This window comes from Streptomyces sp. NPDC001594, assembly GCF_042893675.1.
Taxonomy (GTDB): Bacteria; Actinomycetota; Actinomycetes; order Streptomycetales; family Streptomycetaceae; genus Streptomyces.
Genome location: NZ_JBIAVB010000004.1, coordinates 222,345 through 277,917, shown reverse-complemented (window position 1 = coordinate 277,917; position 55,573 = coordinate 222,345). Strand labels below are relative to the sequence as shown.

Here is a 55,573-nt window from a genome sequence, read left to right as displayed (position 1 = left end):
TGCCGTCGGCCGGGGCGAAGGCGGGGTCGGCGACGACCGCGCGGTGGAAGGGGATGGCGGTGGCCATGCCCTCCACGTTGAACTCCGCCAGGGCGCGGGCGGCCCGCTGGAGGGCCTGCTCGCGGGTGGCGCCGGTGACGATCAGCTTGGCGAGCAGGGAGTCCCAGGCGGGGCCGATGACCGAGCCGGACTCCACGCCGGCGTCCAGGCGGACGCCCGGGCCGCTGGGGGCGTCGAACCTGGTGACGGTGCCGGGGGCGGGCAGGAAGTTGCGGCCCGGGTCCTCGCCGTTGATGCGGAACTCGAAGGAGTGGCCGCGCAGGACGGGGTCGCCGTAGCCGAGTTCCTCGCCGTCGGCGATGCGGAACATCTCGCGGACCAGGTCGATGCCGGCGACCTCCTCGGTCACCGGGTGCTCGACCTGGAGGCGGGTGTTGACCTCCAGGAAGGAGATGGTGCCGTCGGTGCCGACGAGGAACTCGACGGTGCCCGCGCCGACGTAGCCGGCCTCCTTGAGGATGGCCTTGGACGCGGCGTACAGCTGCGCGTTCTGGGCCTCGGAGAGGAAGGGGGCCGGGGCCTCTTCCACGAGCTTCTGGTGGCGGCGCTGGAGCGAGCAGTCGCGGGTGGAGACGACGACCACGTTGCCGTGGGAGTCGGCCAGGCACTGCGTCTCGACGTGGCGCGGCTTGTCGAGGTAGCGCTCGACGAAGCACTCGCCGCGGCCGAAGGCGGCGACGGCCTCGCGGACGGCGGACTCGTAGAGCTCGGGGACCTCTTCGAGGGTGCGGGCGACCTTCAGGCCGCGCCCGCCACCGCCGAAGGCGGCCTTGATGGCGATGGGCAGGCCGTGCTGCTCGGCGAAGGCGACGACCTCGTCGGCCCCGGAGACGGGGTCGGGGGTGCCGGCGACGAGCGGGGCCCCGGCGCGCTGGGCGATGTGGCGGGCGGCCACCTTGTCGCCGAGGTCGCGGATGGCCTGCGGCGGCGGGCCGATCCAGGTCAGGCCCGCGTCGAGGACGGCCTGGGCGAACTCGGCGTTCTCGGACAGGAACCCGTACCCGGGGTGGATGGCGTCGGCGCCGGAGTCGGCGGCGGCCTGCAGGACCTTGCCGATGTCGAGGTAGCTGGCCGCCGGGGTGTCACCGCCCAACGCGAAAGCTTCGTCTGCCGCGCGGACGTGCAGAGCGTCCCGGTCCGGATCGGCGTAGACGGCTACGCTCGCGATCCCGGCGTCCCGGCAGGCCCGGGCAACGCGGACAGCGATTTCGCCACGGTTGGCGATGAGCACCTTGCGCACGATGGCTCCCTCCTTGAAACAAGCTGAGTTTAGGGACTGCCGACACGGCCTTACGACCCTTCCCCGGTGGTGAGCTTGCCCACACAGAGCGTGATGCGAGTGCCCCTTGAGTGCGAAAACCCTTGTGTCGGCCCAGGTCAGGGAGATCCCCGACTGCACAGTAACCCTGTGGCGCGTCGAAGGTCTCTGTTCTGCGGGTCAGCGGCCCCCGTCGATTCTTTGTGGAGTCCCTACGAACGGCCTAGGCAATCTTTGCGTGAGAGCCGTCACGGCGCCCGTCGCCCAACGGAGCCGTCCCGACCTCTTGTCCGCGGGTTTACTCGTTAGTAGCCTCCCTGACATCGAACACGCTTGTGGCGTGGGAGGGATGGGGGCGTCGTGCTGCGCAGACTCGTGGCGGGGCTGGGCGCGCTCGCGCTCGTCGTGGAGGCCGCGGTGCTCGTGGTCGTCCACCTGGTGCTCGGACGGACGACGGCCGATCAGTCGATGTCCATCCAGGGCAGCGACCCGGACCTCATGTCGAAGGCGACCTACGGGCTGGGCGCCGCCATCGGCGCCTTCCTCCTGCTGACCGCCGTGCTCCTCGCCGTCGCCGCCGTAGGGAACCACCCGCCCGGCCGCTTCGCCCGTGTCGTCCTCGTCGCTGCCGCCGTCACCCACGCGGTGCTCGGCGCCCTCGCGGCCGCCCTCGTCGGCTGGGGCGCCTTCGCGGCGACGATGGCCGTCTTCTGCCTGATCGTGGGCGTCCTGATGCTCCACGCGGACGGCGAACCCGGAGCGCGCGCGGCGGCCGGGAAGGGGCTCAGACCCACAAGTCCGTGATGGACACGCCCAGTTCGCCCAGCAGGGAGCGCAGCAGCGGCATCGACAGGCCGATGACGTTGCCCGGGTCCCCGTCGATGCCGTCGATGAACGCCGACGACAGCCCGTCCAGCGTGAACGCCCCGGCCACGTGCAGCGGCTCGCCGCTCTCCACGTACGCCGCCACCTCCGCGTCCGTCGGCTCGCCGAAGCGGACCGTCGTGGAGGCCGTGGCCGAGACCTGACGGCCCGTCGCCGTGTCGATCACGCAGTGGCCGGTGCGCAGCACGCCGGCCCGCCCGCGCATCGACTTCCAGCGGGCCGTGGCCTCCGCCGCGTCCGCCGGCTTGCCGAGGGCCTCGCCGTCCAGCTCCAGCACCGAGTCGCAGCCGATCACCAGCGCGCCGGCGGCCTCCGGCAGCTCGGCCACCACGCCCGCCTTGGCCTCGGCCAGGGCCAGCGCCAGCTCGGCGGGCTCGTCGTGGTCCAGGGTGTCCTCGTCGAAGCCGCTGACGATCACGTGCGGGGCCAGACCGGCCTGCCGCAGCAGGTTCAGCCGGGCGGGGGAGGCGGAGGCGAGGACGAGCGTGCGTACGGTCATGGGGGCCAGCCTAGAACGGCGCCACGCCCAGCACGTAGACGCCCACCACCAGCGCGAGCAGCAGCACCACCAGCATCCGCCGCAGCATCGCCTGTGCGTCCCGCATGTCCTTGGGCGGCTCGTCCTTCGGGTCTGACCAGAGCATGCTCCGATCCTTGCCCCGGCACGGCGGTGGCGCCTGAGTACGGGTACTCAGGCGCCACCGTCCGTTCGCGCCATCTTCGGGTGCCCCGCGGGCCCCCGGGCCCCGTGGGGGGCCTCAGCCCTGGTGGGGCCAGTACGTACGGCCCCACGCCCGCGGTCCCGGCCGCATGACGTGCCGCCGGGCCACCCGGGCCGGCGCCGCCCACTCGTCCGGGACCCGGGGGGCGCCCGACGGCGCGGCGGCCAGCGCCGCCGCGCGCGCGTGGACCACCGCCAGTGCGGCGGCCAGCTCCTCGGGGGTCGGGTTGCCCTTGACGACCTTGATCATCACTGTGAGCTCCTCGGGGACCTAGAGGGGGATGTTGCCGTGCTTCTTGGGGGGCAGCGACTCCCGCTTGCTGCGCAGCTGCCGCAGCCCCTTGACCACGTGGGCGCGGGTCTCGGACGGCATGGTCACCGCGTCGATGTAACCGCGTTCGGCGGCCGTGTACGGGTTGAGCAGGGTGTCCTCGTACTCGGCGATGAGCCGGGCCCGGGTCTCCTCCACCTCCTCCGGAGCGGCTTCCGCGAGCGTGCGCCGGTGCAGGATGTTCACCGCGCCCTGCGCGCCCATGACGGCGATCTGGGCGGTCGGCCAGGCCAGGTTCAGGTCCGCGCCGAGGTGCTTGGAGCCCATGACGTCGTAGGCGCCGCCGAAGGCCTTGCGGGTGATGACGGTGATGAGCGGGACGGTGGCCTCGGCGTAGGCGTAGATCAGCTTCGCCCCGCGCCGGATGATTCCGTTGTACTCCTGGTCGGTGCCGGGGAGGAAGCCCGGCACGTCGACGAAGGTCAGCACCGGGATGTTGAAGGCGTCGCAGGTCCGGACGAAGCGCGCGGCCTTCTCCGAGGCGTTGATGTCCAGGCAGCCGGCGAACTGCATCGGCTGGTTGGCGACCACGCCCACCGGGTGTCCCTCGACGCGTCCGAAGCCGGTGAGGATGTTCGGGGCGAACAGGGACTGCGTCTCCAGGAACTCCCCGTCGTCCAGCACGTGCTCAATCACAGTGTGCATGTCGTACGGCTGGTTCGCACTGTCCGGGATCAGCACGTCGAGTTCGAGGTCGGTGTCGGAGACCTCGGTGTCGGCCTCCTCCGGGAAGGCCGGGGGCTCGGACAGGTTGTTCGACGGCAGGTACGCGAGCAGTGACTTCACGTACTCGATGGCGTCCTTCTCGTCGCCCGCCATGTGGTGCGCCACGCCGGAGGTGGAGTTGTGGGTGCGGGCGCCGCCGAGCTCCTCGAAGCCGACGTCCTCGCCGGTGACCGTCTTGATGACGTCCGGGCCGGTGATGAACATGTGCGAGGTCTGGTCGACCATGACCGTGAAGTCGGTGATCGCCGGGGAGTACACGGCGCCGCCGGCGCAGGGGCCGACGACCAGGCTGATCTGCGGGATCACGCCCGAGGCGTGGACGTTGCGGCGGAAGATCTCGCCGTACATGCCCAGCGCGCTGACGCCCTCCTGGATGCGGGCGCCGCCGGAGTCGTTGATGCCGATGACCGGGCAGCCGGTCTTCAGGGCGAAGTCCATCACCTTGATGATCTTCTGCCCGTAGACCTCGCCGAGGGCTCCGCCGAAGACGGTGAAGTCCTGGGAGAACACGGCCACGGGGCGGCCGTCGACCGTGCCGTAGCCGGTGACGACGCCGTCGCCGTAGGGGCGGGTCTTCTCCAGCCCGAAGTTGGTCGACCGGTGCCGGGCGAACTCGTCCAGCTCGACGAACGACCCCTCGTCCAGCAGCAACGCCACCCGCTCACGTGCCGTCAGCTTGCCCTTGGCGTGCTGCTTCTCGACGGCGCGCCCGGAACCGGCGTGCGTGGCTTCCTCGACTCGGCGCCGCAGGTCCGCGAGCTTGCCCGCGGTCGTGTGGATGTCGATCGGCTCTGAGGGTTGGGACATCGGGGTCGCGGCTCCCTGTGTGGTGTCAACTGCCTGGTCAATTGATTGACTGCTGCTGGCTACTGGTGCGTAGCGTATCGGCGGGCATGGCGCTCGGCAGTGCGGCGTTTGACACACCTACATTGGGTTGCATGACTCCACAAGATGCTCCAGCCGGAGCCAATCCGGGCCGCTGGTCGAGCCTGGACCGGCCGCCGCTGAACGCCTCCGTCCTCACGCGGGGGCTCGTCGTCGAGGGTGGGCTGTGGACCTCGCTGGAGGTCGTCGCCTCCACCGGGTCCACCAACACCGATCTGGCGGCGCGGGCCGCCGGGCTGCCCGAGGGGGCCGTGCTGGTCGCCGAGGAGCAGACCGCCGGTCGGGGACGGCTCGACCGCAGCTGGGTCGCGCCCGCCCGGTCCGGGCTGTTCTTCTCCGTGCTGCTCAAGCCGGGGCCGCGCGTGCCCGAGGAGCGGTGGGCGTGGCTGACCCTGCTCGCCGGGGTGGCCACGGCGACGGGGCTCTCGCGGGCGGCGGGCGTGGACACGCTGCTGAAGTGGCCCAACGACCTGCTCGTGACCGTGGAGGGCGAGGAGCGCAAGGCGGGCGGGATCCTCGCCGAGCGGGTGAGGGACGGGGTGGTCATCGGGATCGGCCTCAACGTGACCCTCACCGAGGACGAGCTCCCCGTGCCGACCGCGGGCTCGCTGGCCCTCGCCAAGGCCACCGTGACCGACCGGGCACCGCTGCTGAAGGCCGTCCTGCGGTCCCTGGAGGAGTGGTACGGGCGCTGGCGCGACGCCGCCGGGGACCCGGGGGACAGCGGGCTGCAGGAGACGTACGCGGCGGGCTGCGCCACCCTGGGCCGGCACGTCCGGGCGGACCTGCCCGGGGGCCGGGAGCTCGTCGGCACCGCCGAGGCGCTGGACACCGACGGGCACCTGGTGATCCGGACGGCCGACGGGGAGCGGGTGGCGGTGGGTGCGGGCGACGTGGTGCACCTGCGGCAGGTGAGGTAGAGCCTGGAAGGGGGGGCCGGGTCGGGGCCCGGCGTCGGGATCCCCTGTCCGGCCGAAGCGGGCACGAGGCTCTGAGCCGAAGGGGCGCGCGCTGTGAGCCGGGCTCAGGCGCCCCGGAGGCGAAGAGCCTCCCGAAAGACGGGTGAGTGAGCTACGGCACACCTGCCGTATGGTTTAGGCGATCCCGATCGGGCTCCCCGGATTGCGCACGGAATGGACAGGAGGCGGCCCTTGACCGTCGGCGACCCCACGTCCAGCGCGTCCTCGTCCGGCCCTTCGGGTAGTCCCGGGACGCCGATCGGGCGGGACCAGCACACCCCCTTCCACGAGGTCGACCACGCGGCCCAGCCCACGGCGGATCCGCTCGCCATCCGGCTGGAGCAGCTCATCCTGGGCGCGGAGCGGCGCTACACGCCCTTCCAGGCGGCCCGCAGCGCCGGTGTGTCGATGGAGCTGGCCTCCCGCTTCTGGCGGGCGATGGGCTTCGCGGACATCGGGCAGGCGAGGGCGCTGACGGAGGCGGACGTGCTGGCGCTGCGGCGCCTGGCGGGCCTGGTGGAGGCCGGGCTGCTGAGCGAGCCGATGGCGGTGCAGGTGGCGCGGTCCACCGGGCAGACCACCGCCCGGCTGGCGGAGTGGCAGATCGACTCCTTCCTGGAGGGGCTGACGGAGCCGCCGGAGCCCGGGATGACCCGCACGGAGGTCACGTACCCGCTGGTCGAGCTGCTGCTGCCGGAGCTGGAGGAGTTCCTCGTCTACGTGTGGCGGCGCCAGCTGGCGGCGGCCACGGGCCGGGTGGTGCAGGTCGCGGACGACGAGGAGATGGTCGACCGGCGGCTCGCGGTGGGCTTCGCGGACCTGGTGGGCTTCACCCGGCTGACCCGGCGGCTGGAGGAGGAGGAGCTCGGCGAGCTGGTCGAGGCCTTCGAGACGACGGCGGCGGACCTGGTCGCCGCGCACGGCGGCCGGCTGATCAAGACGCTCGGTGACGAGGTGCTGTACGCCGCCGACGACTCGGCCACGGCGGCGGAGATCGCGCTGCGGCTGATCGAGACGATGGAGGCGGACTCGCGGATGCCGGAGCTGCGCGTGGGCATCGCGTTCGGCACGGTGACGACCCGGATGGGTGACGTGTTCGGGACGACGGTGAACCTGGCGAGCCGGCTGACCTCCATAGCGCCGAAGGACGCGGTGCTGGTGGACGCGGCGATGGCCGAGGAGCTGGCCCGGACGGGCGCGGCGCCGAAGTCGGAGAAGGACGCCGAGAGCGAGGAGGGCGGGGGCTCGTACCGCTTCGCGCTCCAGCCGATGTGGCAGCGGCCGGTGCGTGGACTGGGTGTCGTGGAGCCCTGGTCGTTGACGCGGCGGACGCCTAAGATCCCCGGGTAACGTTCGTTAACTTTTCCGGGGAGTGTGTGCCGTGGGCGGGAGCGAAGTCCGGTTCGGGGAGTTCGTGGCGGTGCGGCGGCACGGTGACGGCGGGGTGGTCGCGGAGCTGGTGCTGGACCGGCCCAAGGCCATGAACGCCGTCTCGACGGAGATGGCCCGTTCGATCTCCGCCGCCTGTGACGCGTTGGCGGCCGATCCGGGCGTACGGGTGGTCGTGCTCTCCTCGACGCACGAGCGGGCCTTCTGCGTGGGCGCGGACCTCAAGGAGCGCAACTCGCTGTCGGACGCCGAGCTGGTGCGCCAGCGGCCGACCACCCGGGGTGCGTACGGGGGCGTGCTGGAGCTGCCGATGCCGACGGTCGCGGCGGTGCACGGCTTCGCGCTGGGCGGCGGCTTCGAGCTGGCGCTGGCCTGCGACGTGATCGTGGCCGACGAGACGGCGGTCGTGGGGCTGCCGGAGGTGTCGGTGGGCGTGATCCCGGGCGGCGGGGGCACGCAGCTGCTGCCGCGCCGGGTCGGGGCGGCGCGGGCCGCCGAGCTGATCTTCACGGCCCGCCGGGTCGAGGCGGCCGAGGCGCTGTGCCTGGGCCTGGTCGACGAGGTGGCCGAGGCGGGCGGGGACCGGGCGCGGGCCCTGGAGCTGGCGGCGGCGATGGCGGCGAACTCCCCGGTGGGGCTGCGGGCGGCCAAGCGGGCGCTGCGGCTGGGGCACGGGATGGACCTGGCGGCGGGGCTGGAGATCGAGGACGCGGCCTGGCGGACGGTGGCCTTCTCGGGGGACCGCGCGGAGGGCGTGGCGGCGTTCAACGAGAAGCGCAAGCCGCAGTGGCCGGGGGAGTAGGCGGACCGATGATTTCAAGTTCACCCAAAATCGCGCCATCCATCACTTAATCGGATAAACATCCCTAATCTGGGGTGATGGGAGTTGACGGGCGGCTTCGGGCCGTCGTGGGCCTCGCGCAGGCCATGGCGGCGGCCTGCGCGCCGCGGGACAGTGTCCGGGCCGCCGCCCGGGGGGCGCGGCTGGCGATGGACGGCTCCTTCGCCGCCATCTCCGCCTGGGAGCGGGAGCGGGGCCGGCTGCGGGTCCTGGTGAACGAGGGGGAGCTGCGCCCCGGGGAGGAGGAGTTCCCCGAGGACGAGTCCTACCCCGTCCACGACTTCCCCGAGATCACCGAGTTCCTGCACGAGCGCTGGGTCGGGGGCGCCGGCCCGCACGCCTGGGTCGACAGCGCCGACGGCGGCCGGCCGGGGCGCCGGGGGGCGGCCCTGCGGGCGCGTGGGCGCGGGACGTGCGTGGTGGCGCCGATCGTGCTCAGCGGGCGGGCCTGGGGGGAGCTCTACGTCGCCCGGAACGAGGGGCTGCCCGGCTTCGACGACACCGACGCGGAGTTCGCGACCGTCCTGGCGGCGGTGGTGGCGGCCGGGCTCGCGCAGAACGAGCGGCTGGAGGAGGCCCGGCGGCTGGCCTTCACCGATCCGCTGACCGGCCTGGCCAACCGGCGGGCCGTGGACATGCGGCTCGACGAGGCGCTGGAGGCGCACCGGCGCACGGGGGCGGTGGTGAGCCTGGTCGTCTGCGACCTGAACGGCCTCAAGAAGGTCAACGACACCCTCGGGCACGCCACCGGCGACCGGCTGCTGGAACGTTTCGGCTCGGTGCTCAGCCTGTGCGGGGCCATGCTGGCGGGCACCCTGGTCGCCCGGCTGGGCGGGGACGAGTTCTGCCTGGTCAGCGTCGGCCCCTCGGCGGACGAGGTGGTGCGCGTCACCGAGGAGGTCTGCGTACGGGCGGCCGCGCTGGAGCTGGGGGAGGGCGTGGCCTGCGGGGTGGCCTCCACCGGGGACCCGATCGGGGCGGTGAAGTCCTCCCGGCGGCTGTTCCGGTTGGCGGACGCCGCGCAGTACAAGGCCAAGGCCGCCCGGTCGGTGGGCCCGGTGGTGGCCGGCCGGGACACGGCGGTGGTCCGGCTGGCCGACGCGGCGGCGCGCGAGGCTCCGGGGGAGCGGCGGCGGTTCCGGGGGCGGGTTGATCCGTAAGGGGTAACCGGCGGACCCGATCGTGACATTTTCCGCTAGTGACATGAAGGGATTCAGTCCGTAGGGTGCTGAATATGGATATGCACACTGTCGTGGTGGGGACCTCCGGGACCACCGCCGAGGACGTCATCGCCGTCGCCCGAGGCAACGCGCGGGTCGAGCTGTCCGGCGAGGCGCTCGAAGCCCTCGGCCGCGCCCGCGAGATCGTCGACGCGCTCGCCGCCAAGCCCGAGCCCGTCTACGGCGTCTCGACCGGCTTCGGCGCCCTCGCCTCCCGGCACATCAGCCCCGAGCTGCGCGCGCAGCTCCAGCGCAACATCGTCCGCTCGCACGCCGCCGGCATGGGCCCGCGCGTCGAGCGCGAGGTCGTCCGCGCCCTGATGTTCCTGCGCCTGAAGACGGTGGCCTCCGGTCACACCGGCGTACGGCCCTCGGTCGCCCAGACCATGGCCGACCTCCTCAACGCCGGCATCACCCCCGTCGTCCACGAGTACGGCTCCCTCGGCTGCTCCGGCGACCTCGCGCCCCTCTCCCACTGCGCCCTCGCGCTCATGGGCGAAGGCGACGCCGAGGGCCCCGACGGCACCGTCCGCCCGGCCGGCGAACTCCTCGCCGAGCACGGCATCGAGCCGGTCGAGCTCCGCGAGAAGGAGGGCCTGGCCCTCCTCAACGGCACCGACGGCATGCTCGGCATGCTGGTCATGGCCCTCGCCGACCTGCGGACGCTGTACACCTCCGCCGACATCACCGCCGCCCTCACCCTGGAGGCGCTGCTCGGCTCGGAGAAGGTCCTCGCCCCCGAGCTGCACGCCATCCGCCCCCACCCCGGCCAGGGCGCCGCCGCCGCCAACATGGCGGCTGTGCTCAAGGGCTCCGGCCTCACCGGGCACTTCCAGGAGGAGTCCGCGCCGCGCGTGCAGGACGCCTACTCCGTGCGCTGCGCCCCCCAGGTCGCCGGCGCCGGCCGCGACACCATCGCGCACGCCGCCCTCGTCGCCTCCCGCGAGCTGGCCTCCGCCGTCGACAACCCGGTCGTCCTGCCGGACGGGCGCGTGGAGTCCAACGGCAACTTCCACGGGGCGCCGGTGGCGTACGTGCTGGACTTCCTGGCCATCGCCGCCGCCGACCTGGGCTCCATCGCCGAACGGCGCACCGACCGGCTCCTGGACAAGAACCGCAGCCACGGCCTGCCGCCGTTCCTCGCGGACGACGCCGGCGTCGACTCCGGCCTGATGATCGCCCAGTACACGCAGGCCGCCCTGGTCAGCGAGATGAAGCGGCTCGCCGTCCCGGCGTCGGCCGACTCCATCCCGTCCTCCGCCATGCAGGAGGACCACGTCTCCATGGGCTGGTCGGCGGCGCGCAAGCTGCGCACCGCCGTCGACAACCTGACGCGCATCATCGCCATCGAGCTGTACGCGGCCACCCGCGCCCTGGAGCTGCGCCACGGCCTCACCCCGGCCCCGGCCAGCCAGGCCGTCCTCGCGGCGGTCCGCGCGGCGGGCGTCGAGGGCCCCGGCCCGGACCGCTTCCTGGCCCCGGACCTCGCGGCGGCCGACGCCTTCGTCCGCGCGGGCGCCCTGGTGGCGGCGGTCGAGCCGGTGACGGGGCCGCTGGCGTAACGGCACGGCGCCTGCGGGGCCGCGCTCCGGGGGGTTCCCTGGGGCGCGGCCTCGCCTTTTTCCAGCGGTGGGGGGGGGAGGGGGCGTGGCCCCGCTCGGCGGTCTCAGAGAGGGGTTGGGGCTTTCCCGTCAGTCCCACTGTCCTTCCGGTTCGGGCCGGCCTGTCAAGGGCGCTCCTTCGTCGCGTCGCTGCGCGATGGCCTTCGGCCACCCTTGACAGCCCGTCCCGACGCGGAAGGACGATGAGACTGGCGGGAAAGCCCCAACCCCTCTCTGAGACCGCCCCGCCGGGACCCGGTCATCCCCGGGTGCCGGGCCCCTACCCCACGCGGGCCCGGCGGACGGAGAAGGCGACGAAGCCGGCGCCCAGGCCCAGGCAGAGGGTGCCGCCCAGGACGTACGGGGTGGTGTCGATGCTGCCCGTGTCGGCCAGGGAGAGGACCGTGACGGTCGCGGGGCGTTCCTCCGGGGCGATGGTGCCGTCCCCTGTGCCCTCGCCCGTGACGGTGCCGGTGTTGGCGGCGGCCGGGGCTCCGGTGGACGTTTCGGGTTGCGGGGCGGTGGCGTTCGCCGACGGGACGAACCAGAGGGCGGCGAGGAGGGTGGTCGCTCCGAGAGCGGTGAGCAGCGGTCGAGGTGCGGACACGGTGCGATCCCCCTTGCGGAAGCAGCGAATTGGCCGTGTGCGCAGATGCTAGTGAAAGGGGCGGGTCGCGGGAAAGTCGAGGCTGTCAGGGGCTTACTCTCCGTCGTATGAACCCTTCTGAGACATCACGTTACGTCCGACTTCGGGTGGATTTGGTGCTGGAGGTGTCGGATTCCGACGCCCTCATCGGCGCCGCCCTCGCGCACATCAAGGCCGACGAGTTCATGCCGGACGAGGAACGTGGCCACGCCGAGTCCGCGGTGAGGGAAGATGAGTCCGAGGCCCTGGCCTACCTCGTCGACCCGACCGACCTGGTCGCGGAGCTCGCCGGCGTGGAGCTGGCCCAGGCCTCGTGGAGCAGTGAACCCGTCGAATACGACCCCGAGTCCCTGGAGTGGGACCTGGACGAGGAAGATGGGGACTTCGAAGAAGAGGCCGACAACGCCTGACCGTGGGGTTGCACACATTCGAACGGAATGTGGAACCGAACCGCGTCGTTAACGCGTTGTCAGGACGTGCAGGGGGTGATGCCCCCTGCCCGGCCCGATCCCGGGAATGCAGCCTCGGGGTTTCCGGCAACGATGGAGTGACGTGTGAGGACGTACAGCAAGCGGCGGCGAAGGTCCCTGGTGGCCGTGTCCGCTGTGCTCGGCGGCGTACTGATGCTTTCGGCCTGCAACGACGGGGGTGCCGACAAGTCTCAGGGCGGTGGTTCGGCCAAGTCCCAGGCCGACGTCGACGCGGCGGCGGCGAAGGACGCTTCCAAGGCGAAGATAGCGATCACGCCCAAGGACGGCGCCACCAACATAGCCACGACCGACGGCGCGAGCGTCACGGTCAGCGACGGCACGCTCACCAAGGTCGAGCTCAAGAGCCCCGACGGTACGGCCGTCGAGGGCAAGATCGCGGCCGACGGCAAGAGCTGGAAGCCGGACGGCGCGCTGAAGCGTTCCACGAAGTACGCCCTGGCGGCGACGGCGAAGGACGAGGCCGGGCGCGAGGCGCACGAGAACGCCTCCTTCACCACCCTGTCGCCCGAGAACAGCTTCATCGGCGACTACACGCCGGAAGACGGTCAGACGGTCGGCGTGGGCATGCCGGTCTCGATCAACTTCAACAAGCCGATCAAGGACATGAAGGCCGTCCAGGCGGCCATCACGGTCACCTCCAGCACCGGCCAGGAGGTCGTCGGCCACTGGTTCGGCAACCAGCGTCTGGACTTCCGTCCGGAGGAGTACTGGAAGGCGAACTCCACCGTCACGCTGAAGCTGGCGCTCCAGGGCGTGCAGGGCGCGCCCGGCATCCAGGGCGTGCAGAACAAGACCGTCACCTTCAAGGTCGGCCGGAGCCAGGTCTCCACGGTCGACACGAAGACCAAGAAGATGACGGTCACCCGCGACGGGCAGGTCATCAAGACCATCCCGATCTCGGCGGGCTCCCCGGAGAACCCGACCTACAACGGTCAGATGGTGATCTCCGAGAAGTTCAAGGAGACGCGGATGGACGGCTCCACCGTCGGCTTCAAGAACAGTGAGGGCAAGGGCGAGTACGACATCAAGGACGTCCCGCACGCGATGCGGCTGTCCACGTCGGGCACGTTCATCCACGGCAACTACTGGGGTGCCGACTCGATCTTCGGCAGCGTCAACACCAGCCACGGCTGTGTCGGCCTGAACGACTCCAAGGGCGCCAACGACCCGGACACGGCCGGTGCGTGGTTCTACGAGAACTCGCTCATCGGTGACGTCGTGACCGTGGTCAACTCCCCGGACAAGACCATCAAGCCGGACAACGGTCTCAACGGCTGGAACATGAGCTGGGCCGAGTGGAAGGCCGGTCCGTCCGCCTGACGTGATGTGAACGGCGGGGAGCCCTCCTTCGGGAAGGCTCCCCGCCGTCGTCGTTCAGGTCCGCTCCTCCGCGGGCGCAGGCGCGGGCGCGGGCGCCGACACCGGCGCCATGGGGGCCGTCCACGACGACAGCAGCCGCAGGGCGTCCGCCGACGGGGAGCCCGGGGCGGCGTGGAAGGTGACCAGGAACTGGGCCGGGTCGTCGGGCAGGGTCAGCGTCTCGAAGGACAGCTCCAGCTCGCCCACGAGGGGGTGGCGAAGCTGCTTCACGCCGTGCGTCTTGTCGGCCACCGTGTGCGCCGCCCACAGCCGGCGGAACTCCTCGTTCTTCACCGACAGCTCCCCGACCAGCGCCGTCAGCTGCTCGTCGTCGGGGTGCTGGCCCGCGTACAGGCGCAGGTTGCTGACCACCTCGCAGGCCCGGCACTCCCAGTCCGCGTACAGCTCCGCCGTCGCCGGGTCCAGGAACACCAGCCGCACCAGGTTGCGCTCCGCCGGCGGGTGCGCCCCGAAGTCCCCGAACACGGCCGCGGCCAGCCGGTTCCAGCCGATCACGTCCTGGCGCCGCCCCACCAGGTACGCCGGGACGCCCTCCATGGCGTCCAGCAGAGTGCGCAGTTCCGGGCGGACCTGCTGGGGGCGGCGGGAGCGGCCGCCCCGGCGGGTGCGGGGGCTCGCCAGGTGGTTGAGGTGGGCCGTCTCCGCGGGGCCCAGGCGCAGCGCCCGCGCTACGGCGTCCAGGACCTCCGCCGACACGTTGTGGCCGTGGCCCTGTTCCAGGCGCGTGTAGTAGGCCACCGAAACCCCGGCCAGCTGTGCGAGCTCTTCCCGGCGCAGGCCCGGTACCCGGCGGCGCCGCCCGTAGTCGGGCAGGCCCACGTCCTCGGGGCGCAGCCGGGCGCGGCAGGTGCGGAGGAAGTCCCCCAGTTCGGCTCGTTGGTCCAGGTGGTGGTCCATAGCGCAAGTATCCGTGCCGGGGCCGCGCCGCGCGGGGCTCAGCCTGACCCCCTCAGGGGTAGGCACGGCGGTCCTAGGTTCAGCAGGGGTCTGGGTGCGCGGGCGGGGCCGGGCCAGGGTGGAGGACGTCGCAGTACCGACCGAGGAGAACACCCCCATGTCCGTCACCCAGGTAACCGCCTACGCCGCCCCCGCCCCCAAGGCCCCGCTGGAGCGCACCACCGTTCCGCGTCGTCCGGTCGGCGAGCACGACGTCCTCATCGAGATCAAGTACGCCGGCATCTGCCACTCCGACATCCACCAGGTCCGCGACGGCTGGGGCGAGGGGATCTTCCCCATGGTCCCGGGGCACGAGATCGCCGGCGTGGTCGCCGAGGTCGGCGCGGGCGTCACGAAGTACGCGGTCGGCGACCGGGTCGGCGTCGGCTGCTTCGTCGACAGCTGCCGGGAGTGCGAGTACTGCCTGGCGGGGCAGGAGCAGCACTGCGTCCGGGGGATGACCGGCACCTACAACGCCCTCGACCGGAACGGCGAGCCGACGTACGGCGGTTACTCCACGCACCTGGTCGTCGACGAGAACTACGCCGTCCGCATCCCCGAGGGCCTGTCGCTGGACGTGGCCGCGCCGCTGCTGTGCGCCGGGATCACCCTGTACGCGCCGCTGAAGCACTGGGGGGCGGGGCCGGGCAAGAAGGTCGCGATCGTCGGCCTGGGCGGCCTCGGGCACATGGGCGTGAAGATCGCGCACGCGCTGGGCGCGGAGGTGACCGTCCTGTCGCAGACCCTGCGCAAGAAGGAGGACGGCCTGCGGCTGGGCGCCGACCACTACTACGCGACGGCCGACGGGGCCACGTTCGAGGAGCTCAGGGGCCGCTTCGACCTGATCCTCTCCACGGTCTCGGCCCCGCTGGGCCTGGACCGGTACCTCTCGCTGCTGCGGGTCGGCGGCACGCTGGTGAACGTCGGCGCCCCGGAGGAGCCGGTGGAGCTGAACCTGTTCTCGGTGATCGGCGGCAACAAGACCCTGGCCGGCTCCATGATCGGCGGCATCGCGGAGACCCAGGAGATGCTGGACTTCTGTGCGGCGCACGGGCTGGGCTCGGAGATCGAGGTGATCAGCGGCGAGCAGATCAACGAGGCCTACGAGCGGGTCCTGGCCAGCGACGTCCGCTACCGCTTCGTGATCGACACCTCGACGATCTGACCCTTCCGCCCCCGCGCCGCCGCCCGCCCCAGGGCCCCCCGCAGCCGGTCCCGGGCCGCCGCCTGCGCGGCGATCCGGTCCTCCAGGCCGGCGAGCCGCTGCCGGGCCACGCCGCGTCCATCCGCCGTAGACCGCCCGGTTGAGGGCCGTTGCCGATCTCGTCGAGATGGACTCCCATGTCGGCCAGGTCGACGAGCTGCCCGGCCAGACGTTCGACCTCGGTCACGACCTCCGGAGGAAGGCCGCCCGCGACGTGGGCGTGGTCGGGGTCGTATTCCCAGCGCCAGGCGGTGCTCACGTCAGGGGAGCGGTGAGGGCCGCGTGTGCCGCGTCGAGGATCCTGCCGATCTCGGCGGCGGCTCTGCGGGCCTGATCGGTGTCGGCGGTGGCGGCGGCGGTTTCCCAGTGGAGGAGGTCCGCCGCGAGGCGGGGTTGGCGCTGGATGTGCACGTAGGCCGCCCACTGGGTGATGAACCGCTGGAGGGGAGCGAGGTCGGAGGCCTGCCGGGCCTGGTCCGCCGCCTGGTCGAGTTCACGCGTGAAGGCGGGCAGGGCCGCGGGGGCGATCTGCGCGATGGCCTGCCGCAGCGCGGTCACCGTGGCCGGCGGCTGCGGGATGAGCGGCTGGTCGGCTGCGGACGAGGTCACGGTTGCTCCCATGCGCGAGATTCTGGGCCCCGCCGCCAGCGTACCCAGGGCGTAGGGGCCGCCCCCACCCGAAAGGGTGACCGGGCCGCCCCCGCCGGGGCGGCCCGGTGAGGGCCTACGCCCCCGGGGCCGGGGTGACGCCGATGGGGCAGGAGACGCCCGTGCCGCCGATGCCGCAGTAGCCGCCGGGGTTCTTGTCGAGGTACTGCTGGTGGTACCACTTCTCTTTGCGTAGAATTAGTGACTCTTCGTAAAGGGGTGGGAAGTGAACGAAGCGGCACCGGTGATCCCGGTTGTCTCGTACGCGCGTATCTCCGCCGACACGGCCAGGGACGGCCACGGCGTCGAGGACCAGCACAAGGTGAACGGCGAGACTGCGGCCCGTCTCGGCTGGACGATCGTGCACCGCTACACCGACAACGACCTGTCGGCAGCGAAGGCGGCGGTGGTGCGCCCGGACTTCGAGGCCATGGTGAAGGCGCTCAAGTCAGGGCACATGCCGGACGGGCAGCCCGTACGCGGCGTCATCGTCGTCGCCGACGACCGGCTCACTCGCAGAGCCGGAGACTACGAGCGGTTCGTGGACGCGCTCACGTACGAGGAAGGGCGCGTCTACGCCGACGCCAAGGGGTCGAAGAACCTCTACAGCGAGGACGTGGAGTCCATGGGCCTCTTCGGCGTCGTCATCTCCAAGATGGAGGTGCGCAAGATGCAGCGGCGTGCACGCCGCTCGCACCGCGCCCGCGCCGAGCTGGGCATCCCGGTAGGAGGAAAGCGCCCCTTCGGCTGGCAGGACGACAAGCTCACGCTGGAGCCCGAGGAAGCGGCGTGGCTGGCGAAGGGCGCCCGTGAGGTGATCGCGGGCAAGTCCCTGCACTCGATCCTCCGGGAGTGGCGGGAGGCCGGCGTCCGCACGATCAACGACAAGGAGTGGGCGAGCCGTTCGCTGAAGCTCGCACTTTGGAACCCGCGGCTGTGTGGCTGGCGGAAGCACAACGGAGAGCTGGTCCGCGACGCCAACGGCGTGCCGGTGGTGGGCCGCTGGGAGCCCGTCATCACGCCGAAGGAGTGGATGGCCATCGACGCCGTCTTCTCGGCCCGCGTCGGCCCCAACCTGAAGTCCGACGGAACGGTCACGGACTACCGCACCCCGTCGTACCTGCTGACCGGAATCCTCCGATGCGGCAAGCCCGGTGGGGACGGCCAGATCTGTAACTCGCCCCTCCGTGCAACCGCGCGGCCGGATCTCTCCGGCGGCTATCTCTACCAGTGTCCCAGCAAGGAAATGGGCGGTTGCGGTGGCACGGGACGCAATGGTGCCAAGATTGACGAATTCGTCACGGAGGCGGTTCTGGCGAAGCTGGAGGAACGAGCGGCCAGGGCGGCGCATGTGGACGAGAAATGGGCAGGGGAAGACGAACTGGACCGCTTGACGCGGAAGCAGCGCAAGCTGCTCCAGGCTTGGCAGGAGGACCAGATCTCGGATGAGTTGTTCTTCCCTGAGAACCAGAGGATGGAATCTCGGGTCAAGGAACTACGCGCGGACCGCACGCGCCACGTCCTCAACCAGCAGCGTGCGGCCGAGGTCACCGGCGACGTACGTGAGCGCTGGACCTCCGGCAGGCTGGACCTGGCACAGAAGCGCGCTCTGATCAGGGAGGCGCTGCACGCGGTGATCGTCCTGCCGGTGGGCGGCGGAGGCCGACGCCCGTTCAACCCTGACCTGTTGGTCCCGAAGTGGCGCGACTGACGGCGAGCTGAAACGGAAAGGGGCACGGTCATCCGGCTCGTGCCCCTTCGTTCGTCTTTCGGGTTCGGACTACCGCTGCTCGCGCGTGGCCTTGATCGAGTTCTGATGCTCGAACTCCAAGCCGATTATGGTGGAAACTCGTTGCCATCGTTCTTCGCTCCAGGCTGGAGCCTTGGCAGCCTGAATACGACCCCACTCGCGAGCAGTGATGTTGGTCAAACGGAAGTCCTTTCCCTGGGCTGCATATTGCGCGCCGAGAGCAACGTTCAATCCTACCTTCGTGCGCGCGTATTTGAAACATGGAATCCCATGAACCTACAAGGGATTTGGGGTTCTTTGACTTGATCCCGAGATGAGCCCCCCCCCGCTGATCCGAAGTGGAATCCCACCGTGATGTTTCGCATCGGATCCGCCGAAGAGCAGCACGGGCGCCTCCGATAGGCTGTGTTCGGTCCGGCACGCTGTCGCCGGACACACTCCTGTGATGAGGCCCGTGCCCCTGGCAGGCCCGCCCACCCCGTGCAGAGAGGAGCACATGACCCCCGCTCGACGGGGATGGACGGCGCTCACGCGCCTCATAGGGAGGGCTTTCGCATGCCCATCAAGCTCAAGGAGTGGGCCGCCATCTCGCGCCCGGAGTACCGGCGCATGGCCCGTGACACCCGCTTCGACCTCGCGTTCCGCGTCCACTTCGCTGCCCTCGGGAAGGCCAACCAGCTGGGCCACGCCGAATTGGCGTCAGGGGAACTCGCGGCGATCCTGACCCGCAAGGATGGCCAGCCTCAGCCGAAGCAGGGCGTAAGTCGCGCGATCAAGTCGGCCAAGGATCTCGGCTTGGTCAGCCCGTCATCCGATGCTCGGTGTCTCGTGCTCCCTGGCCACCTGTACGACACGGCAAGAGGTTCCCTGTCCTGCAAGGCGCATGGCATCCAGCGGGCAGCCTGACCGGGGGTAGGCGTGGAATGAGTACTGCGTACACGTGGAGCGCCTACCAACATGCGCTCTGAGCTGCGGAAACCTTCGCTGCTTCTTTATCTCCTTATAGCCATCACGGAATGAGCGCCGTCGGGCTCGATCCTGAGTGGTCACAGTGTGGCCCCGGAGGGGCCGACGGTCCGAAGCGGCCTACGCCAGCGGCGAAGGAAAGCAGGGGCGCGGCAGCGCCCACTTGGTATCGAGGCAGCGGCGAAGGGGTGAGCAGTAGAGGGCGGCCATCCGGCCGCCACATTCCGAGGCCACTACGAACGGGCGGCCCCGCAGGGGCCGGCAGAGCACAGCCAGGTAGCCCGGCCGGGTGGGGCCGCGTACGCGGCCGCATGGCGAAGCCGCTTAGTCAATGCCCGTAAGGCGTCACTCTTGTGCAGTCTCCGGCCGCTGGTCAGGGGCTGTCACGGCGCCCTGAACTGGCATTCCTCCGCCGCTTTGTCACTGCGTCGCGGCGCTGGTGGGCCTTGAAACCGTGGCAGGATCTGCGCGGCCAAGACATGGCGGTCGGGCAAGGACCCCTCAAGGGGTCATACCCCCACCCCTTCGCCGTCGCCGTTGGTAACGGGCGTGACGACCATGGCGCTGTCGGCGTTACCCCTGTCATGACTGCGAACGAGTGGCTGGAGTACTGGCTGGCGCGAGCGCCCATGCTCAGCGAGGAGCAGGTGGACGAGATCCTCAGTCTCATGGGGCTGGAGCAGGAGCCAGCTGGCAAGGGCTACGACCAGAGCGTCTCGTAAACCTTCGTTTTCGGGACGGAAGGGCCAGGCTCTCGGTGTGTCCGATTCGCCCATGCTCGGATGTCTCGTAACCCGTCCCGAAACGTCACCCCTCACCACTGGCTTTCGGGACGCGTTTGTGGGACGGTCTCGTCATGACCACGAACACCCCGGCCGCACGGGTCGAACGTCACGCCTGCCCGAAGTGCGGTGCCCCTGCCGGTAGCCCTTGCCGTACGACGACGGGCAAGGTGGCGGCGAACTACCACACGGGCCGCTTCGCCCTGGTGCCGTCGCTCAAGGCGGAACTGACCGTGAAGACTCCGGCCGACCGCAACCCCGGTAAGGCATGGACGCAGGGCGCTCCCGTCACACAGGTGTCCGACGCGATACCGAGCGCGGCGATCCGACTGGGCTACGCCCGTTGCTCGACCGTTGGACAGGAACTTCAGTCCCAGTTGGACATGCTGGCCCGTGCCGACTGCACCCGCGTGTTCTCGGAGAAGATCAGTACCCGTGTGAAGGAGCGGCCGGAGCTTGAGAAGGCGCTCACGCTGGCACGGGAGATCAAGGCGGCTGCGCCGCATCAGCCGGTCATCCTGACCGTGGTCGAGATGAAGCGTCTTGCCCGCAGCGCGGCGGAACTCATGACGTTGTCCTCCACCCTTCAGGCGGACGGCATCCAACTGGAACTCCTGTCCGGTCCCCTTCAGGGCGTGTACGACCCGAACGGGGCAGGCGCCATCGTGTTCGCCGTACTCGCCGTCAGTGCAGAGGTGGAGCGGGAAGGCATCCGCGAGAAGACCTTGGAGGGGTTGGAGGCTGCGGCCCGCAAGGGGAACGTCGGTGGGCGTCCGTCCGTCGTGGATGACGACAAGCTCGCCGTGGCCCGTGCCCGGCACGCCAAGGGAGACAGCGTCACAGCCATCGCCAAGGCCCTGGGAGTCGGTCGCGCCACCTTGTACCGCCACCTGGGAGAGAGCGCCTGAGACAGGCACACACGGACGCAGACAGGCCCTCGGCATACGCCGGGGGCCACTGTCATGCACCGGCCTATCGGGCGGGACAGGCCAGGTCTGGAGCGGAGCGGTTCGGCGAGCACGTCACAAGAGCGACGGAGTGGAAGACAGCGCCCTTCAGGTAGTGCCGAGGGACACGTCTCCTCCCCAGGTCAGCCGCTCGACCGCACTCTTCACCAGGAGAACCAGCCTGGTCACTTCCCGATCCTGCTCAAAGGCGAACCGGGGTGCGAACTCTGCGAGCTGAAGGCCCAGCCACTCGCCGGCCTCCTTGGGCTCCTCCCACGTCCCTCGGATCATCGAGGGCGGTTTCATCAGCCAGTTCGCCGTCTGGATCGGAGGGAGTTCGGTAGTCGGAAAGACTGCCACGGCCTCCCGGTACCGGTCGTGCACCTCTTGCTCACTGGTCGCCGCCGGAGCCTGACCGGGCGGTCTGCGGACGCTCTCCCTGTCGAACGTCTTCTTCTCCCCCACCCATGCGTAACCGTGGTGGTGCACCGCTGCTCCGTTCCGAGAGATGACGACGGCCCCGCCCGTCGGCGTGAGGGCAGGGCCGTCAGTTCAGGTGGTGCTGTGGATCAGGCGGAGAGGTCGAACCGCGCGGGGTCGATACCCGCCGCGTCCAGCTCCGCCGTAGTGAAGCGCAGCGGCTCGGCGTCTGGGTGCTTGCTGTCACCTATCGCCCACGCGTCCGGCCCGATCTTCGCGAGGGTCACGCACGCCTCGCCGTCCGGGTGGGTGTTGCCTCCGCACGCCTTGCTGAAGTGGGCGCCGGAGATGTCGAGTCCGTACAGGTCGGTCATCTGATCCTCCTTGATTCAGATGGGAGTGGCACCGCTGTTCCGCTCAGGGTGGGTCCGGGTGCCTCGAAGCGCCTCTGCGATCTGCTCGACGTGAGCAGCGGGGATCGAGCCCAGGTGAACGAGCGGCTCGCCTCGGGGAGTCACCTGCGGGCGTATCGCCGCGTAGGCGCTCTCCGGCAGGCCCAGGGAGGCGAGCACCTCGCGCATGGCATCGGAGGCGCTCAGAGCCGCTGTACGTCCGTCTCTCCAGATCTGCATGTCCACTACCGGCCCCCAGAGTGCTTCTTGGGGTGCGCGGCCAGCTCGACGTTGCAGTCCGAGACAGCGGACAGGTCCCCGGCGTCGTACGCCGCTGTGCGTTGCTTCGCAAGGGCAGCGCAGACACCGCAACCCGGCGCAGGTGCAGGCGGTGTGCGGGGGAGGGACAGTTGAACCGGCGGGTCCATCGTGGTGCTGGGGCTGCTCACTGGGATTCCCTCCCTCGGGGGTGTCGGCACCGCTGATGCTTCACCCGCTGAGCAGCCCGTTCTAGGGTCTTTCCTGTTGGGGCAAGAATCCGTCCCGGATGCCCTCGACCAGGGTTCTCATGACGTCGCCGTAGACCGCCACCGCGGCGAACCGTTCGAAGGTTTCGAGGTAGAGCTGGACGTCCTTCGGGTCGCGGGTGGTGACCTCGGAGTGGAACGTCTCCACGATGACGAGCCGGTCGTCGTGGAGGCTGAAGCAGGTCATGGGGAAGTCGGGCATCCGGCGGTCGGAAGGCACGACACCGAGAGAGACATTGGGCAGACGGGACACGGATACGAGCCGGTCGAGCTGGAGCGCCATGACCACGGGCTCGCTGATGCGCCACCGGAGTACGTGCTCGCAGATCAGGAAGCGGAACGACCTGCCCGGCTCGTACAGGACGGATTGCCGTTCGAGGCGGGCCGCGACGGTCTTGGCCCTGCTCTCTTCCGGCATGGCCGGCGGCAGGGAGAAGACGGCAGAGGCGTACTCGGGCGTCTGGAGGAGTCCGGGGACGAGCTGGCCCTGGAAGAGCCTGAGCGTGGTGGTGCCGGCTTCGATGGCCCGGATGGTCTTCTGGTGCTTCCACGGGCCCATACGGCGCAGCAGGCGCCATGCGGTGGCCTCGGTGGCTTCAGCGCGGGCGGCTGCCAGGAACTCTTGCTTGACCTCCTGGGTCACGCCTATGGCGGTGAGGACCAGGTCCACATCCTGGACGGTCGGTCGTACCTTGCCCGTCTCGATCTTCGAGAGCTTTCCGGCAGACATGGAAGCCCTGCGGGCCACGGCATCACCCGTGAGTCCGGATGCATCGCGCAGCGCCCGCAGGGCTTTCCCGATCGAGTCGGCGGTCAGTGGTACCGCTCCCTGTAGTCCGCGAACGGCACCGCTTCGGCCAGGGCGCGGTCTCGGTAGTCCTGATACTCGGCAAGGCAGTGGGCAGGAAGCAGTTCGGCCCCGATGAACGCACCTTCGGACGTGTAGTGCATCCGGTACACGTCCTGGTCATCGAACAACCAGAAGTCGTGATCGGGTAGGTCGGCCACTTCTTGGTCAGCCTGGTCGATGATGCCGATGGTCTCGCCTGCCGCGATGTTGCCCGGGTAGGCGGCCAGTTCGTACCGCAGGTAGTCGGTCAGCGGAGACCTGAACACGTGGACGCGCGAAACCTCCTTACCTTTGTCTGTCATCGACCGTACCCACGGGTTGTCGTCCCAGTCAGGGCCCATGTCCCCGCCTGCCAGGAAGCGTTCGAACTCCTCGCGCTCCTCCTCCACGCTGTAGACGGCGAGCGTCTCTAGCCGAAAGGCGCTCCGTTCGAAGGTCTCGAAGAGTCGGCCGAACTCCTCACTGCTGAGCACGGAAGTACTCCTCCAGCACCGCGGCCGGTACCACGACGGCGGTCTCACCCTCGGGCAGGTCGAGTTGCGCCAGCCGCTCGGGGTCAGTGATGACGTAGCCCTGCACTACATAGTCCTTGGCGTCCTCAGTACCCCACAGCGTCGGGCACGTTCCGTTCCTGCACTCCGGGTCACCGGACAGCTTCCGCAGCATCCTCGCCCCCACATGTCGGCGTACGCCTGTCGGGTTCGATGCTCCCGAGGCGGTGATGGATGGGTCAAGAGGGTGATCTTTCCAAAACAGGAAAGGCGTTGGGTGCATACCCCAGCGCCTGTCAGGATGCGGCATCCCCTGAGGTCGTAGTGATGCGCCTATACGCGGAGGCGCTACCGCGCTTTCCTGGAACACGTTCGATTTGCCCGGCATCGATTAGGCGCAGGAAGATTGTCTTTACCTTGTTCTCTGATCCGATCCCGGTAAGGGCCCTGACCGTCCTGTTGTTGATTTCCGAGTGGGTCTCCAGGTACTGCATGATGATTTCCTCTGGTGACCCGAGGCGATCGTGGCGAATGTTTACTCGAACAGAATTATCTCGCTCCTCGATCACCGGGTCTTTCAATTTTAGCTTTTTCATCGCAGCGAACGCTGTCGCCAGACCTTCGCCGACATCCTTGTTCGGGGGGTCGGGGAATTTGTTGATCAGCCGAACGATTGCGCCATTTCGCGAGAAGCGTTCCTTGAGAATGTTGGCTGTCGTCATGTGGGCCGGCAGCCTGCCTGGGCTCTCAACCTCAACGCGGTTGTCGAAAATTCGCACGTGTACATCGTCTGCTGTTCCGTAGTCCCGGTGAATGACAGCATTTGTGATGATCTCGTGCAGCGTCTCGAACGGGTACGTGATCGGGGTAAGACCCTCGGGGCCGAGTACCTTGACGCCTTCGATGAGCTCGGAGGTCTTCGCTACGGCCTGTTTGATCTGATCGTACAGCGAGCCCTCGATCGTGAGTGGATCGAACGCGAGGTTCTCGCGAGACCCCTCAGGGTCTGTGGTCTTATAGCGATAGACCTTGATCGCACACCGCTTTGGTAGCACTGCCTGCGGTTCGTCGGAGTAGAGGAGGACCCCAGCAACTGTGGGCTTATCGGCGACAATCATCATCTGCTTTCGCAGCCAAACCTCAGGTTCACCTGTAGGTACGCTACTGAGCATGAAGTCAATGATTGTCAGCGAATTAGAGATAAGATCGATTGGCGCTGTGACGGTCTCGGACTCGAAGGAGGTTATTCCTTTGTTGCGCCGAAGTCGCTCCATCCCGTCCGGGCCGACTGGAATGCTCTGACTGCCACGTCGAATGTATGCCTTACGGTCGCTGGCATGCTTGATGTCCTTCGTTTTTTGAATGATTACATGAAGGACGAGGCCGAGTTCACCATCGCATGAAAGGAATTCGTAGAGGAAGTCGCCACCTAGGGGGAATAGTTCATCGAAAACCTGCAGGTGGCCGTTAGCTGCCTCCATGTTGGCGAACCCGCGCCACTTGTGATTCTTTCCGTCGGGGCCTTCGTCGATTCCGACGTAAAGCTCCCCGCCGTCGGCATTCGCGAAGGCTGCGATGGCCTTTGTAAGTTTCGCGGGTGCAATCTCGATGGCCTTCAGGTCAGTGAAGTGACCTTCTTCGAGCTGAAGAACTTTGAAGACCTGGCTTTTCGAAATCGAGACCTTGTGGATCACTCCGGCTTCCGCCCCCTCGCTTGCCCGATCGATCTCTTCGGATGGTAGCCAGACTTCTGGCTCTCGTCCTGGAGTTTGGGCAAGCGCGCGGGGCGGGCCGACGAGCTGATGCGTGGGGGTTGCGGCGTAGCGAACGCCGGGATGTATACCCCTTACTCGTCCGAAGACGGCGCCTCGGCGATGCCGATCGGGCAGGCCACGCCCGTCCCGCCGATGCCGCAGTAGCCGTTAATGTTGCGGTCCAGGTACTGCTGGTGGTAGGGCTCCGCCGGCCAGAAGGGGCGGGGGTCCGCCGGGAGGACGGCCGTGGTGATCGTGCCGTGGCCCGAGGCGGTGAGGACGCGCTGGTAGGCGTCGCGGGAGGCCTCGGCGGCCTGCTGGTGGGCGGGGGAGTGGGTGTAGACCGCCGAGCGGTACTGGGTGCCGACGTCGTTGCCCTGGCGGAAGCCCTGGGTGGGGTCGTGGGACTCCCAGAACAGCTTCAGGAGGGTCTCGTAGGAGACCGCCGACGGGTCGAAGACCACGCGGACGACCTCCGTGTGGCCCGTCTGGCCCGAGCAGACCTCGTCGTACGTCGGGTTCTCCGTGTAGCCGCCCTGGTAGCCGACCAGCGTCGTCCACACCCCGGGGGTCTGCCAGAACTTGCGCTCCGCGCCCCAGAAGCAGCCCAGGCCGAAGTCGGCGACCTCAAGGCCCTCGGGGTAGGGGCCGGCCAGGGGGTTGCCGAGGACCGTGTGGCGCTCGGGCAGGGAGAACTGCGCTTCGGCGCGGCCCTTGAGGGCTTCCTCGCTGGTGGGCAGTTCGGGCGTGCGGCGGTACGAGAACATGGTCGCCTCCTTGTGGGAGGGACAACGGACGGGGGCGGGCGGGGATTCCCGGAGCGGGGCCCTGGAGTGGGGGTCCCGCCCGCCCCTGGTCGTCAGGCGTCCGGTGTCGTCACGTCCAGCGCCCAGTCGCGGGCGTACAGGTAGCGCTGCTTCGGCTCCCCGGCGTACGTCCACGGCACGGCGCCGATGTACCCGTCGACGTGGCGGAACTGCTCCACCGCCTCCGCGTCCCGGTCCTGCCAGAACAGCAGGTAGGCCAGCATGTGCCGCATCCGGGGGGCGCCGGGGTGGGCGTGGCCGGCGGCGGCCAGGTCCGCGAGGGCCGCGTCCACGGCGGCGACGATCTCCGGCTCCTTGTAGTACGTCTCCGCCAGGAGGTCGTCCTCCCACTCCTGCTGCTCGAAGTACGCCATGAGCGGGATGAGGGTCAGCAGGTCGCCCGGCTTCCCAGCGGCCGCCGACGCGCGGGCGTACTCCATGGCCAGCTCGTGCGAGCCCTGCCACTTCGCGCACCAGTACTGCAGGCCCGCGACGTGCGACCACAGCAGGCGCGGGGCGCGGTCGGTTATCCGCTGCCACAGCTCCCGGTAGTCCTCGTGCGCGTAGCCCAGGCCCATGGCGACGGCCTGCTCGACGACGTACGGGGTGGGGTCCGCAGGGTCGGCCAGTGCCTGCGCCGCCCGGGCGTCGTCCCGGGCCTTGGTGAGCAGCTGGTGGAAGAGGCGGAACTGCTCCTGGGTGGTGCGGCTGCCGGCCTGGCTGCCGCGCACGTTCCAGGCCACCATCACGCTGGTGTCGGCGTGGACCAGCGCCGCGGTGGGGTCCGCGGGCCGGGCGGCGCGCCAGGCCAGCAGCCAGGCGTCGTCCTCCGCGGCGGCCTCGGCCAGCGGGCGCAGCCGCTCCAGCCGTTCCTGCCAGTCCTCCCCGGCGGCCTCCAGGTACGCGGCGGCGGCCTCCCAGTCGCCCGTGCGGACGGCTTCGAGGACGGCCAGGCGCTCGGCCGGGACCGGCGCCGGGTGGTCGGTGTCGAGACCGGCCTCCGCGATGAAGCCCAGGGCGACGGCCGCGGCCGCCTTGCGGGCCCGTTCGTCGGTGCGGCCGGCCTCGGCCCGGGCGTCCAGGCCGGCGATCTCGGCTTCGAGCCGCTTGGCCTTGCGGATGAGGAACACCCCGCGCAGGACCCAGCAGGCGACGGCCAGCAGCAGGACGCCGAGGACGGCGAGTACGAGGGTCACGGGGCGAGCACCAGCTTCCGCAGGAGTCCGGTGTCGGGCAGGTCGGCGACGGCCGCGTCCAGGGCGGGGCCGAGCTCGTCCTCGAAACCGGGAACGGGGTAGGACAGGGCGGCCTGGTCCGACCAGGACAGCTCCCAGCGGGCGGCGCCGCGGGCCAGGAGTTCGACGGTGGCCAGCCGCTCGACGGCGCGCCGGACGAGCGGGCGGGCGAACTCGCGGGCGGTGCGGCCGGTCGCGGCCCGCGCCTCCTCGGACTTCGGGAAGCGGTCGGCGATCCGCCAGAGCACCGCCGGGTCGGCGTCGACGGCGTCCAGCAGTTCGCCCAGGCCGGGGCCGGCGCCCTCGGCGGTGAGGGCCTCGCGGATGTCCTCGGCGCCCCGGCCGACGTAGGTGGTCATCGACCGGTGGACGAGCTCGTCCCAGTCCACGCGGGTGAGGGCGAGGGCCTCGGGGGTGAGGACGATCTGCTCCAGCGCGGCCAGCGCCTCCTGCGGGGAGGAGAGCAGCTCCAGGGCCGGGCGGGCCGCCTGGCCGGCACGGCCGTCGTCGGGCAGGGCCTCGATGCGGGCCACGCGCTCGGCCAGTGCGGGGTGGGAGTCGTAGGGGGAGGCGGGCTCGGTGGGCAGGTCGCGGCGCATCTCCTCCAGCTCGGCGGAGCGGGCGTCGAGGAGGTGGCGCAGCCCGCCGAAGACCTCGCCGGGGCGGGGCAGCAGGCCCGCGCCGACGCCGAGGGTGGCGTACGAGCTCATGTAGAAGTCGTGCGCCGAGCCGAGGGCGCCCAGCTCGCGCAGGGCGGAGGCGGCGGAGTCGCGGCCGGCGACGCGGACCGAGGCGAGGTCGGCGGCCAGCTCCTGGCGGCGCGAGGAGGACAGGGTGGCGCGCATGTAGAAGTGGGCGTACCCGGTGTAGATCTTCGCCATGGCGCGGTACGTGATGCCCTCGCCCTCGGTGTCGACCGCCTTGGCCTTCTTGCCCTTGGCGATCCGCTTCTCGGCGCGCTTCTCCTGCTTGGCGCGCTCCTTGGCCTCGGCGTTGTCCGCGCGGTCGTGGAAGTGGCCGATGGTGCGCACCAGCTGGGCGCGGCCGCGGGCGATGAGCGGGGTGAGGCGGGTGTCGAGGTTGGCGTAGTGGCCCATCTCGTGGGCGAGGACGGCGCGCAGCTGCATTTCGTCCAGGCCGGTCATCAGGGGCAGGCCGAGGTAGAGGCGGCGGGTGCCGGAGCGCAGGCCGAGGAGCTTCGCGTCCTCGGAGACGGCGGCGTTGACCTCGTCGATGAGGAGGATCTCGTCGGGGGCGCGGGTGCCGACCTGGTCGGCGGTCTCGCGGACGGCCCGCCACAGGGCGGGCTCCTGTGCCTCGGTGACGCGGACGCCGGGCAGCGGTTCGGGCTTGGGGGTGCGGAGCATGAACATGCCGCGCACGATCGGGACGGCGAGGACCACGGTGCCGATGACGATCTTGCCGGCGAGTGCGCCGTGCAGCCAGGAGAAGGCCGCCCAGTCGAGGAGTCCGAGGACGGCGAGCAGGACGACGCTCAGCAGGTAGAAGCCTGCGAGCAGGACGAGGGCGCGCAGAGCGCGCAGCGAAGCGCCCATATGGACGGGGTCCCCCCACGGGATGGCACGGGTCTTTGACACGCGCTTGGTGCGATGTTTACGCGCACCTTACGTCCCCGGGGCGGGCGCCCGGGAGCGGGGGGTGGCGGCGGGTACGGGCCGGCCGACGGGGCGGGACACCCCGCCCGGCCCGCCGCCCGCCACCCCGCGCCCCAACTCCCCGCGCCCGGCGGCGGATCAGTGCGGCAGCGTCGCCGGAGACCCGCCGTTCGCCTCGTACCCGGCCACCGCCAGCGCCCGGACCAGCGCGTACGTGTGCGCCGGGTCCTCGGACGCCGACCACGGCAGCGCGCCCACGTAGCCGTCCACGTGCCGTACCTGCTCCATCGCCTCCGCCCAGCGCTCCATCCGCACCAGGAACCACAGCAGCAGGTGCCGTACGTGCGCCAGCATCGGGTCGTCCGCGCGCGCCTGGTGGACCGCGAACAGGGCCCCTTCCACGGCCCGCGAGACGACCGCCGTGCGCCCGAAGTCGTTCACCAGCAGCTGGTCGGGCAGGTTCTCGTACACCGAGAACAGCGGCAGCGCCGCCAGCAGCGAGCCGTGCGGGGCGCGGGCCGCGGCCGCCTCGGCGAAGGCGGCGGCCTTCTCCCGCGAACCGTGCCACTTCTCGCACCAGTAGTGCAGCGCCGCCAGGTGCGCCCCCATGTGCGCGGGCGCCACGTCGAGCACCTTCGCCCACAGCGCGTCGAACTCGGCCTCCGAGTAGCCCAGTCCGCGCGCGACCGCCAGCTCGGTGATGAACGGCACCGGGTCGCCGGGGGCCAGCAGCGCCGCCCTGCGGCAGGCCTCACGCGCCTCCTCCAGGATGATCCGGTGGTCCTGCGCGCCCACCCCGCCGGAGGACCGCCAGGCCTGCTGCACCAGCAGCTCCGCGTGCACCTGCGCGCCGCCCGCGTCCTTCTCCGCCTCCAGCCGCCACGCCTTCAGCCACGGCGCCCCGATCCCGGGCCGCTGTACGAGGTCCAGCGCCGCCGCCCCGCCGAACGCCTGGACCCGCTGCCACCGCTGCTCGCCGTCCTTCGGCGTGCCGGCGAGCAGGGCGGAGGCGGCCTGCCAGCCGCCGCCGCGCTGGACGTTGCCCAGGGCGTCCATCAGGTCCTGGTCGGGCCCGGGCACCCGGACGTCGAGCTCCTCCTGCCGCACGAACCCGTAGTCGGCGGGGTCGGCGGCGTCGGGGCTGCCCGGCGACACCAGACGCAGGCCGCCGCCCCGGCGGACCCGTACGAACCGATAGATCATGACGCCGGCCAGCACCAGCATCATCAGGACCCAGATCATCTGCATGTCTCCCAGCGAACCAGACCCGGCGGGGCAAACGCGAATGCGTGACCGGTCCCGGAGGACCACGGGCGGCGCGGGGCATAGCATCTGCCCCATGAGCGACGACAGCCACGAGCACCAGAGCTTCGAGACCCGCGCGATCCACGCGGGCAACACGGCGGACCCGCAGACCGGTGCGGTCGTCCCCCCGATCTACCAGGTGTCCACCTACAAGCAGGACGGCGTCGGCGGGCTGCGCGGCGGCTACGAGTACAGCCGCAGCGGCAACCCCACCCGCACCGCGCTGGAGGAGAACCTCGCCGCGCTCGAAGGCGGCCGCCGCGGCCTGGCCTTCGCGTCCGGTCTCGCCGCCGAGGACTGCCTGCTGCGCACGCTGCTCGCCCCGGGCGACCACGTGGTCATCCCCAACGACGCCTACGGGGGCACCTTCCGCCTCTTCGCGAAGGTCGTCTCCCGCTGGGGCGTGGAGTGGTCGGTCGCCGACACCTCCGACGCCGACTCCGTGCGCGCCGCGATCACCCCGAAGACCAAGCTCATCTGGGTCGAGACCCCCTCGAACCCGCTGCTGGGCATCACCGACATCGCGGTGGTCGCGGACATCGCCCGCACGGCCGGCGCCAAGCTCGTCGTCGACAACACCTTCGCCTCCCCCTACCTCCAGCAGCCCCTCGCGCTCGGCGCCGACGTCGTCGTGCACTCGTTGACCAAGTACATGGGCGGCCACTCCGACGTGGTCGGCGGCGCCCTCGTCGCCGCCGACGAGGCCCTCGGCGAGGAGCTCGCCTACCACCAGAACGCCATGGGCGCCGTCGCCGGTCCCTTCGACTCCTGGGTGGTGCTGCGCGGCATCAAGACGCTCGCCGTGCGCATGGACCGGCACGCCGAGAACGCCGCGAAGATCGTGGAGGTGCTCCAGCGCCACCCGAAGGTCACCAAGGTCCTCTACCCGGGCCTGCCCGAGCACCCGGGCCACGAGATCGCCGCCAAGCAGATGCGCAACTTCGGCGGCATGGTCTCCTTCCAGGTCGCCGGCGGCGAGGAGGAGGCCGTCGCGATCTGCGGCCGCACCAAGATCTTCACCCTGGCCGAGTCCCTCGGCGGCGTCGAGTCCCTCATCGAGCACCCGGGCCGCATGACCCACGCCTCGGTGGCCGGCTCGGCCCTGGAGGTCCCCGCGGACCTGATCCGCCTGTCCGTCGGCATCGAGAACGCCGACGACCTGATCGCCGACCTCACCCAGGCCCTGGGCTAGTCACCCCCCGCGCCGCTCCTGGAGGTCACCAGCCCTCCAGGGGCGGCGAGACGTGGCTGGGCGGTGTCACCCACGGGTGCGTCAGCGCCGCCCACACCGCGAAGGCGGCCGCCGCCGTCCACAGCACCGCCCAGCCGAACCGGTGCAGGGCCCGGCGCCGCCGCAGCAGCCGCCGCCCCCGGGTGGCGGCAGCCGCCGCCAGACCGGCCGGTACCACCGGGTGCGGCCCCTCCAGCAGCTGCCTGACCTGCGCTTCCTTACGGTCGTACGGGCTCATGCCGCCCCCGCCGCCGGCCGCAGCCCCGCCCGCAGGGCGGCCACCGCCCGGTTGCGCAGGGCCTCGACCCGCTCCGGCGCCAGCCCCAGCTGAGCGGCCGTGACCTCCTCGGCGACGCCCTCGTAGACCCGCAGCACCAGCACCAGCCGCTGCGCCGGGCTCAGCGCCGCGAGGATCCCGCTCCCCGGCGGCAGCCGCCGCGCCGCGCGCGCGTACGCGGCGCAGACCTCCTGGCGGGTGTGGTCGTACGGGTCGTCCCCGCGCAGCCGCTCCCAGTGCGCGTACGTACGGGCCAGCGCGCCGGTGAGGATGCGGTGCGCCGCGTACGCCCGGGCCGCCGGCTCGGCCGTCAGCAGGACCGCGACGTGCAGCAGCCGCCCCGCCGCGCCCGCGACGAAGGCCTCGAACTCCGGGTCCCGCCCCGAACGCCCCGAACGCCGGTCCACGGCACCCATGGTGCGGCCTGCGCCACCACCCCGGTCAAGGGGTGTGACACGGCGGGATCCGGGACCGGCTCAGGAGGCCGGGCCGCCTTCGGAGGCGGCGGACATCAGCTCCGACAGCGAGCCGTTGAAGCGGGTCAGCAGCCGGGTGAACACCTCGCGCTCCTCTTCCTCCCAGCCCTCGGTCACCCGGGCCATCAGCTCGCGCCGCGAGGAGCGGACCTCCTCCAGCCGCGCCAGCCCGCGCGGGGACAGGGCGAGGACCACGGCCCGGCCGTCCTCGGGGTGCGAGGTCCGCTTGACCAGCCCGCCGTCGACCAGCGGGGCCACCTGCCGGGTGACGGTGGAGGAGTCGATGCCCATCCCGCCCGCCAGCGCCTTGACGCCCATCGGGCCTTCGAGGTCGAGCCGGTTCAGCAGCAGGTACGCGGCGCGGTCCATGGAGTTGCGGGCCTGGCCGACCCCGCCGAGGCGGGTCTGCTCGGCCCGGCGGGCGAAGACGGCCACCTGGTGCTGGAGCGCGTCGAGGAGTCCGGATCCGGCGGGCGCTTCGGCCGCCGTGGGCAGGTCGGAACTGGCCGGGATGGAGGGCATGCCGTGGCTCTCTTCGCGTGGGGCCGACAAGGATGGGGGACAGAGTACGCGGCCGTGCGGCGGCTCGTACGCCGCGTTTGACAACTGATACGACCCATCCGCGCGAGCGCCCCCCGCACGTTCCGCATGGCGAGATTTCGCCCCCGCCCCAGGGGTCCTGCGGGGCCCGCCTCAAGACGGCGCGGACGCCCCGTCCATCCCTGCGCCGGGGCCCCCGCGGGCTGCGAGACTGGCCGCATGAACTACCGCGTGCAGCCCGTCCCCCAGGTGATCCTCGACGACGTCCGGGGGGCTCAGAAGATGCTGTCCGGGGTGTCCCGGGTGACCCCCATGGAGGGCAGCAGGCACCTCACCGCCCTCGTGGGCGCGCCGGTCCACTTCAAGTGCGAGAACCTCCAGCGCACCGGCTCCTTCAAGCTGCGCGGCGCCTACGTGCGCATCGCGGGCCTGCGCCCCGAGCAGCGCGCCGCCGGGGTCGTCGCCGCGAGCGCCGGCAACCACGCCCAGGGCGTGGCACTGGCCTCCTCCCTCCTCGGGGTCCGCTCCACCGTGTTCATGCCGGTCGGCGCCCCGCTGCCCAAGGTGGCCGCCACCCAGGAGTACGGGGCCGAGGTGCGCCTGGAGGGGCAGGTCGTCGACGAGACCCTGGCCGCCGCCCAGGAGCACGCGGACCGCACCGGGGCGGTGTTCATCCACCCCTTCGACCACCGCGACATCATCGCCGGCCAGGGCACGGTGGGCCTGGAGGTCCTGGAGCAGTGCCCCGAGGTGCGCACCATCCTCGTCGGGGTCGGCGGCGGCGGGCTGGCCGCGGGCGTCGCGGTGGCGGTCAAGGCGCTGCGCCCGGACGTGAAGGTGATCGGCGTGCAGGCGGCGGGCGCGGCCGCGTACCCGCCCTCCCTGCGGGCCGGCCACCCGGTGTCCGTCGACCGCCCGGTCACGATGGCCGACGGGATCAAGGTCGGCCGGCCCGGCGACGTCCCGTTCTCGATCATCGGGGAGCTGCTCGACGACGTGCACACGGTGTCGGAGGACGCGCTGTCCAGTGCCCTGCTGCTGTGCCTGGAGCGGGCCAAGCTGGTGGTGGAGCCGGCCGGCTGCGCGCCGGTGGCGGCGCTGCTGAGCGAGCCCGAGCGCTACGGGGGCGGGCCGGTGGTGGCCGTGCTGTCCGGCGGCAACGTGGACCCGCTGCTGCTCCAGCGGATCCTGCGGCACGGCATGGCGGCGGCGGGCCGCTACCTGTCGCTGCGGCTGCGGGTGGCGGACGCCCCGGGGGCGCTGGCGGGGCTGCTGGGGGTGCTGTCGACGGTGGACGCGAACGTGCTGGACGTCAGCCACGTACGGACCGACCCGCGGCTGGGGCTCACCGAGGTGGAGGTGGAGCTGCACCTGGAGACGAAGGGGCCCGAGCACTGCCGGGAGGTGGCCCGAACGCTGCACGGGGCGGGGTACCGGGTGACGGGCTGAACGGGGCGGTGGAACACGGGTGGAACACAGGTCCGGGCGTCCGGACCATGGCGCAACGCGATATGACGCGATACGGTTCCGTTGCGCCGGGCGGGCCTTTTCCGGCGCACCTAGGATTTGACTGGTAATGCCCCGATCCGACTGATCGCTGGGAGAATCCGTATGCCAGGCGCCATCTATGCCGAAGCCCTGGTCAAGACCTTCGGCGACGTACGGGCACTGGACGGCGTGGACCTCGACGTCCCCGAGGGAACCGTGCTGGGCCTCCTCGGCCCCAACGGCGCGGGCAAGACCACGGCCGTGCGCGTCCTGACCACCCTCCTCCGGCCCGACAGCGGCCGGGCCGTCGTCGCCGGGATCGACGTGCTCAAGCACCCCCACGAGGTCCGCCGCTCCATAGGCCTCTCCGGCCAGTTCGCCGCCGTCGACGAGTACCTCACCGGCCGCGAGAACCTCCAGATGGTCGGCATGCTCTACCAGATGAGCGGCCGCGCGGCCAAGGCGCGGGCCGCCGAGCTCCTGGACCGCTTCAACCTCGCCGAGGCCGCCGACCGCACCGCCAAGACCTACTCCGGCGGCATGCGCAGACGCCTCGACCTCGCCGCCGCCCTCGTCGTCCGCCCGCCCGTGATGTTCATGGACGAGCCCACCACCGGCCTCGACCCGCGCAACCGCCAGGCCCTGTGGGACGTCATCGAGGAACTCGTCGCGGGCGGCACCACCCTCCTGCTCACCACCCAGTACCTGGAGGAGGCCGACCGCCTCGCCCACGACATCTGCGTCGTCGACCACGGCAAGGTCATCGCCCGCGGCACCTCCGACCAGCTCAAGGCGCAGACGGGCGGCGAACGCGTCGAGGTCGTCGTCCACGCCCGCGAGCACATCACCACCGCCCGCGAGGTCCTCACCGGCTTCGGCCGCGGCGAGACCACCGTCGAGGAGCACACCCGCAAGCTCACCGTCCCCGTGCAGGGTGGCGCCAAACTGCTCGCCGAGGTCATCCGCGAGCTCGACCTGAGGGGCATCGAGATCGACGACATCGGCCTGCGCCGCCCCACCCTCGACGACGTGTTCATCTCCCTCACCGGCCACGCGGCCGAACTCACCGAGGGGGCGGCGAAGTGACCAGCACCCTATCCGGAACCGAGTTCACCTCCCCGCGCCCGCGCGGCGGGCTGGTCCAAGGTGTGCGGGACTCCCTGGTCATCGCCAAGCGGAACCTGATCCGGATGTCCCGGATCCCCGAGGTCATCGTCTTCGGCGTGGTCCAGCCGGTCATGTTCGTCGTGCTGTTCAGCTACGTCTTCGGCGGCTCCATCGCCGTCGGCGGCAGCACCTCCCCGGACGCCTACCGCGAGTTCCTCATGGCCGGCATCTTCGCCCAGACCGTCACCTTCGCCACCGCCGGCGCGGGAGCCGGCATCGCCGACGACATGCACAAGGGCCTCATCGACCGGTTCCGCTCCCTGCCCATGGCCCGCGGCGCGGTCCTCACCGGACGCACCCTCGCCGACCTCGTGCAGACGGCGCTGACCGTCGTCGTCCTCGCCGTCGTCGCCCTGATCGTCGGCTGGCGCACCCACGAGAACATCGCCGAGGTCCTCGCCGGCTTCGCCCTGCTGCTCCTGCTCGGCTACGCCTTCTCCTGGATCGGCGCCCTGATCGGCCTGTCCGTGCGCACCCCGGAGGCGGCCACCTCCGGCGGGCTGATCTGGCTCTTCCCGCTGACGTTCATCTCGAACGCCTTCGTCCCCTCCGAGAACATGCCGGCCTTACTGCGGCACATCGCGGAGTGGAACCCCTTCAGCGCCACCGTCCAGGCGGCCCGCGAACTCTTCGGCAACCTCCCCGAGGGATACCCCGTTCCGGCCGCCTGGCCGATGCAGCACCCGGTCCTCGCGTCGGTCCTGTGGTCGCTGCTGATCATCGTGGTCTTCCGCACCCTCGCGGTCCGCAAGTACCGCTCGGCCACCGCCTGACCCCGGACGTGCGCGAGCCCCCGCCGGAACAGGTCCGGCGGGGGCTCGCGCGTGCGTCCTCGTAAAGGGGCGGGTCAGCCGTTGAAGGGCTTGACGGCCATCACCTTCACGGTGGCCTTCTTGCCGTTCGGGAGCTCGTACTGGGCGTCCTCGCCGACCTTCTTGCCCAGCACGCCCGAGCCCAGCGGGGACTGCGGGGAGTAGGTCTCGAACTCGTCGGAGGCGTACTCGCGGGAGGCCAGCAGGAACTCCAGCGTGTCGTCCTCGTCACCGTCGAACGCGATGGTCACGAGCATGCCCGGGGCCACCTCGCCCTCGGCGCTCGTCGGCGCGGTGCCGACCTTCGCGTTCTCCAGGAGCTGGGTGAGCTGACGGACGCGGAGCTCCTGCTTGCCCTGCTCCTCCTTGGCCGCGTGGTAGCCGCCGTTCTCGCGCAGGTCGCCCTCCTCGCGGGCAGCCGCGATCTTCGTGGCGATCTCCGTGCGGGCGGGACCAGAGAGGTAGTCCAGCTCGGCCTTCAGCTGGTCGTACGCCGCCTGGGTCAGCCAGGTGACGCTCTCGCTCGTCTGGGTCACGGGTGCTCCTCGTCGGTACAGGGGATTACATGGCCGCCAGCGGCGGGCGAAACCACGAGCCTAACAATTCGGCAGGAAAAGGGGGAGGACACGATGTGTATGAAGTGTGTCATTGGTGGCGGAGGGTGCGCGCGTCCTCCCAGACGGTGCTGGTCCCGAAGTAGGTGTCGTACAGGTCCTGGACCTCCAGCAGGCTCTCCGGCGGCACCTTCCCGAACCTGATGCGCTCCAGGTGGCGGAAGTACTCGAACCGCTCCACCCCCGGGGTGATGACCACCAGCATCTCGGCGCTCTCCCCGGGCGTGGCGGCGAAGGCGTGCTGCTGCCCCGGCGGCACGACGACCAGGTCGCCGGCCTCGGCGGTGACCACCTTGTCACCGGCCAGGAGCTGGGCCGTCCCGTCGATCATGTAGAACATCTCGGCGGAGCGGCCGTGGTGGTGCGGACGGGCGCCGTCGGAGCCGGCGCGCAGGCTCACGCGCAGGGTGGACAGGAACCCGCCGGCGGCGGAGCTGTCGGCCAGCAGCCGCAGGGAGGAGTCGGGCCCGTAGTGGATCTCCTCCGCGTCGGCGGCGCGGACGACCACCGAGTCGTCGAAATCCGGGATGAACAGGGACATGGCGGCGGCTCCTGGGGCTCCTGGTGCACTGATGACGGAACACCCCGGTCCCTACCCCGCCCGGGGCCCCCGGTGAACGCCCCGGACGGTCGTCCGTCGGCTGTCAGCTCACCGGGCGCTCGAAGTCGGTCAGGACGCAGCCGCCGACCTGGGCCGGCTGGATCCGGGATCCGGCGGGCGCGCTGAAGCCGGGTTCGCAGTCCAGGCGCAGGAACCCCAGCTTGTAGAGCGCCTTGCGGACGGTCGGGTTGTTGCTCTCCACGGCGACGTTCGTGCCGACCATCAGCTTGCTCTGGGTGAGGCTCCGCTGGTGCCCCACCTCGGCGAGCTGCGACTCCTTGGACACGGTCTGGAGGGTCTTCATGTCGGAGACGAGGTCCAGCCAGTTCATGTCCACCGGCCTCGGGCCGCCGAGCTTCCCGCAGACCGCCCGCTGTTTGACGCCGGCGCCCTGGACGTCGCGGCCGACAACCGGCTGGTAGTCGATGGACGCGATGTGCTCGTTGGTGACCAGCATTTCCGTGCAGTCGACCGTCTTCGGGCTGACGAGCTTGCGGAGCTCCTCGATGCTTCCCGCGCTCGGCAGGGCAGCTCCCTTGACGGGGCTGCCCTTGCCGTCCCGGCTGTTGACGAAGTCGGTCAGGACGCAGCCGTCGACCAGGGCCTTCTCCTTCTTGTAGCCCTCCGGCACGGAGAAGTCCGGGTTGCAGACCAGCACGCGCAGGTCCGACTTGGCGAGGGCCAGGCCGGTCCCGGTCTTCGTCGCGGAGAGCGCGAAGCTCTTGCCGACCATGATCTGGTCGTACAGTCCGGCGTCCCAGTAGCCCTCGTCGAGCCGCTTCGTGACGTCGTCCTTGTAGGCCTGCTGGTGGGCCTTCATGTCCGAGACCATGGAGATGACGATCGAGCCCTGTTCCTTCTGGTCCGAGCAGATGCCGCGCTCGGTGATGGCCCAGGTGCCGATGGGCGTGTACCCGGCGAGGTTCACGCGGCTGTCGTTCGGGTCGGAGTTCAGGTTCTCGCAGGAGGTGTACTTCCGCACGTACGCCTGTGCCTCGGCGAGCGTGGCCGGCGCGGCGCCGGCGGCCGAGGGGGAGGCCTGGGCGGGGGCGTCGGCGGTCGCGGCGGGGGCCGCGGCGGCGGGTGGTGCCGGCTTGGCCGGGTCCTCGCAGGCGGTGGCGAGGGTGAGGAGCGAGGCTATGGCCGCGGTCGCGGTCAGGGTCCGCTTGAAGCGCATGGAAGTCTTCCGTCGGCTGGACAGGGCACGGGGGATGGCGTGCACATGCTAGGCCTGGAAGGATCTTGACGCGGGGATCCGGCGGGGTGTCGCCCCGCGCGGTTCAGCGGGCGGTACCCGCCTCCTGGCAGCCGACCAGCTGCACCATCGTGGCTCGGCCCGTGGTCCTCAGGGTGACCATCTCGTCCACGCGCGACGCCTTCTGGGGGAACGTGAAGTCCGCCCGGCCGACCTCGGCGTGGTCCTGGTCCTGGGAGTCGAGGGTGCAGACACCGGTGACGGACGCGTCCTTGCGGACCTCCAGGTGCACCTTCACCTCGGTGTCGGAGACGATCTGGAACTTGATCACCTCGGCGCTGACGCTCTGCCCGCCGACGTAGTCCCAGCCGATCCAGCCGACCACGGCCAGCAGCCCGACGCCGAGCACCGACCCGACGACCTTGAGCTTCCGGTCCGCACGCTCGTCCGCCGACCGGCCGTAACGGCCTTCCGGGAGCCCTTCGCGCACCGCGCTCATGATCGATTCCTCTCGCTGGGGAGGGTGAGGCACCCAGGAATTTTCCGTCCCCCGATTCGGTCAATATAGAGGTTGACCGTCGCGCCGAATCACAGAGGATCCTGTCTTGACCGAGCAGCTTCGACTGATGGCCGTGCACGCCCACCCCGACGACGAGTCGAGCAAGGGCGCGGCCACGATGGCCAAGTACGTTTCCGAGGGCGTCCCCGTCCTGGTGGTGACCTGCACCGGCGGTGAGCGCGGTTCCGTGCTGAACCCCAAGCTCCAGGGCGACAAGTACATCGAGGAGAACATCCACGAGGTGCGCGCCAAGGAGATGGACGAGGCGCGCGAGATCCTCGGCATCGAGCAGGAGTGGCTCGGCTACGTCGACTCCGGCCTGCCCGAGGGCGACCCGCTGCCCCCGCTCCCCGAGGGCTGCTTCGCCCTCGCGGACGTGGAGGAGGCCGCGGGCGAGCTGGTGAAGAAGATCCGCGCCTTCAAGCCGCAGGTCATCACCACCTACGACGAGAACGGCGGCTACCCGCACCCCGACCACATCATGACCCACAAGATCACGATGGTGGCCTTCGACGGCGCGGCCGACACCGACAAGTTCCCCGAGGCCGAGTACGGCGCCCCGTACCAGCCGCAGAAGCTCTACTACAACCAGGGCTTCAACAAGCCGCGCACCATCGCGCTGCACGAGGCGCTCCTCGCGCGCGGCCTGGAGTCCCCCTACGGCGAGTGGCTGGAGCGGTGGAAGGAGTTCGAGCGCAAGGAGCGGACCCTGACCACGCACGTGCCGTGCTCGGACTTCTTCGAGATCCGTGACAAGGCCCTCATCGCGCACGCCACGCAGATCGACCCGGACGGCGGCTGGTTCCGCGTCCCGATGGAGATCCAGAAGGAGGTCTGGCCCACGGAGGAGTACGAGCTGGCGAAGTCGCTCGTCGACACCTCCCTCCCCGAGTCCGACCTCTTCGCGGGCATCCGGGAGAATGTGTAGCCATGAGCGCTATGCAGGCAGCAGTCACCCAGCTCGTTCCGCTGGCCGCCGACACCTTCGACAAGAACAAGGTGACCCCGGGGCTCCTCGGGTTCATCGTGTTCGCGGCCCTCGCCCTCGGCGTGTGGGGCCTGATGAAGTCGATGAGCAAGCACATGGGCCGGGTGAACTTCGAGGAGGCCCCGGAGCCGGCCGGCGCGGCGGCGGCCCCGGCCGCCGACGGCACCAAGGCCTGACCCCGCCCCACGGGTGAGAGCCCGCCCCGCCGCGGACCGGCGGGGGCGGGGCGCTCCGGCGCGGGCGCGGGGGTGTGAGCGGTGCTCGCAGCGTCGAGCGGTGCTCGCGGCTGAGGCCCGGTGCTCGTTCTTGAGAGCGGTGCTCCCGCCTGGGAGCGGTGCTCGCGCTTGAGGGCGGTGCTCGTGCCTGAGAGCGGTGCTCGCGCTTGAGGGCGGTGCTCCCGCCTGGGAGCGGTGCTCGCGCTTGAGGGCGGTGCTCGTGCCTGAGAGCGGTGATCCCCCCGGCGGGCCCGGCGCCGTGCGGCCAGGTTCACGCCGTCGGCATCGGCAGCGGGACTCCCATCACCTCCCGGGCGCGCAGGTCCGGGACCAGGCCCAGGCGCCAGGCCTGCCAGCCCTCCGCCGGGTCCACCCCGCGCGCCAGGACCGTCCCGTACGCCTCCACGCACTCCTCCAGCCGGTCCCCGCGCAGCCCGTGCGCGCCCTTCGCCAGCGCGGCCAGCTCCGCCGCGGCCTCCTCGGCCCCGGTCGGCGTGCCCGCGTAGGGCAGCAGGGTGCAGCGCAGGAAGCGGGCCCAGTCCTCCCCGCGCCGGTCCCCGTACGAGGCGAACAGCCCCGCCGCCTCCCCGCACAGCGCCAGCGCCTGCGCCGGCCGGCCGTTCCCCGCGTCCACCACCGCCAGCTCCAGGCAGGCCCAGCCCTCCCCGTGGGCCAGCCCGATGCGCCGGAAGTCCGCCCGCGCGTCCACGAGCAGCTGGCGCGCGAAACCGGAGTTGCGCAGGTTCCCCGTGCGGGCCGCCCGCTGGTCCCGGGTCACCCGCCCCGAGTGGTAGCGGGCGTGCGCCAGCCCGTACACGTCCCGCATCCGCGAGAACATCGTCCGGGCCCGTTCCAGCTCCCGCACCGCCCGGTCGATCCCGCCGTCCTCCTCCAGCGCGTGCCCCAGGTAGTACAGCGTCCACGCCTCCCCGCGCGCGTCCTCCGCCAGCCGGTGCCGGGCGAGGGCGTCCCGCAGCCGGTCCAGCGCCGTCGCGGGGTCCCCGGCGATCACCCGGGCCCGCCCCAGCTGGGTCAGCGCCCACGCCTCGCCCCGGTCGTCACGGGTACGCCCGTACAGGCCGAGGGCCAGCAGCAGCTCCTCCTCCGCCCGTGACACGTCACCCACCCGCAGGTGCACCTGCCCCAGCTGGAAGTGCGCCCAGGCCTCCCCGTGCACGCTCTCGCTCTCCCGGTGCAGCGCCAGCGACCGCTCCAGCAGCGCCACCGCCTCCGCCAGGCGCCCCCGGTCCCGCTCGACCGCCCCCAGCGCGTGCAGCGACCACGCCCGGTCGCCCGCCAGCTCCTGCGACCCCTGCAGCGCGAGGGCCTCCCCGATCCGGGCCGCCGCCTCCGGAAGGTTCCCCTGGTGGTGCAGGGTGATGCCCAGCGACAGCAGGGCCATCGCCGCACCCGCCTCCTGCCGGGCCTCCTTGTACTGGTCCACCAGCGAGGTCAGCGTCGTCCGCGACTTGTCCAGCTCCCCGAGCTGGCGCGCCGCGATGCCCGTGCGCCACTGCACCGAGCGGTTCAGCCGGCCCTGGTCCACCGCCCGCGTCAGCTCGTTGATCTCACCCAGCCGGTACAGGTCCCCGCGCAGCAGGCAGAAGTCGCACAGCGCCCCCAGCAGGTCCAGCACCGCCTGCTGGTCCACGCCCTCGGAGTGGCGCAGCGCCGCCGTGATGAAGCTCGACTCGTCGTCCAGCCAGCGCAGCGCCGCGTCCAGCGAGGGGAAGCCGTGCCCGCCGAAGCGGTCGGCGCGGGTCGACATCTTCCCGTCGACCATCCGGATCACCGAGTCCGCCAGCCGCGCGTAGTCCCGGATCAGCCGCTCGTGCGCGGCCGCCGCCTCCGCCCGGTCCTCGTCCGCCGCCAGCCGCGCCGCCGCGTACGCGCGCACCGCGTCGTGCATCCGGTACCGCTCCCCGCGGACGAGGTCCAGCAGGCCGGCCCGCGCCAGCTCGCCCAGCAGCCGCCCCGCCTCCACCCGTTCCGTGTCCGCCAGCGCCGCGGCCGCCGCCGCGCCCAGCGAGGCCCGCCCGGCCAGGGTGAGCCGGCGTAGCAGCCGGCGCCGTTCCTCGGGCAGGCGCAGGTAGGCCAGCTCCAGGGCCCGCTCCAGCGCGCCGCCCCCCTCCCCGTCCCCGTCCCCGGCGCCGTCCGAGGACCGCGCCGCTCCCAGCGGGGCCAGCACCCGCAGCGCCAGCGGCAGCCCCGCCGCCAGTTCCAGCAGCCCCGCCTCCGCCTCCGGCCCGGGTGCCGTCCCGCCCGCCGCGCGGGCCCCGGCCCGCAGCACCTCGGCCGCGTCCGGTTCCGCCAGCCGCACCACCGGCAGCTGGTGCACCCAGGCCCCCAGGTCGGCGGGCAGCTCCAGCGGCTCCCGGGCCGTGACCAGCACCAGGCTCTCGGACCGCTCCGGCACCAGCGCCCGCACCTGCTCCGGGTCCACCGCGTCGTCCAGCACCACCGTCACCGGCAGCCCCTGGAGGTGCTGGTGGTACAGCTCCCCGAGCCGGCGCACCTGCGCCTCGGCCGGGGCCCCCTCGCGGAACAGCAGCTGCTCGCGCGGGGCGCCGAGCCGGTTCAACAGGTGCAGCAGCGCCTCCCGCGTCGACAGCGGCGCCTCACCCGCGGCCGGCGCCCCGCCCCGCAGGTCCACCACGCACGCCCCGCGGAACTGGTCCCGCAGCGTGTGCGCCGCCCGCAGCGCCAGTGCCGTCCGGCCCACCCCCGGCTCCCCGTGCAGCACGACCACGACCGGCCGGGTCTCGGTGCTGGCCCGCGCCGTCCGCACCCACTGCGCGATCCGCTCCAGCTCGGCGCGCCGGCCGCCGAACAGGGCGTCGGCGTCCGGGAGCTGCCCGAACGACTGCTCCAGCATGCTCCGCCGCCGCGCCTCGGCACTCCGGTCGGCCCCGCGCAGCTGCGGCGGCACGGCCCCCCGCGCCGGGACGGGGGCCGGGGCGCCCGCCGAGCCCGCCGCCCCAGCCGAGCCCGCCGTGGCCACCGCCACGGCCCGCTCCTGCGCCAGGAAGGGCCGGATCCCCCGCACCTCCAGCGCCGTCAGCCACTTCAGCCTCAGCTGCTCCGGCCCACCCGGGCGGCCCGCGGCCCCGGCCCGCCGGTTCGCGGCCGGCACGTGCACCGCCGCCACCCGCACCGCCGCCGCCGCGGCCCCCGCCGCGCCCGCCACGATGCCCGCGCTGACCGCCGTACCGGCGTCGACCCCGAAGGCCATGTCCGCCCCGGCGGCGGCCGCCGCGGCGACGGCCGTCACCAGCAGGGCCGTCCCGCTGCCGGCCCGCCGCAACGCCTCCCCGAAGGACTGCTCCCCGGCGGCGGCCTCGTCCAGCGCGGCCACGTACGCGGCGTACTCCTCGTCCGCCACCGTGGCCAGCCCGTCGAGCGCCTCCCGCCCCCGCCCGAGCAACACCCCGGCGTCCACCCCGCCCCCCGCCCGCCGGACCTCCTCCTGCACGGCCCGGACCAGCACCCGCTCGGCCTCGACACGATGGCTGTCCCGCATCGGCATCCTCCTCGGAGAGCTCCGCAAACGTGCGCCAAGTGTCCTGCGGGACACTCCGCTGCGCGAGTCAATCTGAGCTAGATCAGAGGGAGTTGGGCCAACGAAGGCCATCCGCGTGCATATATGCACGCGGATCGGCGGCAGCACGGTCTTCCGGGACCGTCAGACGGCTCCCAGGTCCACGGCGAAGGGGAAGGGCGCGGCAGCCCTGATCGCGCCGGTGAACATCTCACCGTCCCGGTAGGTCTTGGCGGCAGGGTCGAGAACGTACGTGTAGACGATCGGGAGACCGGTGACGGCCTGTTCGACCCGCCAGTAGAAGGGGATGCCGGCCTTGGCGTACTGGTCCACCTTCACGATCCGGTCCGTGGTCTCCGAGCCCGGCGAGACGACCTCGACGACCAGGAGTACGTGTTCCGGGCGGGTGGGCGTGACGTCGATGGTCTCCGCCCGGTAGACGGTGACGTCCGGGCGGCGGTTGGTGAGCGGAACGTCCTGCAACCGGACGTCGAAGTCCGTGTCGGCGTTCCACTCCGGACCGGCCGCGGCGTCCAGGGCATTGGCCAGGATCCGGGCCAGCCGGTTGTGGCGCTTGGAGGCGCTCGGGCTAACGACGACCATCCCGTCCACGATCTCGATGCCGGCGCACTGCTCCTCGGTCCAGGAGTCGTACTGCTCCGCGGTGATCTGCGAGTGCATCCACGCGGGTGCCACCATCTCGGCGGTCATGGTGTGCCTCCTTCGAGGAGCTTCCACAGCCCCAGTGCTGCTGGCCGCAGCCTACTGTCCCGCGGCTCCGGGGCGCCCGGTCTGGAGGGGGGCCCGCGCCGGTGGCCCGTGGTCTCACACCTCTCGGATGACCACGCGGCTTCCGCACAGCTTCGACCAGTCGTCGCGGTCGGAGGTCAGCACGACGACGGGTCCCGGGAGGCGGAGGGCGAGTGCGGCGACGAGGGCGTCGATGGCGTACTTGTGCCCGTGCAGTCCGCCCGCGTCCCGCAGCAGCGACACGGCGGTCAGCGAGTCCTCCTGGCTGACCGGCTCCACCCGCAACCGGGACAGGACCCAGCGCAACCGTGCCAGGTCGGTCTTCCCCTGAGCCGCTTCGACGATGGTCAGCGCGGACACGACCACCGGGACACCGGCCTGCCGGGACGCCTCGATGCGGGCCGCCATCCTCCGGTCGTTGCGCAGGAGCAGGGAGAGCGCCTCGGAGTCCAGCACGAGGGACCGGGCGGGGTGCTCCTTCACGCGGCTCCCCGTCCGGCGTCCCGGGCGTCCTCTTCTCCGAACAGCTCGCGACGGGCGGCCTCGATCTCCTGCTCCGTGAGCGCGCCCTGCTCCTCCTCGTGCGCCGCGACGATCTCGGCGAGCCCGTCCATCGCCAGCTGGTGCCTGACGGCCTCGGTGATGTAGCCGGACAGCCCGCGCCGCCCCGCCCTGGAGCGGAGCTCGCTGACGAGTTCGGCGGGCATGGAGACGGAGATGTTCTCGGTGTTGCCCGGGCGGTTCGCTCTCATGCCCCGAGTGTAGGACAGGGTTTATTACAGCGCGCGGGTTTGCCGCAGACGGGTTCCGGGGTCCGGATGAGCGAGGATGGGGCCATGTCGAACCGCCTCGTGAACGAGACCTCGCCGTACCTGCTCCAGCACGCCGACAACCCGGTCGACTGGTGGCCGTGGTCGCCGGAGGCGTTCGCCGAGGCGCGGGAGCGGGACGTGCCCGTGCTGCTGAGCGTCGGGTACTCCAGCTGCCACTGGTGTCACGTCATGGCGCACGAGTCCTTCGAGGACGACGACACCGCTGCGTACATGAACGGACACTTTGTGTCCGTCAAGGTGGACCGTGAAGAGCGTCCCGACGTGGACGCGGTGTACATGGAGGCAGTGCAGGCCGCGACCGGGCAGGGCGGCTGGCCCATGTCCGTGTTCATGACGCCGGACGGGGAGCCCTTCTACTTCGGCACCTACTTCCCGCCCGAGGCTCGCCATGGCATGCCGTCCTTCCGCCAGGTGCTCGAAGGCGTGCACAACGCCTGGACAAGCCGCCGGGACGAGGTGGGGGAAGTCGCGGGGAAGATCACTCGGGACCTTGCCGGGCGGGAGCTGAGCGCCGGGGATGCCGGGATGCCCACCGAGGAGACCCAGGCCCTTGCGCTCCTCCAGCTGACTCGGGACATCGACCCCGCGAGCGGCTGGTTCAGGGGAGACACCAAATTCCCGCCGTCGATGGTGATCGAGTTTCTGTTGCGCCACCACGCGCGGGCCGGTTCCGTGGCGGCGCTGGAGATGGCGGAAGGGCTGTGCAGCGCGATGGCCCGTTCGAGCCTGTACGACCAGGTGGGAGGTGGGTTCCACCGGTATGTGCTCACGCCGAGGGCGGGTGGACCTTTGGTACCCCACTTCGAGAAGATGCTCTACGACAACGCGCTGCTGTGCCGGGTGTACGCGCATCTGTGGCGGGCCACCGGGTCGGACCTCGCGCGGCGGGTCGCGCTGGAGACCGCCGACTTCATGGTGCGGGAACTGCGCACCGAGCAGGGCGGGTTCGCCTCCGCGCTCGATGCCGACAGTGAGGAGCCGGGCAGCGGAAGGCATGTCGAGGGGGCCTACTACGCCTGGACGCCCGGGCAGTTGGCGGACGTGCTCGGGGAGGCCGACGGGGAGCTGGCCGCCGCGTACTTCGGGGTCACCGAGGAGGGGACCTTCGAGCACGGCAAGTCGGTGCTGCAACTGCCGCAGGACGGGCCGGTGGTGGAGGCCGAACGGATCGCCTCCGTCAAGGCGCGGCTGCTCGCGGCGCGTGGCGCGCGGCCCGCGCCCGGCCGGGACGACAAGGTGGTGGCCGCCTGGAACGGGCTGGCCATCGCCGCCCTCGCCGAGTGCGGGGCCTTCTTCGAACGGCCGGACCTGGTCGAGCGGGCCATCGAGGCCGCCGACCTGCTGGTGCGCGTGCACATGGACGGGAGGGCCCGGCTGGCCCGCACCAGCAAGGACGGGCGGGCCGGCACGAACGCGGGGGTGCTGGAGGACTACGGGGACGTCGCCGAGGGGTTCCTGACCCTGGCCTCCGTCACGGGGGAGGGGGTGTGGCTGGAGTTCGCCGGGTTCCTCGTCGACCTCGTGATGGCCCGGTTCACCGCAGAGGACGGGTCCCTCTACGACACCGCGCACGACGCCGAACGGCTGATCCGCCGCCCCCAGGACCCCACCGACACCGCCGCCCCCTCCGGCTGGACGGCCGCGGCCGGCGCCCTGCTGTCGTACGCCGCGCACACCGGCTCGCGCCCCCACCGCGAGGCGGCCGAGCGGGCGCTCGGCGTGGTGCAGGCCCTCGGGCCGCGGGCCCCGCGCTTCATCGGGCACGGTCTGGCGGTGGCGGAGGCGCTCGTGGACGGGCCCCGCGAGGTGGCCGTCGTCGGGCACCCCGAGGATCCGGCGACGGCCGCCCTGCACCGCACCGCGTTGCTGGGGACGGCTCCCGGGGCGGTGGTGGCGGTCGGGCTGCCGCGTGCGGAGGACGGGAGCGGAGGGGAGTTCCCCCTGCTGGCCGAGCGCACACTGGTGCACGACCTCCCTACGGCGTACGTGTGCCGGCACTTCGTCTGCGCGCGGCCTACGACAGAACCGGTCGAGCTGGCCGAGCAGTTGGGTGTGGTTCGTCCCTGAAAGGGGCGGAGTACCGTCAATTCCGCTTTTGGTACATCAACTCGGAAACGTGGTTTTTAACCAGACGGCGCCTCAGCTTCACACGTGCTGCCTAGTCTCGTGTCTTCGGGAGTCACCGAGACAGTCACCGACACGCGCACTGGGGGGTGCGCACTGGGGGGAACGGAGGCGGCGGGCCGGGGGGCCCGTGTCACGCCTCCGGGGGGTTTGCCGGTCGCCGCCTGGGGTTGCGGCATGTCTGTGGGGGACGGTTTGTTCACCTCTGTCGTCATATCCGCCATTTCCGTTGCGCTGTTCTGGATGGCCGCCTTCACCCTGTGGTGGCAGATGCACGCCTGGCGCACGCCCGAGACGCTGGCCTCGACCCGCTTCGACCGCCCCGACGGCGGCGACCGGCTGGCCTTTTCGCTCCTGCTGCCCGCCCGCCACGAGCAGGCCGTACTGGAACACACCATCGACCGGCTCCTGGAGTCGAGCCACACCGACTACGAGATCATCGTGATCGTCGGCCACGACGACCCGGAGACCGCCGCCGTCGCCGACCGGGCCGGCGCCCGGGCGCCCGAGCGGGTACGGGTCGTCGTCGACCGCAACGAGACCAAGAACAAGCCGAAGGCCCTCAACACCGCCCTCCCGCACTGCCGGGGCGACATCGTCGGGGTCTTCGACGCCGAGGACCAGGTCCACCCCGAGCTGCTCTCCCACGTCGACCACGCCTTCCGCGCCACCGGCGCCGACGTGGTCCAGGGCGGCGTCCAGCTGATCAACTTCCACTCCAGCTGGTACAGCCTGCGCAACTGCCTGGAGTACTTCTTCTGGTTCCGCTCCCGCCTCCACCTGCACGCCGAGAAGGGGTTCATCCCGCTCGGCGGGAACACCGTGTTCGTGCGCACCCACGTGCTGCGCGAGGCCGGCGGCTGGGACCAGAACTGCCTCGCCGAGGACTGCGACCTGGGCGTACGGCTCTCCTCGGTCGGTAAGAAGGTGGTCGTCGCCTACGACTCCGACATGGTCACCCGCGAGGAGACCCCGGGCTCGCTGATGAGCCTGCTCAAGCAGCGCACCCGCTGGAACCAGGGCTTCCTCCAGGTCTACCGGAAGAAGGACTGGCAGCAGCTGCCCGGCCGGGGGCAGCGCTGGCTCGCCCGCTACACGCTGATGACCCCCTTCATGCAGGCGGCCTCCGGGGTGATCATCCCGGTCAACGTCGCCGTCGCGGTCTTCCTCGACGTGCCCGTCGGGGTCGCGATCATCACCTTCCTGCCCCTGATCACGGCGATGGTGACCTTCGTCTTCGAGATCGTCGGCCTGCACGACTTCGGCCGCCAGTACGGGCTGCGCGTGCGCTTCCTGCACTACCTCAAGCTCATCGTCGGCGGCCCGTTCTACCAGGTGATGCTGGCCGGCGCCGCGATCCGGGCGGTCTGGCGCGAGCAGCGCGGCCGCAACGAGTGGGAGCTGACCAGCCACACCGGCGCCCATCTGGCGACAGCCGGAGCCCCGGCCGCCGCGTACGCCTCCGCCCCGATCCGAGAGGAGGCCCACCGGTGACCGCCACCGTGCCCACCGCGGCTGGTCCCCAGCCGGCGGACGCGACCGCGACCGCCCAGCACCTGCCCGTACGCGATCTGCCCGGCTCCCGGCGCCCCGCCGGCCCGGGCGCGGACCCCGGGGACGCGGGTGTGCGCCGGCCCGCCCCGGTCCGCCCGATGGTCCGCTTCCGCTCCTCGCGCCCCGACCTGATCCTCTGCGGGGTCCTGCTGCTGGTCATCGTCCTCGTCCAGGGCTGGAACCTCACGAACTTCCCGGCCCTGAGCGACGACGAGGGCACCTACCTCGCCCAGGCCTGGGCGGTCCAGCAGGGCGACGGCCTCGCCCACTACACGTACTGGTACGACCATCCGCCGCTCGGCTGGATACAGATGGCCGGCCTGACCTGGCTGCCCTCGCTGCTGGTGCCCGACTGGATGACGGTCGCGCCGATGCGCTTCTCGATGCTCGCCGTCTCCGCCGCGAGTTCCGTACTGATCTACGTGCTGGCCCGCCGGCTGTGGCTGCCGCGCTGGGCGGCCGGGCTCGCGATGGGCCTGTTCGGGCTGTCCCCGCTGTCCGTGGTGCTCCAGCGGGAGATCTTCCTCGACAACCTCGCCGTGCTGTGGATGCTGCTGGCCTTCTGCCTGGCCGCGTCCCCCAGCCGGCACCTGTGGCACCACTTCGGGTCGGGGCTGGCGGCCGCCACCGCCGTCCTCACCAAAGAGACGATGCTGGTGGTGCTCCCGGCGCTGCTGGTGACGATGTGGCGCCACAGCCACCGCGACACCCGCAAGTTCGCCGTCACCGGAGCCATCACCGCCTGCACGCTGATCGGCCTGTCGTACCCGCTGTACGCGCTGCTCAACAACGAGCTGCTGCCCGGCGCCGGACACGTCTCCCTCATCGACGGCATCACCTACCAGATGAGCCGCCCCGGCTCCGGCTTCATCCTCGACCCCGGCTCCGGCTCCCACGGCGTCTTCCGGTCCTGGCTGTACTACGACACGGTCCTGCCGCTGGGCGGACTGGCCGGCGCCGTCCTGCTGCTGGCCACCCACCGGTGGTCGGTCACCGCCCGGGCGCTCGCGGGACCGGCGCTGGCCGCCGTGATCCTCGCGGTGGTGGCGATGCGGCCCTCCGGCTACCTCCCGGCGATGTACGTGATCCAGGCCCTGCCCTTCCTCGCCCTGGTCCTCGCCGCCGCCGCGGCCAGCGTCACCCATGCCGTCCTGCGCCGGCGCCGCCGGCCCGGGGAGCGGCGGGCGCTGGTGTACGCGCGGTGGGCGCTCGTCGGCGTCCTCGCCGCCTCGGCCGCCGCGTACGTGCTCCCGCGCTGGTACGAGGGCGACCGCACCGCCCTCACCGCCGACGCCAACGCCCCCTACCGGCAGGCCGCCGCCTGGCTGGGCCGGGAGGTGCCCGACCCGGCGCACACCCGTGTCCTCGTCGACGACGCGCTCTGGCTCGACGCTGTTCACTCCGGTTTTGCACCCGGACCGGGTGCCATCTGGTTCTACAAGGCGGACCTCGACCCGGCCGTCACCAAGACCCTGCCGCGGGGCTGGCGGGACGTGGACTACGTGGTCTCCTCGCCCACCGTGCGTCGCGACGCCGTGGACCTGCCCACGGTGAAGGCTGCTCTGGAGCATTCGACCGCGGTCGCCGTCTTCGGTACGGGCGAGGACCGTATCGAGATCCGCCGCACCGACCGCGAGAGTGGGAGCTGAACCACCATGAGCGAGGACCTGTGGCCCCCGCACGCCCTGGACGATCCGGAAGTCGCCGCTCCGCCGGCCTCCTCCGGGTCCGGCGGCGTCACCCTGATCATCCCGACCTTCAACGAGTCCGCGAACGTCGCCGAGTTGCTCGGGCAACTGCGCGCCGCCCTGCCCGCGCGGCCGCCCTGCCGGGTGCTGTTCGTGGACGACTCCACCGACGACACCCCGGCCCTGATCGAGAAGGCCGCCGCCGACTGCCCCTTCCCGGTGGACGTCCTGCACCGCGACAGCCCGGCCGGGGGCCTGGGCGGGGCCGTCGTCGAGGGCATCGCGCGGGCGGGCTCGGACTGGATCGTCGTCATGGACGCCGACCTCCAGCACCCCCCGCACCTGGTTCCCGCACTCGTCGGGGAAGGCGAACGCACCGGCGCCGACCTCGTCGTGGCCTCCCGCTACCTCCCCGGCGGCAGCCGGGCCGGACTCGCCGGCGGCTACCGCGTCGCCGTCTCGCGCGGCGCGACCTGGCTGGCCAAGGGCCTCTTCCCGCGCGCCCTGCGCGGGATCAGCGACCCGATGAGCGGCTTCTTCGCGATCCGCCGCTCCGCCGTCACCGGTGCCGTCACCGGCGGGGCGCTCCAACCCCTCGGCTACAAGATCCTCATGGAGCTGGCCGTCCGCTGCAAGCCGGGGAGGACCGCCGAGGTCCCCTTCGTCTTCCAGGACCGCTTCGCGGGGGAGTCCAAGTCCACCGCCCGCGAAGGGCTGCGCTTCCTGACCCACCTGGCCGCCCTCCGCTCGGCGAGTCCGCTCGCCCGGATGATCGGCTTCGGTCTGGTCGGGCTCTCCGGCTTCGTCCCCAACCTCCTCGCACTGTGGCTGCTCACCCACGCCGGGATGCAGTACCTCGCCGCCGAGGTCGTCGCCAACCAGGCCGGGGTGCTGTGGAACTTCCTCCTCATCGAGACCCTCCTCTTCCGCGACCGCCGCTGCCACCGCCACTGGGCGGACCGCGTCGGACGCTTCGCCCTCCTCGCCAACGCCGACCTGCTGCTGCGGATCCCGCTGATCGCGCTGTTCGTCGGCCGGTTCGGCCTCGGCGTCCTGCCCGCGACGGCCCTGGCGCTCGTCACCACCTTCGTGCTGCGCTTCGTCGCCACGGAGGCCCTCGTCTACCTGCCGCGCGGGCCACGCGCGGCGGCCCGTACCCGTCCCACGACCAGGAGTTGAGCCGCACCGAAAGGACCACCGCATGCCAAGGACGATCCGACGGAGGGCAGGGCGCAGGGCCGCGCTGGCCGCCGTCGGGGCGATGACCGCAGGCCTGCTGCTCACCGCCCCCCAGCAGGCCACGGCCGGAGCGCCCAACCTGCTCACCAACCCCGGCTTCGAGACCGCCGGCGCGCCCGGTGCCGACATGCCGTCCTGCTGGGAGAAATCCGGCTGGGGCGACAACGACTTCACCTTCGCCACCGTCGCCGACGCCCACAGCGGCACCCAGGCCATGAAGGTCTCGCTCACCCGGCGCGTGAGCGGTGACCGCAAGGCCCTGGTCACGGAGAACGCCGCCTGCGCCCCCACCGTCACACCGGGGAAGCAGTACGACCTGTCCGCCTGGTACAAGTCGAACACCCCGGACGTGGCGGTGACCGTGTTCCGCCACGACACCGCCGCGGGCTGGCAGTACTGGACCGACCTGCAGAACCCGCCGGTCAGTGCCGCCTGGTCGCGCACCCAGGTGCGGACGCCCGCCGTCCCGCCGAACACCGACAAGATCGCCTGGGGGCTGTCCGTCTACGGGGTGGGCACCCTCACCACCGACGACTACGCGCTGGAGGAAGTGGCCGCGGTCCCGCCCCAGCCCACCTGCACGGGGACCGCCGAGGAGTGCGCCAAGGGCAAGTGGGAGGTGATGGGCACCCAGAACCCGGTGCGCTCCATGCACGCCGTGGTCCTGAAGAACGGCAGGGTGCTGCTGATCGCCGGTTCCGGCAACGACATCTCCCAGTTCAACGCCGGTACCTTCACCTCCGCCGTCTACGACCCGGTCGCGGGCACGGTGAAGACCATCCCGACCCCGGTGGACATGTTCTGCTCCGGGCACGTGCAGCTGGCCGACGGCCGCGTGCTGGTGATGAGCGGCAACAAGGGCTACCCGTCCGCCGACGGCAGGATCGGCTACCAGGGGCTGAAGGACAGCTACGTCTTCGACCCGGCGACCGAGACGTACACGAGGACGAACGACCTCAACGGCGGGCACTGGTACCCGTCCGCGACCATCCTCGGCAACGGTGACGTGATCTCCTTCGGCGGTCTGAAGGAGGACTCCACCGGCAACGTCACCGCGGAGCGGTTCTCGGCGGCGCAGAACAAGTGGCTGCCGCTGAACCAGGTCAACCAGACCTGGTCCTACTGGGGCCTGTACCCGTCGATGATCCTCATGCAGGACGGCCGCCTCTTCTACTCCGGCAGCCACACCTTCGGCAACGGCACCGCCGGATCCGGCGCCTCCGTGTACGACTACGGCGCCAACACCATCACGGACGTGCCCGGGTTGCGGGGGAAGGACGAGCGCGACGAGTCCGCGAGCGTGCTGCTGCCCCCGGCCCAGGACCAGCGGGTCCTGACCGTCGGCGGTGGCAACAACGAGACCAACCCGGCCGCGAACCGCCTCACCGACCTCATCGACCTCAAGAAGCCCAGCCCCGCCTACACCGCGGGCCCCGACCTCCCGCAGGGCCTGGTCGACACCGGTACGGGCAAGCGCCCGCAGACCGGCGCCGAGGGCAAGATGTACGTCTCCGCGGTGCTGCTGCCCGACGGCAAGGTGCTGGAGACCGGCGGCGGACTGCACGACCGGGCCGACCCGGTCTTCGAGGCCTCCTTCTTCGACCCCGCCGCCAACACCTACCAGCCGGGCCTGGCCACCGACCCGATCCCGCGCACCTACCACTCGGGCGCCTTCCTGCTGCCCGACGGCCGGGTCATGTCGGTGGGTGACAACCCGGGCAACGGTACGTACAACCACGCGGTCTCGGTCTACACCCCGCCCTACCTGTTCAAGGGCCCGCGCCCGAAGCTCACTTCGGTGATCGACACCGACTGGGTGTACGGGGACACCCAGCGGATCACCGTCGACCGGCCCCTCGCCAAGGCGGAGCTGATCCGCCCGGCGGCGGTCACCCACTCCTCCGACCCCAACCAGCGGTTCGTCGACCTTCCGATGACCGTGGTCAACGGCACCACCATCGACCTGAACGTCACCAGCAACCCCAACCTCGCCCCGCCCGGCTGGTACATGCTCTTCGGCGTCGACGCGGCCGGCGTCCCCTCCGTCGCCACCTGGGTCCACCTGGGCGGAGCCCCCTCGCTCGCGGCCGCGAAGCAGCAGCCCGCCGCGCACGAGCACACCTTCGCGAACGAACTGGCCCCGCCGAAGGAGAACCCGGGGCAGCGGGCCTCCGTCCAGGTCGCCCCCGCCGTGGCCGGCTGCGACCGGCACTACGGGACGGCCAACGTGTGCGTCCCGGCGGCCTTCCCCGCGGAGGTGGCGAAGACCACACGGGCCCGCTGCGACTGGCTGGCCGCGCACCGCTTCCCGAAGCGGATGAAGGTCAACGGCAGTGACCCGCTGCGCCTGGACGCGGACGGGGACGGCTACACCTGCTAGCCACCCGCAGGGAAAAGGGGCCCCGCCGCGTACTGCGGCGGGGCCCCCTCCGTGGGCCGCGCCCGGAATGCGAGCTCCGGGCGGCCGTGCGATAACGGCAGGATGAAGCGCTCCTCAGTGCGAGTAGGCGGCCAGCGAGATGCCGACGTAGTGGGCCACGAAGGCCGCCAGCGTCAGGGAGTGGAAGACCTCGTGGAACCCGAAGAAGCGCGGCGAGGGGTTCGGGCGCTTGATCCCGTAGATCACCCCGCCCGCGCTGTAGAGGAGGCCGCCGACGATCACCAGCACCAGGACCGCGATGCCCCCGGTGCGCAGGAAGTCCGGCAGGAAGAAGACGGCGGCCCAGCCCATCGCTATGTAGCAGGGGGTGTAGAGCCAGCGCGGGGCGCCGACCCAGAAGACGCGGAAGGCGATGCCGGCAGCGGCCGCGAGCCACACCGCCCACAGCAGGGTCCGCCCGGTGGAGTCCGGCAGCAGCAGGACGGTGAGCGGGGTGTAGGTGCCCGCGATGATCAGGAAGATGTTGGCGTGGTCGAGCCGGCGCAGGATGGCCTCGCCGCGCGGGCCCCAGGTCCCGCGGTGGTAGACGGCGCTGACCCCGAAGAGCAGGCACGCGGTGAGGATGTACACCCCGCACGCGACCCGCGCGCGCGTGGAGTCGGTGAAGGTCATCAGCACGAGGCCCGCGACCACCACGGCCGGGAACATTCCGAGGTGCAGCCAGCCGCGCATGAGCGGTTTGGCCTCCGGAGCTGCGCGTTCGTCCGGTGCGGCCGCGACGGCAGCGGCGTCAGAAGTCATGGCCGTCATGCTACCTACGGGTCCGTAGGTTTCTGTTAGTCCTCTTTACGGAAGATTGACTGACGTGGCGATGCTCACGTGAGAGGCCCCCTGGACATATGCGCACATGCACCGGATGATCAGATGAGTGCGGTCGACACCGGATGAGCGGAGCGCGAAGCGTCCGGGTCGCGGCCCCCACGGGGCATACACCAAACAAACCCCTCAACAAGGAGCAATCGTGGCGCGCGACAACGCGGCTCCCACCCCTTCCCTCCCGACGACGCACCAGGAACTGATCTCCTGGGTCGACGAGATCGCGGCGATCACCCAGCCCGACCGCGTCGTCTGGTGCGACGGCACCGAAGCCGAGTACGAGCGCCTGTGCGAGGAGCTCGTCGCCAAGGGCACGTTCAAGAAGCTCGACGAGACCAAGCGCCCCAACTCGTACTACGCCGCCTCCGACCCCTCCGACGTCGCGCGCGTCGAGGACCGGACCTTC

Annotated in this window: 54 protein-coding genes and 2 pseudogenes (2 of these 56 only partly in view); 25 read left to right on the top strand and 31 right to left on the bottom strand. The window is 71.3% G+C overall.

Translation table 11 applies throughout. The features are described 5' to 3' along the window. Positions 1–1,300 carry the 5' portion of an acetyl/propionyl/methylcrotonyl-CoA carboxylase subunit alpha gene (locus ACFY0O_RS10210; protein WP_388945145.1) on the bottom strand. 464 nt of this gene lie to the left of the window's left edge, so 1,300 of the gene's 1,764 nt are visible here — the first part of the coding sequence; its start codon is at positions 1,298–1,300; the stop codon falls past the left edge of the window. 378 nt (positions 1,301–1,678) lie between these two features. Here ACFY0O_RS10210 and ACFY0O_RS10205 point away from each other — a divergent pair, with 378 nt between their 5' ends. Then, positions 1,679–2,122, top strand: a complete 444-nt coding sequence (locus ACFY0O_RS10205; protein ID WP_388945142.1) for a hypothetical protein — start codon at positions 1,679–1,681, stop codon at positions 2,120–2,122. On the opposite strand, the gene ACFY0O_RS10200 is transcribed toward ACFY0O_RS10205, so the two are convergent. The 4 genes from ACFY0O_RS10200 to ACFY0O_RS10185 all read right to left on the bottom strand — a co-directional run bounded on the left by ACFY0O_RS10200 (position 2,103) and on the right by ACFY0O_RS10185 (position 4,788). After that, on the bottom strand, positions 2,103–2,711 hold the full coding sequence (locus ACFY0O_RS10200; protein WP_388945602.1) for a Maf family protein: 609 nt from the start codon (positions 2,709–2,711) through the stop codon (positions 2,103–2,105). The genes ACFY0O_RS10205 and ACFY0O_RS10200 overlap by 20 nt on opposite strands. Position 2,712: 1 nt before the next feature. After that, the gene (gene mmpB / locus ACFY0O_RS10195) at positions 2,713–2,847 is read right to left on the bottom strand and encodes a morphogenic membrane protein MmpB (protein WP_358893606.1); all 135 of its coding nucleotides are present in this window, start codon (positions 2,845–2,847) and stop codon (positions 2,713–2,715) included. 114 nt (positions 2,848–2,961) lie between these two features. Continuing rightward, positions 2,962–3,174 carry an acyl-CoA carboxylase epsilon subunit gene (locus ACFY0O_RS10190; RefSeq protein ID WP_388945139.1) on the bottom strand — a complete coding sequence of 71 codons (213 nt, stop codon included), beginning with the start codon at positions 3,172–3,174 and terminating at the stop codon, positions 2,962–2,964. 21 nt (positions 3,175–3,195) lie between these two features. Continuing rightward, positions 3,196–4,788 carry an acyl-CoA carboxylase subunit beta gene (locus ACFY0O_RS10185; protein WP_358893608.1) on the bottom strand — a complete coding sequence of 531 codons (1,593 nt, stop codon included), beginning with the start codon at positions 4,786–4,788 and terminating at the stop codon, positions 3,196–3,198. 131 nt (positions 4,789–4,919) lie between these two features. Here ACFY0O_RS10185 and ACFY0O_RS10180 point away from each other — a divergent pair, with 131 nt between their 5' ends. From ACFY0O_RS10180 to hutH, 5 genes are all read left to right on the top strand, one after another. Next, entirely contained in the window at positions 4,920–5,786 is an 867-nt protein-coding gene (locus ACFY0O_RS10180) for a biotin--[acetyl-CoA-carboxylase] ligase (RefSeq protein ID WP_388945136.1), read from the top strand. A 213-nt stretch (positions 5,787–5,999) separates the two neighbouring features. Beyond that, entirely contained in the window at positions 6,000–7,175 is a 1,176-nt protein-coding gene (locus tag ACFY0O_RS10175) for an adenylate/guanylate cyclase domain-containing protein (protein WP_388945133.1), read from the top strand. A gap of 31 nt (positions 7,176–7,206) precedes the next feature. Then, complete coding sequence (locus ACFY0O_RS10170; protein WP_388945130.1) at positions 7,207–8,016, top strand: enoyl-CoA hydratase/isomerase family protein; 810 nt, start codon at positions 7,207–7,209, stop codon at positions 8,014–8,016. Between the two features lie 77 nt (positions 8,017–8,093). Beyond that, positions 8,094–9,215, top strand: a complete 1,122-nt coding sequence (locus ACFY0O_RS10165) for a diguanylate cyclase domain-containing protein (protein WP_388945127.1) — start codon at positions 8,094–8,096, stop codon at positions 9,213–9,215. A gap of 80 nt (positions 9,216–9,295) precedes the next feature. Then, positions 9,296–10,837, top strand: a complete 1,542-nt coding sequence (gene hutH, locus ACFY0O_RS10160) for a histidine ammonia-lyase (protein ID WP_388945599.1) — start codon at positions 9,296–9,298, stop codon at positions 10,835–10,837. 319 nt (positions 10,838–11,156) lie between these two features. Here hutH and ACFY0O_RS10155 read toward each other — a convergent pair whose 3' ends face one another. After that, entirely contained in the window at positions 11,157–11,483 is a 327-nt protein-coding gene (locus ACFY0O_RS10155; RefSeq protein ID WP_388945124.1) for an LPXTG cell wall anchor domain-containing protein, read from the bottom strand. A 107-nt stretch (positions 11,484–11,590) separates the two neighbouring features. Between ACFY0O_RS10155 and ACFY0O_RS10150 the strand changes: the two genes are divergently transcribed. Both ACFY0O_RS10150 and ACFY0O_RS10145 read left to right on the top strand, forming a co-directional pair. Next, on the top strand, positions 11,591–11,932 hold the full coding sequence (locus ACFY0O_RS10150; protein ID WP_388945122.1) for a hypothetical protein: 342 nt from the start codon (positions 11,591–11,593) through the stop codon (positions 11,930–11,932). Between the two features lie 144 nt (positions 11,933–12,076). Then, positions 12,077–13,333: an Ig-like domain-containing protein gene (locus ACFY0O_RS10145; protein ID WP_388945119.1), complete on the top strand. Its 1,257-nt coding sequence runs from the start codon at positions 12,077–12,079 to the stop codon at positions 13,331–13,333. A 54-nt stretch (positions 13,334–13,387) separates the two neighbouring features. Here ACFY0O_RS10145 and ACFY0O_RS10140 read toward each other — a convergent pair whose 3' ends face one another. Beyond that, on the bottom strand, positions 13,388–14,290 hold the full coding sequence (locus tag ACFY0O_RS10140) for a helix-turn-helix domain-containing protein (RefSeq protein WP_388945116.1): 903 nt from the start codon (positions 14,288–14,290) through the stop codon (positions 13,388–13,390). 157 nt (positions 14,291–14,447) lie between these two features. Between ACFY0O_RS10140 and ACFY0O_RS10135 the strand changes: the two genes are divergently transcribed. Next, positions 14,448–15,494, top strand: a complete 1,047-nt coding sequence (locus ACFY0O_RS10135; RefSeq protein ID WP_388945113.1) for an NAD(P)-dependent alcohol dehydrogenase — start codon at positions 14,448–14,450, stop codon at positions 15,492–15,494. Here ACFY0O_RS10135 and ACFY0O_RS10130 read toward each other — a convergent pair. From ACFY0O_RS10130 to ACFY0O_RS10120, 3 genes and pseudogenes are all read right to left on the bottom strand, one after another. Continuing rightward, positions 15,461–15,604 (bottom strand): hypothetical protein, encoded by a 144-nt coding sequence (locus ACFY0O_RS10130; RefSeq protein WP_388945111.1) that lies wholly within the window; start codon positions 15,602–15,604, stop codon positions 15,461–15,463. The two genes, ACFY0O_RS10135 and ACFY0O_RS10130, sit on opposite strands and share 34 nt — an antisense overlap. A 184-nt stretch (positions 15,605–15,788) precedes the next feature. Beyond that, positions 15,789–16,142: a hypothetical protein gene (locus ACFY0O_RS10125; RefSeq protein WP_358895042.1), complete on the bottom strand. Its 354-nt coding sequence runs from the start codon at positions 16,140–16,142 to the stop codon at positions 15,789–15,791. A gap of 115 nt (positions 16,143–16,257) precedes the next feature. Then, positions 16,258–16,359, bottom strand: a pseudogene (locus ACFY0O_RS10120) (peptide-methionine (S)-S-oxide reductase); the annotation flags it as partial. Between the two features lie 48 nt (positions 16,360–16,407). Here ACFY0O_RS10120 and ACFY0O_RS10115 point away from each other — a divergent pair. The 4 genes from ACFY0O_RS10115 (at position 16,408) to ACFY0O_RS10100 (ending at position 20,587) form a co-directional block, all read left to right on the top strand. Next, entirely contained in the window at positions 16,408–17,892 is a 1,485-nt protein-coding gene (locus tag ACFY0O_RS10115) for a recombinase family protein (RefSeq protein ID WP_388945108.1), read from the top strand. A gap of 594 nt (positions 17,893–18,486) precedes the next feature. Next, positions 18,487–18,837 carry a hypothetical protein gene (locus ACFY0O_RS10110; protein ID WP_388945105.1) on the top strand — a complete coding sequence of 117 codons (351 nt, stop codon included), beginning with the start codon at positions 18,487–18,489 and terminating at the stop codon, positions 18,835–18,837. A 644-nt stretch (positions 18,838–19,481) separates the two neighbouring features. Then, on the top strand, positions 19,482–19,619 hold the full coding sequence (locus ACFY0O_RS10105) for a hypothetical protein (RefSeq protein ID WP_388945102.1): 138 nt from the start codon (positions 19,482–19,484) through the stop codon (positions 19,617–19,619). 134 nt (positions 19,620–19,753) lie between these two features. Beyond that, positions 19,754–20,587, top strand: a complete 834-nt coding sequence (locus tag ACFY0O_RS10100; protein ID WP_388945099.1) for a recombinase family protein — start codon at positions 19,754–19,756, stop codon at positions 20,585–20,587. Positions 20,588–20,651: 64 nt separating this feature from the next. Here ACFY0O_RS10100 and ACFY0O_RS10095 read toward each other — a convergent pair. From ACFY0O_RS10095 to ACFY0O_RS10055, 9 genes and pseudogenes are all read right to left on the bottom strand, one after another. Then, a pseudogene (locus ACFY0O_RS10095) lies at positions 20,652–21,115 on the bottom strand (hypothetical protein). 80 nt (positions 21,116–21,195) lie between these two features. Then, entirely contained in the window at positions 21,196–21,420 is a 225-nt protein-coding gene (locus ACFY0O_RS10090; protein WP_388945096.1) for a DUF397 domain-containing protein, read from the bottom strand. 528 nt (positions 21,421–21,948) lie between these two features. After that, a complete protein-coding gene (locus ACFY0O_RS10085) occupies positions 21,949–22,755 on the bottom strand; it encodes a helix-turn-helix domain-containing protein (protein ID WP_388945596.1) in 807 nt (268 codons plus the stop codon). Between the two features lie 23 nt (positions 22,756–22,778). After that, positions 22,779–23,288, bottom strand: coding sequence for a DUF6879 family protein (locus ACFY0O_RS10080; RefSeq protein ID WP_388945093.1), 510 nt, complete (start codon positions 23,286–23,288; stop codon positions 22,779–22,781). Between the two features lie 314 nt (positions 23,289–23,602). Next, on the bottom strand, positions 23,603–25,000 hold the full coding sequence (locus ACFY0O_RS10075) for an ATP-binding protein (protein ID WP_388945091.1): 1,398 nt from the start codon (positions 24,998–25,000) through the stop codon (positions 23,603–23,605). 152 nt (positions 25,001–25,152) lie between these two features. After that, the gene (gene msrA / locus ACFY0O_RS10070; protein WP_388945088.1) at positions 25,153–25,827 is read right to left on the bottom strand and encodes a peptide-methionine (S)-S-oxide reductase MsrA; all 675 of its coding nucleotides are present in this window, start codon (positions 25,825–25,827) and stop codon (positions 25,153–25,155) included. Positions 25,828–25,919: 92 nt separating this feature from the next. Next, positions 25,920–27,062 carry a hypothetical protein gene (locus ACFY0O_RS10065; RefSeq protein WP_388945085.1) on the bottom strand — a complete coding sequence of 381 codons (1,143 nt, stop codon included), beginning with the start codon at positions 27,060–27,062 and terminating at the stop codon, positions 25,920–25,922. Continuing rightward, the gene (locus tag ACFY0O_RS10060) at positions 27,059–28,657 is read right to left on the bottom strand and encodes a M48 family metalloprotease (RefSeq protein WP_388945594.1); all 1,599 of its coding nucleotides are present in this window, start codon (positions 28,655–28,657) and stop codon (positions 27,059–27,061) included. Before ACFY0O_RS10060 ends, ACFY0O_RS10065 begins: the two co-directional genes overlap by 4 nt. A gap of 198 nt (positions 28,658–28,855) precedes the next feature. Continuing rightward, positions 28,856–29,965 carry a hypothetical protein gene (locus ACFY0O_RS10055; RefSeq protein ID WP_388945082.1) on the bottom strand — a complete coding sequence of 370 codons (1,110 nt, stop codon included), beginning with the start codon at positions 29,963–29,965 and terminating at the stop codon, positions 28,856–28,858. 91 nt (positions 29,966–30,056) lie between these two features. Between ACFY0O_RS10055 and ACFY0O_RS10050 the strand changes: the two genes are divergently transcribed. Next, entirely contained in the window at positions 30,057–31,214 is a 1,158-nt protein-coding gene (locus ACFY0O_RS10050) for a cystathionine gamma-synthase (RefSeq protein WP_045946626.1), read from the top strand. A gap of 25 nt (positions 31,215–31,239) precedes the next feature. On the opposite strand, the gene ACFY0O_RS10045 is transcribed toward ACFY0O_RS10050, so the two are convergent. Genes ACFY0O_RS10045 through ACFY0O_RS10035 form a run of 3 tightly spaced genes read right to left on the bottom strand, consistent with a single transcriptional unit; the run spans position 31,240 to position 32,528 of the window. Continuing rightward, on the bottom strand, positions 31,240–31,491 hold the full coding sequence (locus ACFY0O_RS10045) for a hypothetical protein (RefSeq protein WP_388945079.1): 252 nt from the start codon (positions 31,489–31,491) through the stop codon (positions 31,240–31,242). Continuing rightward, complete coding sequence (locus ACFY0O_RS10040; RefSeq protein ID WP_388945077.1) at positions 31,488–31,946, bottom strand: RNA polymerase sigma factor; 459 nt, start codon at positions 31,944–31,946, stop codon at positions 31,488–31,490. The genes ACFY0O_RS10045 and ACFY0O_RS10040 overlap by 4 nt, the downstream gene beginning before the upstream one ends. Before the next feature lie 60 nt (positions 31,947–32,006). Then, complete coding sequence (locus tag ACFY0O_RS10035) at positions 32,007–32,528, bottom strand: MarR family transcriptional regulator (RefSeq protein ID WP_358895027.1); 522 nt, start codon at positions 32,526–32,528, stop codon at positions 32,007–32,009. Between the two features lie 237 nt (positions 32,529–32,765). Here ACFY0O_RS10035 and ilvA point away from each other — a divergent pair, with 237 nt between their 5' ends. The 3 genes from ilvA to ACFY0O_RS10020 all read left to right on the top strand — a co-directional run bounded on the left by ilvA (position 32,766) and on the right by ACFY0O_RS10020 (position 35,974). Then, positions 32,766–33,995 carry a threonine ammonia-lyase gene (gene ilvA, locus ACFY0O_RS10030; RefSeq protein ID WP_388945074.1) on the top strand — a complete coding sequence of 410 codons (1,230 nt, stop codon included), beginning with the start codon at positions 32,766–32,768 and terminating at the stop codon, positions 33,993–33,995. 162 nt (positions 33,996–34,157) lie between these two features. Further along, complete coding sequence (locus tag ACFY0O_RS10025) at positions 34,158–35,120, top strand: ATP-binding cassette domain-containing protein (RefSeq protein WP_388945071.1); 963 nt, start codon at positions 34,158–34,160, stop codon at positions 35,118–35,120. Then, positions 35,117–35,974, top strand: a complete 858-nt coding sequence (locus tag ACFY0O_RS10020) for an ABC transporter permease (protein WP_388945069.1) — start codon at positions 35,117–35,119, stop codon at positions 35,972–35,974. Before ACFY0O_RS10025 ends, ACFY0O_RS10020 begins: the two co-directional genes overlap by 4 nt. Before the next feature lie 74 nt (positions 35,975–36,048). Here ACFY0O_RS10020 and greA read toward each other — a convergent pair whose 3' ends face one another. The 4 genes from greA to ACFY0O_RS10000 all read right to left on the bottom strand — a co-directional run bounded on the left by greA (position 36,049) and on the right by ACFY0O_RS10000 (position 38,922). Continuing rightward, the gene (gene greA, locus ACFY0O_RS10015) at positions 36,049–36,549 is read right to left on the bottom strand and encodes a transcription elongation factor GreA (protein ID WP_388945067.1); all 501 of its coding nucleotides are present in this window, start codon (positions 36,547–36,549) and stop codon (positions 36,049–36,051) included. A gap of 109 nt (positions 36,550–36,658) precedes the next feature. Next, entirely contained in the window at positions 36,659–37,168 is a 510-nt protein-coding gene (locus ACFY0O_RS10010) for a cupin domain-containing protein (protein ID WP_388945064.1), read from the bottom strand. A 103-nt stretch (positions 37,169–37,271) separates the two neighbouring features. Further along, complete coding sequence (locus ACFY0O_RS10005) at positions 37,272–38,405, bottom strand: hypothetical protein (RefSeq protein ID WP_388945062.1); 1,134 nt, start codon at positions 38,403–38,405, stop codon at positions 37,272–37,274. A gap of 103 nt (positions 38,406–38,508) precedes the next feature. After that, the gene (locus tag ACFY0O_RS10000) at positions 38,509–38,922 is read right to left on the bottom strand and encodes a DUF4307 domain-containing protein (RefSeq protein WP_388945059.1); all 414 of its coding nucleotides are present in this window, start codon (positions 38,920–38,922) and stop codon (positions 38,509–38,511) included. A gap of 106 nt (positions 38,923–39,028) precedes the next feature. Between ACFY0O_RS10000 and mca the strand changes: the two genes are divergently transcribed. Continuing rightward, positions 39,029–39,910: a mycothiol conjugate amidase Mca gene (gene mca, locus ACFY0O_RS09995; protein WP_388945057.1), complete on the top strand. Its 882-nt coding sequence runs from the start codon at positions 39,029–39,031 to the stop codon at positions 39,908–39,910. Positions 39,911–39,912: 2 nt separating this feature from the next. Next, complete coding sequence (locus tag ACFY0O_RS09990; protein ID WP_358895018.1) at positions 39,913–40,146, top strand: hypothetical protein; 234 nt, start codon at positions 39,913–39,915, stop codon at positions 40,144–40,146. Positions 40,147–40,456: 310 nt separating this feature from the next. On the opposite strand, the gene ACFY0O_RS09985 is transcribed toward ACFY0O_RS09990, so the two are convergent. The 4 genes from ACFY0O_RS09985 to ACFY0O_RS09970 all read right to left on the bottom strand — a co-directional run bounded on the left by ACFY0O_RS09985 (position 40,457) and on the right by ACFY0O_RS09970 (position 45,225). Beyond that, positions 40,457–43,705, bottom strand: coding sequence for a tetratricopeptide repeat protein (locus ACFY0O_RS09985; RefSeq protein WP_388945054.1), 3,249 nt, complete (start codon positions 43,703–43,705; stop codon positions 40,457–40,459). 162 nt (positions 43,706–43,867) lie between these two features. Beyond that, positions 43,868–44,434: a Uma2 family endonuclease gene (locus ACFY0O_RS09980; RefSeq protein WP_388945052.1), complete on the bottom strand. Its 567-nt coding sequence runs from the start codon at positions 44,432–44,434 to the stop codon at positions 43,868–43,870. 114 nt (positions 44,435–44,548) lie between these two features. Beyond that, on the bottom strand, positions 44,549–44,956 hold the full coding sequence (locus ACFY0O_RS09975; protein ID WP_388945049.1) for a PIN domain-containing protein: 408 nt from the start codon (positions 44,954–44,956) through the stop codon (positions 44,549–44,551). Next, entirely contained in the window at positions 44,953–45,225 is a 273-nt protein-coding gene (locus ACFY0O_RS09970; protein WP_388945046.1) for a hypothetical protein, read from the bottom strand. Before ACFY0O_RS09970 ends, ACFY0O_RS09975 begins: the two co-directional genes overlap by 4 nt. A gap of 84 nt (positions 45,226–45,309) precedes the next feature. Between ACFY0O_RS09970 and ACFY0O_RS09965 the strand changes: the two genes are divergently transcribed. The 5 genes from ACFY0O_RS09965 (at position 45,310) to ACFY0O_RS09945 (ending at position 54,291) form a co-directional block, all read left to right on the top strand. Beyond that, positions 45,310–47,373 carry a thioredoxin domain-containing protein gene (locus ACFY0O_RS09965; protein WP_388945043.1) on the top strand — a complete coding sequence of 688 codons (2,064 nt, stop codon included), beginning with the start codon at positions 45,310–45,312 and terminating at the stop codon, positions 47,371–47,373. A 252-nt stretch (positions 47,374–47,625) separates the two neighbouring features. Beyond that, complete coding sequence (locus tag ACFY0O_RS09960) at positions 47,626–48,924, top strand: glycosyltransferase (protein WP_388945040.1); 1,299 nt, start codon at positions 47,626–47,628, stop codon at positions 48,922–48,924. A gap of 158 nt (positions 48,925–49,082) precedes the next feature. Next, positions 49,083–50,633 (top strand): ArnT family glycosyltransferase, encoded by a 1,551-nt coding sequence (locus ACFY0O_RS09955; protein WP_388945591.1) that lies wholly within the window; start codon positions 49,083–49,085, stop codon positions 50,631–50,633. 6 nt (positions 50,634–50,639) lie between these two features. Then, positions 50,640–51,851, top strand: a complete 1,212-nt coding sequence (locus tag ACFY0O_RS09950; RefSeq protein ID WP_388945037.1) for a glycosyltransferase — start codon at positions 50,640–50,642, stop codon at positions 51,849–51,851. Between the two features lie 22 nt (positions 51,852–51,873). Further along, complete coding sequence (locus ACFY0O_RS09945) at positions 51,874–54,291, top strand: galactose oxidase-like domain-containing protein (protein ID WP_388945034.1); 2,418 nt, start codon at positions 51,874–51,876, stop codon at positions 54,289–54,291. Positions 54,292–54,405: 114 nt separating this feature from the next. Here ACFY0O_RS09945 and ACFY0O_RS09940 read toward each other — a convergent pair whose 3' ends face one another. Further along, positions 54,406–55,092: a hemolysin III family protein gene (locus tag ACFY0O_RS09940; protein WP_388945031.1), complete on the bottom strand. Its 687-nt coding sequence runs from the start codon at positions 55,090–55,092 to the stop codon at positions 54,406–54,408. A 220-nt stretch (positions 55,093–55,312) separates the two neighbouring features. On the opposite strand from ACFY0O_RS09940, the gene ACFY0O_RS09935 reads away from it, so the two are divergent. After that, a protein-coding gene (locus ACFY0O_RS09935) for a phosphoenolpyruvate carboxykinase (GTP) (RefSeq protein WP_388945028.1) crosses the window boundary here: on the top strand, positions 55,313–55,573 show its 5' end (the start). 1,593 nt of this gene lie beyond the right edge of the window; the window shows 261 of its 1,854 coding nt (coding positions 1–261); the start codon lies at positions 55,313–55,315; its stop codon lies off the right edge, out of view.

Bases quoted from the DNA above. Each gene is read 5' to 3' on its own strand.
- ACFY0O_RS10050 (WP_045946626.1), top strand. From the start codon at position 30,057: ATGAGCGACGACAGCCACGAGCACCAGAGCTTCGAGACCCGCGCGATC.
- ACFY0O_RS10190 (WP_388945139.1), bottom strand. From the start codon at position 3,174: ATGATCAAGGTCGTCAAGGGCAACCCGACCCCCGAGGAGCTGGCCGCC.
- ACFY0O_RS10060 (WP_388945594.1), bottom strand. From the start codon at position 28,657: ATGGGCGCTTCGCTGCGCGCTCTGCGCGCCCTCGTCCTGCTCGCAGGC.
- ACFY0O_RS10135 (WP_388945113.1), top strand. From the start codon at position 14,448: ATGTCCGTCACCCAGGTAACCGCCTACGCCGCCCCCGCCCCCAAGGCC.
- ACFY0O_RS10110 (WP_388945105.1), top strand. From the start codon at position 18,487: ATGCCCATCAAGCTCAAGGAGTGGGCCGCCATCTCGCGCCCGGAGTAC.
- ACFY0O_RS10140 (WP_388945116.1), bottom strand. From the start codon at position 14,290: ATGGACCACCACCTGGACCAACGAGCCGAACTGGGGGACTTCCTCCGC.
- ilvA (WP_388945074.1), top strand. From the start codon at position 32,766: ATGAACTACCGCGTGCAGCCCGTCCCCCAGGTGATCCTCGACGACGTC.
- ACFY0O_RS10090 (WP_388945096.1), bottom strand. From the start codon at position 21,420: ATGACCGACCTGTACGGACTCGACATCTCCGGCGCCCACTTCAGCAAG.
- ACFY0O_RS10055 (WP_388945082.1), bottom strand. From the start codon at position 29,965: ATGCAGATGATCTGGGTCCTGATGATGCTGGTGCTGGCCGGCGTCATG.
- hutH (WP_388945599.1), top strand. From the start codon at position 9,296: ATGCACACTGTCGTGGTGGGGACCTCCGGGACCACCGCCGAGGACGTC.
- ACFY0O_RS09950 (WP_388945037.1), top strand. From the start codon at position 50,640: ATGAGCGAGGACCTGTGGCCCCCGCACGCCCTGGACGATCCGGAAGTC.
- ACFY0O_RS09980 (WP_388945052.1), bottom strand. From the start codon at position 44,434: ATGACCGCCGAGATGGTGGCACCCGCGTGGATGCACTCGCAGATCACC.
- ACFY0O_RS10025 (WP_388945071.1), top strand. From the start codon at position 34,158: ATGCCAGGCGCCATCTATGCCGAAGCCCTGGTCAAGACCTTCGGCGAC.
- ACFY0O_RS10045 (WP_388945079.1), bottom strand. From the start codon at position 31,491: ATGAGCCCGTACGACCGTAAGGAAGCGCAGGTCAGGCAGCTGCTGGAG.
- ACFY0O_RS09955 (WP_388945591.1), top strand. From the start codon at position 49,083: ATGGTCCGCTTCCGCTCCTCGCGCCCCGACCTGATCCTCTGCGGGGTC.
- ACFY0O_RS10165 (WP_388945127.1), top strand. From the start codon at position 8,094: ATGGGAGTTGACGGGCGGCTTCGGGCCGTCGTGGGCCTCGCGCAGGCC.
- ACFY0O_RS10175 (WP_388945133.1), top strand. From the start codon at position 6,000: ATGGACAGGAGGCGGCCCTTGACCGTCGGCGACCCCACGTCCAGCGCG.
- ACFY0O_RS09945 (WP_388945034.1), top strand. From the start codon at position 51,874: ATGCCAAGGACGATCCGACGGAGGGCAGGGCGCAGGGCCGCGCTGGCC.
- ACFY0O_RS10000 (WP_388945059.1), bottom strand. From the start codon at position 38,922: ATGAGCGCGGTGCGCGAAGGGCTCCCGGAAGGCCGTTACGGCCGGTCG.
- ACFY0O_RS09985 (WP_388945054.1), bottom strand. From the start codon at position 43,705: ATGCGGGACAGCCATCGTGTCGAGGCCGAGCGGGTGCTGGTCCGGGCC.
- msrA (WP_388945088.1), bottom strand. From the start codon at position 25,827: ATGTTCTCGTACCGCCGCACGCCCGAACTGCCCACCAGCGAGGAAGCC.
- ACFY0O_RS10040 (WP_388945077.1), bottom strand. From the start codon at position 31,946: ATGGGTGCCGTGGACCGGCGTTCGGGGCGTTCGGGGCGGGACCCGGAG.
- ACFY0O_RS10180 (WP_388945136.1), top strand. From the start codon at position 4,920: ATGACTCCACAAGATGCTCCAGCCGGAGCCAATCCGGGCCGCTGGTCG.
- ACFY0O_RS10150 (WP_388945122.1), top strand. From the start codon at position 11,591: ATGAACCCTTCTGAGACATCACGTTACGTCCGACTTCGGGTGGATTTG.
- ACFY0O_RS10035 (WP_358895027.1), bottom strand. From the start codon at position 32,528: ATGCCCTCCATCCCGGCCAGTTCCGACCTGCCCACGGCGGCCGAAGCG.
- mmpB (WP_358893606.1), bottom strand. From the start codon at position 2,847: ATGCTCTGGTCAGACCCGAAGGACGAGCCGCCCAAGGACATGCGGGAC.
- ACFY0O_RS09990 (WP_358895018.1), top strand. From the start codon at position 39,913: ATGAGCGCTATGCAGGCAGCAGTCACCCAGCTCGTTCCGCTGGCCGCC.
- ACFY0O_RS10010 (WP_388945064.1), bottom strand. From the start codon at position 37,168: ATGTCCCTGTTCATCCCGGATTTCGACGACTCGGTGGTCGTCCGCGCC.
- ACFY0O_RS10105 (WP_388945102.1), top strand. From the start codon at position 19,482: ATGACTGCGAACGAGTGGCTGGAGTACTGGCTGGCGCGAGCGCCCATG.
- ACFY0O_RS10185 (WP_358893608.1), bottom strand. From the start codon at position 4,788: ATGTCCCAACCCTCAGAGCCGATCGACATCCACACGACCGCGGGCAAG.
- ACFY0O_RS10100 (WP_388945099.1), top strand. From the start codon at position 19,754: ATGACCACGAACACCCCGGCCGCACGGGTCGAACGTCACGCCTGCCCG.
- ACFY0O_RS09970 (WP_388945046.1), bottom strand. From the start codon at position 45,225: ATGAGAGCGAACCGCCCGGGCAACACCGAGAACATCTCCGTCTCCATG.
- ACFY0O_RS09965 (WP_388945043.1), top strand. From the start codon at position 45,310: ATGTCGAACCGCCTCGTGAACGAGACCTCGCCGTACCTGCTCCAGCAC.
- ACFY0O_RS10005 (WP_388945062.1), bottom strand. From the start codon at position 38,405: ATGCGCTTCAAGCGGACCCTGACCGCGACCGCGGCCATAGCCTCGCTC.
- ACFY0O_RS09940 (WP_388945031.1), bottom strand. From the start codon at position 55,092: ATGACTTCTGACGCCGCTGCCGTCGCGGCCGCACCGGACGAACGCGCA.